Origin of the sequence: Ferrimonas aestuarii (genome assembly GCF_005116665.1) — a bacterium.
In the GTDB taxonomy this organism is placed as follows: Bacteria; Pseudomonadota; Gammaproteobacteria; order Enterobacterales; family Shewanellaceae; genus Ferrimonas; species Ferrimonas aestuarii.
Map to the genome: position 1 here is coordinate 57,672 of NZ_SWCJ01000018.1, position 45,119 is coordinate 102,790.

The following is a 45,119-nucleotide window of genomic DNA, read 5'->3' on the forward strand; positions in this document are numbered from 1 at the left end:
CGTTCAGCAGTCGCAAACCATGGCCTACAAGGATACCGGTTACCCACTGGCGTTTTTGGACTTCGATCCTCGCGTCACCCCGCAATCTGAATTCACTGTATCTCAACCGGTAAACTCCGAGGACGCCTACGTACAAGGAGTCGAGCTGTCACTGCAGTTTATGTTTGAGTTTCTGCCTGAACCATGGAACAACTTAGGCTTTAACGGCAACCTTACCTACGCCGATGGCGAAACCACCATCTACAACGAAGGTCAGGCTCACAAAGTGGCTCCTCCCGGACTGTCTGAATGGTCAAATAACGTCACCCTGTTCTACGAAACCAACACCTATGGGGTTCGAGTCTCTAGCTCCCATCGCGATGAGTTCATCACCGGTGAAGGTGCCAGCCAGAACATTGTTGCCGGCTACGAAGAGACGCTGTTTGTCGACTTCAAAGCCCATATCAACCTGACCGACAGCCTCAAGATTTCACTTGAGGGAACTAACCTCACCGACGAAGCCATTGTTCAGTTCTTAGATGACCGCACTCAGTCTTACACCCAAAGCGGCCGTAACTTTATTCTTGGCGTCAACTACGCATTCTAAAACCCAATGCCCCTGCTTGCGGGGGCATCTTTGAGGCCATCATGAAACCACTGCTTTTATCCATTCTATTCCTGATCGCCAGCCAAACTGGGGCGGCCCAATCTGAGCCGCTCGCGGTAGGCGTCATCGCCGATTGCCAATACGCCGATCAGAACCACAAAGGCCAACGCCTGTACCGAAGCTGCCCCGACAAGCTGCAACACGCTGCAGAGGTATTTAATCAGCAGCCACTAGATCATGTGGTTCATCTGGGGGACTTTATTGACAAAGATTGGCGCAGTTTTGCTCCGCTAGTTAAGATCACCAACACCCTAAATGCTCCGGTATTTCATGTACTAGGAAATCACGACCTTGAGGTCGCCGACGACAAGAAAGCACAGGTAACTACCGCACTAAACATGCCATCACGCTACTACAGTCTGCAGCGGGGAGCGTGGCGCTTTATCGCCGTGGATGGCAATGACGTCAGCACCTATGGCTGGCCCAAATCGTCACCAGAGCACCAAAGAAATCTAAAACTGTATCAACAGCGCTATGCTGGACTTGCAACTTGGAACGGCGGGATTGGCGATAAGCAGCTCAATTGGATTGAAGAGCAGCTTCGTCAGGCCAAAAACGCCCAACAGCAGGTGGTATTTTACTGCCACTTCCCCATCTTTCCTGACGATCCCCATAACCTATGGAACGCCGATGAGCTATTGGCACTGATTGACCGTTATCCCAATGTCGTCGCTTGGATCAACGGCCACAATCACAAGGGCAACTATGGTAAACGCCGCGGAGTACACTATTTAAATTTACACGGTATGTTGGATACTGAGCAGACCGCATTTAGCGTGTTAACCCTGACCGATACCGAGATTCGAGTCAAAGGCTACGGCCGTCAGCCAAGCTTGCGATTGCCGCTCAACTGACGCCCCTGAAATGCGCGCCTCGACGGACACCGAGGCGCCGATCTGTTTAGCGAAGTACCACCGCTGCCGCCAAGAGGATGAACACCACCGCACTGACTCGGTCAACCCAAACGCTGTTGGCTTTAAGCCAGTGGAGAATGCCTGTCGAGCCAATGCCAAGCGCCACCAAGGCATACCAAAGGGCATCAATGCCTCCTGCCGTGGCCATCATGATCATCTGATCGCCAACTCCCTGCCCCTCTTTAACAAATTGGCTGAACAGAGCCAGAAAGAAGATGGCCAGTTTTGGGTTTAAGAACGCCACCAAAAATCCCCCACCAAAGCCGACGAATTTGGTCTGTTTATGGGCTGGGCTGTCGTCTTCGTCACCGCGTGTTTTCGCCGCCGCCAAACTGCTACGGATGATGTTAAACGCCATATACAGCAAAAATGCGGCTCCGGCATACTGAATGGCACTGAACAACCACGGAGTTTGGGTTATTACCAACCCAAGCCCTGCGGCGGTGATTAGGGCATACAATCCCACCCCAACACCGTGGCCAATTGCCGTTGCCAACCCAGTCGCTTGGCCCTTTTGAACGGTGTTGTTGATCACCAGCGCTAAGCTGGGCCCAGGGCTGATGGCACCAAGAATACAGATGGTGGCCAATGGCAACCAAGCACTAAACGTCATCACACTACATTGTCCTACTTAATCAATCTTAGGGTTAGCTTATCCCCTCTTGCCAAACACCAGAAGTGATAGTTTGTCACCCCAAGCATTCCTTATGGTTATACCAAGGATTCAGGCTTTCACATAGACACGTCAAACTCTGCCGAACTATGGCGAAATATTCCGACAAGCATTGGCAGAAATATCTGAGGACACTCGGTGATAGCTTCAGGAGTATCAATAACAAGGAGAAACATCATGACTCGCACCTACATTCTGGCCATCGCTGCCGCCATCGGTTTTGGCAGTGCCGTATTTAGCCAAGACAGCTACGCCATCAGCCCTCATTGTCACCAGCAGTGGCTCGATTGTTTAACCAGCTTCCCAGATGACCAATACGGCATCTGCGAAGAGGTACTCAGGTTCTGCGAAGCGGGCGAGATCACCCCGTTGTAGGCAGCCAGCGCTGCTGACCAAGGGTCAAATAGTGCTGAAGGTGGCCCTGCAAATACGGCAGGGCCAACTCTCTAAACCAGGTATGAGCAGGATCATGATGCCAACGCTGATGCCAAAACAGATAGTATTCATGCTCCGGTAGCGCCACAGGCAGGGTTTTGATGCACAGCCCATGGGACTCAGCCAACTGCGCAGCGATATGCAGCGGAGTGGTCAACACCAAGTCTGACCGTGCCAGCAGTGCCACAGCCCCATGAAAAAACGGCACTTTAGCTGCGAGGTTTCTTTCCAGTCCCACCTCAGCAAGGTGACGGTCGATAAGGCTGTCTTTATCCCCTCCCCCGGTGACACTCAAGTGCGCCAGAGACAGGTAGTCCTCCAAACTTGGGCTCAAAACCCCAGCCAAAGGGTGTCCTTGACGCATCAACATCACCAAACAGTCCTGCCCCTGGGAAATACCAACACAGGTTTCAGGTATCGGCTCGATAATGGTTGAAACCAGATCCAAGTTATCATCCGCCAAACCTGAGAGGCGTTTGGGTTGCCACAACTGAAACTCAATCTGCGCCAAAGGGGCTTGGGAGGCGAATTCTGCCGCGATGTCGGGGAAGATATACTGAGCCACATAATCGGAGGAGGCCAGCACAAAGCTGCGCTGGCACCGCGCCGGTTCAAACTCACCTTGGTGATAAAGCCCATCAAGACCAGACATCAAAGGCGTTAGCTGCAGTTGCAACTGCTCCGCCTTTGGCGTCAGCAAATAGCGCTGCCCTTGGCGTACTAACAACGGATCGTTAAAACTCTGTCGCAACTGAGCCAAGGTTTTGCTGACCGCAGATTGAGTCATGTGTAACCGCTCAGCAGCCCGAGTTAGGTTCTTAAGTTCAAGGAGAGCCAGTAGAACTGGCAGTTGATTTAGGTTGTGGCGCATTCACTGGGATCTGGCATCAGGCGATAAACCGATGGTACGCAAAGCGTTGGGAGAACGCCAGCGTACCCAATGAGTTACCCCTAACGTCTTGCGCTGCCACTGACCTCAATGCCCTGCTCGGTCACATCGACTTGCATCAAGATCTTCTGGTGGCCACTGAAGCTTCGCCGCAGCTCCTGCTCCAACTCAGGCTCTAACCCCATCTGCTTAACCGCCTTAGCCAGTGCCAAATAATCCAGTGTGAGTGACATCAAGCCATTGGTCGTCATCGGCTGTTGAAGCAGCGTATTGGCGGCCGCTTCTCCCTTTTCGCCCACATAAATCACCAAGTGATGATCGTTTCGTTGTACCCAAATTGGCATCGGTTGATAGGCAAGCTCCGGTACAAATTCCCTGAGATCCATCGGCGTTTGGTCGGAAGGGATCTGCAAATTGGCAAGGCTTGGCATGAAGTTAGCCGCCAACTGAAGTAGCGCTGGGACGTTACTGGCACTGATGCTCACCAAACCATCAAAATCGGTAGCAGGCTCGTCATATTCCAGACCCGCAAGATCCACGCCCATGATGGCCGCGCCAACGCCTTTAAACCCTTGGGTTGCATCGGAAAACATCGCCAAGGTTTCCGGCGGCATCAACTTAAGCTCATCTTGCCATTCACCAAGCCATTGGCATTCGTAAGGCTGCTCCAGCCATTGGTCCCGCAGAGTAACTAGACTCGGCACCAAGGCTTCCCCATTGATCCCGACACCAAGGCTCATCCAGCTGCCCGCCAGTTCTCGGGTATAGGGCGCTAAGAAGCCTCTTAGCTGTCCCAATGCATTAAGAATGGCCTGATTTTTTGACTCCAGCACAATCTGTGTGTCCACTTTGACGTCGAGCTCACTGCCTTGATACAGGTAGTGGGACACGGTTCGAGGCCAATTGCTGACGATGCCACTAAGCTCCTCATAACAGATGGGGTCTTTAAGCTCACCACTGTTATCACGCCATTCATCCCACGAATTCAGATGCTTCGCCAGAGAGTTTCCAGACTCGGTCATCAGCCCCGTTAACAACTGCTGATGCTCCAAATAGGCGACATTGCCCTGTTGCCAGCCATAGCGCTGCTTAATTTGTGTCAGCCTTTGGCTGTCGGCAAGGGAGTGGGCTGGCAACGTGCTGCCCAGAGCGATTTTCAACTGTTCCGTAGAGAGAATAGGTGCCCCTAAGGTCACCACCAACTCTTGGTCACTGACGGCGAACCACAGCTCAACCGTGGGGCCATCTTTGGCTTTGAGATCGTACACCCTGGCTTCGATGCCATCGATTCGCTCATCGCGATGGGTCATGCCAGCGCGATTCTCGGCCCTATCTAAAGCCGACAGCAGGTTTGTTTTACTGTCTAAGCTCCAGCGAAACACCGGAGAGGCACCAATGAAATAGAAAGCGCCCGTTGAATGCTTCGCGATGCCAGTGGTTTCCACCAGACTGCCCCAATCGGTCATGGGATCAAACATCGGCAGCAACAGTTCAGACAGAAATTTGAGCTCGGTGCTATCGACACTGGCCAACTCATCCATCAATACGGCCAGCTCCTGCTCCGTCAGAGACTGACCTGAAAAGCTCAATCTCAGCAACGATTCCGTCTCAACCGGCGTGGACTGCACCATCACCATGACGGAATCGTCGGGAATGTGGGACTCAATGGAGCGTGGCGTTGAAACCAGATACCAGCTTCCCAGAGCCACGGCGGCAACCGCAGTGGCGAAAATGCGCTTTTTCATTGGTAATTCCCTCTAACCCGATGATTTTTTCATAGTTTAAAGAGTAGACCGTGGTAAGGCGAGCCCATCCATGATGGCCAAGGCCATTGCGTGCAGCCCGTTGCCCTGATAGCGAAAAGGCGCAGCTCTCGCTGCGCCTTTGTCTGATACTCAGTTTCCGATTTTGCCCAAAACCAAGTCGATGGGCCGATTCCAATCACGAACGAATTCTGATTCCTAGCCTATATCTGGGGCCAAAGGCATCCATGTCCTTAGTAAGCCAACATTACTCAGGTACGATCCAGCGCAGACGGAAGTTGGCTTGCTCTGACTGAGCCAGTTTTGGCGTTAGCCAGGGCAGCAGCTCCTGCATCTGCTCTTCCAGCGTCCATGGCGGATTAATGACGATCATGCCTGAGCCGGTCATGCCCCAATCCATGTTGTCGTCTTCCACATTCAGCTCAATCTGCAAAATATTGCGGATGCCGGTGCGCTCCAAGGCGCGCTCTAAGGTGGTGATCTCCTGACGCCGCACCACTGGATACCAGATGGCATAGGTGCCCGTCGCCCAGCGTTTTACCGCCTCTTTCACCCCTTTTACCAGATCCTTATACTCGTTTTTCAGCTCATAAGGAGGGTCAATCAGCACCACACCTCGGCGCTCTTTCGGTGGCAGTGAGGCTTTTAGGCGCTGGTAGCCATCCTCCTGATACAGTTTTACCTGACGGCGGCCTCGAAATTCCTGCCGCAAACGAGGAAAATCCGACGGATGCAACTCGGTCAGCACCATGCGGTCCTGTTCACGAAGCAAGCTGCCGCTGACCAATGGGCTACCAGGGTAGTAGCGCAGGTTACCACTGGGATTTAGCTCTTTGACCACTTTCAGGTAGGGGTGCATCGCCTTAGGACAATCTTCGCCCCAGATGCGGGCGATGCCATCCACGTACTCGCCGGTCTTCTCCGCATGCTCAGATTGCAGGTCGTAACGACCGGCTCCAGAGTGAGTGTCGTGAATCATAAAGGCTTTATCTTTACGCTTTAGTGACTCAACGATCAGCGCCTGCACGGTGTGTTTTAGTACGTCGGCATGATTACCAGCATGGAAACTGTGGCGGTAGCTCAGCATAATTTGGGGTGCTCATTAGAAATGCAATCGGGCAAGTATATCAATAAGCCTATACCAATCACACTCATGGCCTGCTCATTCAGCAACAACATGAACGGGATTGATATAAAACCCCGAAACATTGCCAGCCGAATGGCATCGCCTTGGTTATACTTTGTTCTGCGTTGTGCGCCACAGCAGAGCAGCTACGGATAAAGGTAGCGCCAGTTTGACGTCTGCGGCGTACTTAAGGTCTTTGGCGACATTGAGGTTACTCTCAAAACGCCCATCATCACGGACGACCCACTGTGGGAGACGATGATGACTCGACACTTTTTACTGGCCTCAAGCCTCTTCGAACTTGGTCTTTTGGAGCATCAACTCAAGCGCCAAGGATTCACGCCTGCGCAGATCCACGTTATCAGTCCGCGGGATGCCTTAGCATCGAAGCTCAGGCTGCAATCTTGGCAATCGCTTATCTTCTTAGAGCTCGCCCACTGCTGCATTCAAGGCGCTCGTATCGGCCTAATTTTAGCGCTTGTTTGCTTAGTAGTCGCCACTGCTCTGGGCATTGACAGCAGCGTCGGTTGGACTCCCATCTTGATGTTTGCCGCGGTGCTGCTGGGTTTCAGCGTTTGGGAAGGCGGTCTGATTGGTGTCAGTACCCCAGAGCAGTTACAGCGCACCTTCCATAAAGAGATTCGCCAAGGGCAGCACCTGCTGGTGGTGGACGTACTCGAACCACAGGAAACGCTCTTTCTCGCCCTCATCAATCAACATCCTCTGATTCAACAAGTGGGAATCGGCAACGGCGTCATGCCCTCAGCCATCCGCATTCAAAACTGGTGGCTGGCACACTGACCAAACGCGCTCATCGCTTGGCGCTGCCACTGTCCGATATCCTAAGCCGGTGTCCGCTCACCTTGAAAAAGTGTCCGCTGCGGACACTCTGACCATGCCAAAAATCATAAATCATTGAATATAATAAAAATAATTTCTGGCACGCTTACTGCTAAATAACCGTTAATCGTAAGTTATCAGTTACACATGGACAGTAGGCGTCATTATGATTCGAAACACCACTGAGCAGGATGTCATCAAACCCAAATCCAAAAAGAGAGGAACTTGGGTCAAAGGGGCACTGGGCCTCAGCGCCTTAATCGCCAGTTTAAGCTGGGGAGGCCACCTACTCAGCCAACCCCAAAACAGCATCGCCGCCAGTGGCGTGCAAACCGCCATGGTCGAGCGCGGCTCACTCACGCGGGAGATCAATACCCGAGGCAAGATCATCGCCGCCAATGCCCCCATGGTGTACGCCACCAGCGAAGGCTTGGTGGAACTGTTTGCCCAACCCGGAGATCAGGTGGAACAAAACCAGCTGCTGATCCGCATCGACAGCCCGGAGCTTACCTCCCAATACGACCAAGCCAAAGCGGAGCTGGAACGCCTACAGATGAGCCTTGAAGGCGAACGTCTCGATGCCCGCCGACAGCAGTTGGAGCTCAAGCGCCGACTGGATCAAGCTCAAGTGACTCTGGAAGCCGCCGAGCGAGAGCACCGACGGGCCAATGAAGCGATCAAACAATCCTTGATCAGCGACATCGATTTTGAACAAGCCAAGGATGAGTTTGCCAGTGCCAAGCTTGATTTCAGTCACGCCAAAGAGGAGGTCGAACTGGCTCGAGACACCTTGGAGTTTGAGGAGCGTAGCCTAAGACTGCAGCTTCAGCAGCAACAGCTGAAACTTGCTGAGCTCAAGCGAAAAGTGGACAAACTGAACGTTACCGCTCCCATCTCCGGCATGGTGGGCAACACCTTAGTAGATAACCGCCAGCAGGTCAGTCGCAATCAAGCGTTGATGTCGGTCGTCAGCCTTAAAGACTATCAGGCCGAGTTGGAAGTCCCGGAGATCTACGCCGACGAACTGGGACTGGCGATGCCGGTAACCTTAGAAGTGGCTGGCACCACGCTCACCGGCCAGATTGGGGGCATCTCACCAGAGGTGCTCAACAACCAAGTGAAAGTGCGAGTACGCTTCCCCTTTGAGGCGAATCTAGGGCTACGCCAAAACCAGAGACTGAACGCCCAGATCCACCTGCAGCGGCTGGAAAACGTCATCAAGATACGACGGGGCGCTTTTGTACAAAGCGGTGGCGGTCGTTTCGGGTACCGAATTAACGACAATCTGGCCACCAAGATCCCCCTCGACCTTGGAGCCAGAAGCCTCACCCACATCCAGATTGTTTCCGGTGCCAAGCCCGGCGATACCCTGATCATTTCCGATTTAGCTCCCATGCAGCAACAGGATCAGCTGCTGATTAACGACTAAGGAGACCCCAATGTTATCCATGAACCAGATTGGTAAAGTGTTCCAAACCGAACTGATTGAAACCCACGCCCTACGCGGCCTAAACCTTGAGGTCAATGACGGTGAGTTTGTGGCCGTCACCGGCCCATCGGGCTCAGGTAAAACCACCTTTTTGAACATTGCCGGTCTGCTTGAGCCCGCCAGCAGCGGCGAGTATTTTCTTGACGGCGAGCAGGTTGCTAGCCTCAACGACTATGAGCGTTCACGCCTTAGAAACGAGAAGATCGGTTTTATCTTTCAGGGGTTCAATTTGATTCCCGACCTTAACCTGTTCGACAACGTCGATGTGCCCCTGCGCTATCGAGGCTTTAACGCCCGTGAACGCAAGCGCCGCATTGAAGAGGCTTTGGAGCTAGTGGGGCTTTCTGCGCGCCTAAAACACCTGCCGTCTCAGCTCTCTGGTGGACAACAGCAGCGCGTGGCCATCGCCCGCGCCTTAGCTGGCGAGCCCCGCTTTTTGCTGGCCGATGAGCCAACCGGAAACTTGGACTCTTTGATGGCCCGGCAAGTTATGGAGCTACTGGAGCAGATCAATCGCAATGGCACCACCATCATCATGGTGACTCACGACAACGAACTGGCCGCTCGGGCGCAGCGCAACATCCACATTGTCGATGGTCAGGTTTGCGATCTTGCCATGGTTGCCAACACCGAACCTCAGCGGGCTCACGCCTAACCGCCGCCAAGGAGAACCCTATGTTGCTCTACTACACCAAATTGGCGCTGCTGGCGCTAAGGCAAAACCCGGTCATGTCGGCACTAATGGTGCTGGCGATGGCCATTGGCATCGGCGTGGCTGGCACCACCTTGACCGTTTATATGGCGATGGATCATAACCCCATGGCTCATAAAAACGATCGCTTGTATAAGGTACAACTTAAAACCGCCCACGACGATTTCAGCCCCGGTACGGTCGATGATCTACCGAAGCAGTTAAGCTACCCCGATGCCATGAATCTATTGGAAATGGGGGGCGGGATTCGCCAAGTGGCCATGTACCGAACCGGATTTATTGTTAAACCCGAATCGGACACCATCATCCCATTTAGCGTCTTAGGCCGAGCCACTAGCCGCGACTTTTTTGCCATGTTCGATGTGCCTTTTATCTATGGCGACACCTGGAGTATGGCAACCGATGACGGCGGCGTTAATGAAGTCGTTATCGACAAGCGCCTTAACGACAAGCTGTTTAATGGCACAAACTCCGTCGGCAAAACCATCGATGCCAGCAGCGTGATCTACACCATTGTTGGCGTAATCGAAACCTTTACCCCCACGCCCTTGGTGTACGACCTCAATAACGGCTCCATTCACCAAGGTGAACAGATCTTTCTTCCCATCGCCTTAGCCCCCACCAATAAGATGCCCATTTGGGGCAATACCAATGGCTGGAAGCGTGAACCGAGTAAATCCTTTGAAGATCGCCTCAACTCCGAACGTTACTGGGTGCAGTATTGGGTTGAGTTCGCCTCCCAAGCGGACATCGCTCCCTATCAGCAACAGCTAGACAATTATGTGGCGCAGCAGAAAGAGTTGGGCCGTATGCCGTCGGACACCGCTTACGGCAAACTAAGAAGTGTTGGCGAATGGCTGGTCTATCGAGGGGTGGTTGATGACGATACCAAGGTGATTGTGGCGTTAGCCTTTATGTTTCTCGGCGTGTGCTTGGTCAATATGGTCGGCCTGCTGCTGGCGAAGTTCCTACGCCGTGCCCCTCATGTAGGCGTTCGCCGTGCCTTAGGCGCAAGCCAAGGGCAGATCTTCCTGCAACACCTAGTGGAAGTGGCGGTGATCGGCCTCTTAGGCGGCCTGTTGGGGCTGGTGTTTGCCGCCATCGGCCTGCATGGCATTCAAGGCCTGTATCAAAACTACAGCGCCATCACCGAGTTCCATCCACAAATGTGGGCCCTGCTGCTGGGGATCTCCGCGGTTGCTGCTCTGCTTGCTGGCATTTTGCCAGCGTGGCGCATCTGCCAAAGCTCACTGTCCCATCACCTGAAGATTCAATAGGAGGCTAATTATGCTAGAACTTCGCCCGATGCTATCGGCCATGCTTCGCAACAAAGTTGGCCCGATCCTAATCATACTACAACTGGCACTCACCTTGGCCATTGTCGCCAACGCCGCGTTCATCATCGTTGAACGGTTGGCATTGATGAAACTGCCTAGCGGCGTCGCTGAGTCCGAGGTGTTGAGCTTTACCGTGATTGAGAACGATCCCAGCATCAATATCGGCAACCAGCGGCGAGCGGACATTGAATCCCTCAAAGCCATTCCCGGAGTCATCAGTGCTTCAGCGGTGAATCAAATCCCCTTGAGCGACAGTGGCAACTCAAGCTCATTGATGCGCTCAGAGGAAGCCCACGAGACCGAAGCCAATGTGGCCCACTACTGGGGCGACATCAATCAGGTAAGCGCCCTTGGGCTTAAGATCATTGAAGGCAGAGACTTTACTAGCGACGACTTTGTGGATGAAGGGTTTCCCACCAGCCTTATCATCTCCAAGGCCACCGCAGATTGGTTCTTCCCAAATGGCTCCGCCATCGGTAATACCCTCTACACCAGTGGTCGAACCCTAACGGTGGTTGGTGTGGTAGAGCGGCTGCAATCACCTTGGAAAGAGCACCGAAATACCTTTATGAGCTTGATGTTACCAATGGAGATGGACACCGAAAAGTTGACCCGTTTCGTGGTTCGAGCCGAAGCCAATCAGAGGGAGGCGGTGCTGGCTCAGCTCTCAGAAGTGATGCTGAAAAGGGTTCGCAACCGAGTCGTAAATCAGTTCGAAACCTTCGACATGACCCGAAAAGAAGCGTACGCAGCGGATAATGGCATGGCCAAGGTACTCATGGCGATCATTGTGCTGCTGCTAATTGTCACCGCATTGGGCGTCGTTGGCTTGGCAAGCTACAGTGTCAATCAGCGCCGCAAGCAGGTCGGCACTCGCCGAGCCCTAGGGGCAACCCATTGGCAAATATTGCGTTTCTTCCTGTTGGAAAACGCCATGCTCTGTCTCGGCGGCATCACCATAGGTTGTATCGCGGCATTGAGCCTAAGTCGCTGGCTAGCAAGCCACTATCAGGTAACCAGCCTCCCCCTAAGCTACTTAGTTATCACCGCATTGGGCCTGCTGGTTTTGGGGCAACTGGCGGTGGCCTCTCCAGCCATCAGAGCCAGTCGAATCTCCCCAGCCTTGGCCACACGCAGCATCTAAAGGACTCACATCCCAAGAATTAAGATGCTGAAATAACGAAACAAAGGAGTTACCTTAGGGTAACTCCCACTTTAAAGACAGGACGACTGTGGAGCAGATTCTTATTGTCGACGACAACCCCGCCATCGTCGATGCCCTCACCCTCTTATTGGAACTGGCGGACTACCAATGCCTGAGCGCCTTGTCACCGGAGCAGGCACTCAACCAGTTAGAGCACAACGAAGTGGCGCTGGTCATTCAAGATATGAATTTCAGCAGCGACACCACCAGTGGCGAAGAAGGCAAAGCCCTATTTTATCAGCTGCGCCAACGACAGCCGGATCTGCCGGTAATTCTGCTAACGGCCTGGACCGAGGTATCCATGGCGGTAGAACTGGTCAAAGCCGGTGCGGCGGATTACTTAGGTAAACCTTGGGATGACGACAAACTGCTGACCAGTGTTGCCAACCTGATGGCTCTGTCTCAGTCTCGTCAGGCGCTAAAACATCAACGCTATCGCCAACAAGCTCTGAGAGATCAGCTAGAGCAGCATCAGTTGTGCGGCACCATTTTTGCCAGTACTCAGATGGAGCAGCTTATCCACACGGCCATTCAAGTGGCGAAATCGGATCTGCCAGTGATGATCACAGGCCCCAATGGCGCAGGCAAAGAGAAAATTGCCGAGATCATCCACGCCAACTCAAGCCTCAACCACCACCCCTTCATTAAGGTTAATGTGGGCGCTCTGCCTGCAGATTTGATGGAAGCCGAACTGTTTGGTGCTGAGGTCGGCGCCTATACCGGCGCCACAAAGACCCGCATTGGCCGTTTCGAAGCCGCCGATGGCGGCACCCTATTTCTGGATGAGCTGGGCACCCTGCCCCTCTCCGGTCAGGTAAAACTGCTTCGGGTACTGCAATCGGGCGAATTTGAACGTCTAGGCAGCAGCCAAACCCGAAAGGTCTGCGTTCGGGTACTCAGCGCCACCAATGCGGATCTCACCCAAGCGATGGCAGATGGCGAATTTCGCGAAGACCTTTACTATCGCCTCAACGTCATCCCACTGGAGCTTCCCCCTCTCGCTGAGCGCAGTGACGACATTTTGCCCCTAGCCCGCCACTTTTTGACCACGACCGGAGCTCTGCTCACGGCACAGGCTGAGCAGGCGCTGCTCAGTCACAGCTGGCCGGGCAATGTGCGAGAGCTAGAAAACACCATGGCCAGAGCCACTCTGCTCAGTGGGGGCGACAACATCGAACCCAAGCATTTGGCGTTGCCCCAGGCCAAAGCCCCATGCTCCAATCCGCCTCATCCCCCATGCACAGAGAAGACAACTTCGACTCAACTCCCGAATAGAGAACCCAGTAAGCTGGAGATCATTCAGGCGTTGAGTAACCAACAAGGGATCATCGCCCGTGCAGCAAAGTCTTTAGGATTGAGCCGTCAAGCGCTGTATCGGCGCATGGAAAAATTGGGCATTGAGCGATGAACGGCTGGCGCTTTTGGCTACCGAGAACCCTAGTGGCAGCCGTCATTATTAGCACGGTCGTGATTGCCACCTTCTCTTTAGGGCAACTGTTGGCTCTGCCCTCATGGGCTCTGTGGCTCACCACCGTACTGGTGGCGACCCTAACCTGCGCCTTGAGCCTTAATGCACTGATCGCCCCCATCACCCAAGGGTTATCTGGGCTGGAAACTGGACTGTTAAACCTTGGTGATAACGACTATGCCAACAGTCTCACTGAAACCGGGCCAGCCCCCATCAAAGCGCTCTTAATCAGCTACAACCGCACCGCCGAAAAGCTAAGGGAGCAGCGCTACCACCTGCATCAGCGCGAGCTACTGCTGGACAAAGTGGTACAGAACTCGCCCATGCTGGTGCTGTTGTGCGACCAGCGTCAGCGAGTGGTGTTTGCCAATCATCGCTGTGAGCTAATGCTGGGCCAGCCGACCTTGGCGGGCAAAAAACTGGATCATGCCTTGGCCGAGGTCTCAACTGAAATGGCGCAGATGCTCACCCAAACCCAAGATGGTCTGTTCCAACTGACGGAGCTTGGTCAGAGTTATCATAAGATCAGTGGCGAATTTCAGATCCATGGCCAAGCCCATCGGCTGATTCTGGCCCGAGAGATCACCCGAGAGATGGCGCGTCAGGAAGCCGCCGCGTGGAAAAAGGTCATTCGAGTCATCAGCCATGAGCTCAACAATGCTCTAGCCCCCATCAGCTCCATGAGCCACAGTGGCCGCAAACTGATTGGCAGTGACGCCGATCCTCGTCTGGCTCGCGTGTTTGATAACATCGAAGCCCGCTGCAAAGATCTCAATGGCTTTATTCAAGGCTACGCCAGCTTTGCCAAGCTCCCCAGCCCTCGCATCGGCAATCACAACTTAGCTGAGCTCATCACCCCATTAGCCGAGCACTTTCCTCTGACTTGGGAGCTGACCACCTCGTGGGGCCAATTTGATCGGGGTCAACTGGAGCGAGTGCTGATTAACCTAATGAAAAATGCCACCGAAGCTGGCGCCAATCAGTTGCACCTCAAGGTAGAAAGCCAAGGGGATGCTCTCATTTGGCAGTTGCAAGACAACGGCTCTGGCATGAGTGACACCGTCATGCAGCAGGCGCTGCTGCCCTTCTACTCCACCAAAAAAGAGGGCACCGGATTGGGCCTCGCCCTGTGCAAAGAGATCATCGAAGCACACCACGGCCAGATGCGGCTACAACACCGAGAGCAAGGTGGCATGCGAGTAAGTTGGTCTCTGCCCTATCACCCTCAGCCACAAGCTTAAACGCAGAGCGCCGCCCAATGGGCGGCGCTCTGCTTGTACGGTGTCAAAGTTCAAAGTCGTCTAATTCGTTATTGCTGCTCCTCTGAGTCTTTGGTCAATTTAACGTAAAACAGTGGTGTAAATAGCAGGCCGAACAGGGTTACCCCGATCATGCCGTAGAACACCGCAACGCCCATGGCTTGACGCATCTCAGCGCCTGCACCAGTAGCCAGTGCCAGCGGCACTACCCCAGCCGTAAAGGCGATGGAGGTCATCAAAATGGGCCTGAAACGCAGTCGACAGGCATCTAAAATGGCCGAAACGCGGTCCATTCCCTGTTGTTGCAACTCTCGGGCAAACTCCACCATCAAGATGGCGTTTTTCGCTGCTAGAGCCACCAATACAATTAACGCAATGCGGGTGAAAATGTTGTTATCACCGCCGACAATCCACACCCCTGCCAGTGCTGACAGCAGCGTCATCGGAACAATCAAGATGATCACTAGCGGCAGAGACCAGCTCTCGTAGGTCGCCGCCAGCACCAGAAATACCAAGGCCACCACCAGCGGGAACACGTACAACATGGTGTTGCCTGCCAAAATCTGCTGATAGGTCACCTCAGTCCACTCAAAGCTGATGCCATCAGGCAGGGTTTGCGCCAGCACCTCTTCGATGGCAACTTGCGCCTGATCTGAGCTGTATCCCGGCGCAGGACCACCGTTTAGCTCGGCGGTCACATAGCCGTTGTAGTGCATCACTCGATCAGGACCTGTGGTTGGCTCTACGCTCACCATGGCTCCGAGCGGCACCATATTGCCAGCCGCGTTACGTACCTTCATGCGCAGAATCTGCTCAGGGTCGAGTCTAAACTCAGCATCGGCCTGTGCATTCACCTGAAAGGTGCGCCCATAGGCATTAAAGTCGTTGATGTAACGAGAGCCTAAGTAGGTCTGCAGCGTGCCAAAGATCTGCTCTAGCGGTACGCCTTGCAGCAAGGCTTGCTCACGGTCGATGTTAATGTTCATCTGCGGCACCTGAATGCGGAAACTTGAGAACAGTCCGGTCAGTTCAGGGCGCTCGTTGGCCGCCTTAATGGTGGCATCCAGCGAGTCAAACAGGGCTTCAAAGCCTAAGTTGCGGCGATCTTCAATCTGCAACTTAAAGCCACCGGTGGTGCCCAACCCCAGAATGGGTGGTGGTGGGAATACCGCCACGAAAGCCTGATCAATCACGCTAAAGCGCTTGTTGAGCTCTGCAGTAATCGCTGGGCCGGAAAGCTCAGGCGCCTTACGATTGGCAAAGTCATCTAAGGTCACAAACACGATGCCGGCGTTACTGGCATTCGTAAAACCATTCACCGACAACCCAGGGAAAGCGATGGTGTGTGCCACCCCTGGGGTATTCAGGGAGATCTGCTCCATTTCACGGATCACCGCATCGGTACGATCCAAACTGGCGGCATCGGGCAGCTGCGCAATGGCCACTAAGTACTGCTTATCTTGAGTCGGCACAAAACCACCAGGCACCATATTGAACAACTGGCCAGTGGAACCAAGCAGTACCGCATACACCGCCAGTACTACGGCAGAGATGCGCAGAATGCGTTTTACTAGGTTGGTGTATCCGTTCGACAGGGCATCAAAGCCACGGTTAAAGGGCGCAAACACGGTTTTGCCTAAAATGCGATCTAACACTCGAGTGAGTAGATCCGGCTTGGCACCATGGGGTTTTAACAGCAGCGAAGCCATTGCCGGAGACAGCGTTAGCGAACAGAAAGCCGAGATCAGCGTCGAAATGGTAATGGTCAGAGCAAACTGCTTATAGAACTGACCTGACAAGCCCTCAATAAAGGCGGTCGGAATGAACACCGCACACAACACCAAAGAGATCGCAATAATGAGGCCGGTAACCTCGGTCATCGCTTTTTTGGTGGCTTCCACCGGCGACAGACCATCACCTATGTTACGCTCTACGTTCTCCACCACCACGATGGCATCATCCACCACAATGCCGATGGCAAGCACCAAGCCAAACAGCGACAAGGTGTTGATAGACAGCCCCATCATCTGCATGGCAGCAAAAGTACCAATAAGCGATACCGGCAGCGCCACCAGCGGAATAATCGCCGCGCGCCAGCTCTGCAGGAACAGAATCACCACGATAACCACCAAGGCAACCGCTTCCAGCAAGGTGCTGATCACCGCATCAATGGAGGCTCGCACAAACTGGGTTGGGTCGTAGAAGATGCCGTAGGTCACCCCTTCAGGGAAATCTTTGGCCAAATCGTCCATCACCTCACGCACCTGAGCCGACAGCTCAAGGGCGTTAGCACCGGGGCGCTGATTGATAGGCATGGCAACGGCGGTTTGACCATCGAGCATGGCGCGCAGGGCGTAGCTCTGCTCACCCAACTCGATACGAGCCACGTCACTCAAATAGGTCACCGCGCCCTGCTCACCCACTTTCACCACGATGCGCTCAAACTCTTCAACGCTGCTCAACCTGCCTTTGACGTTCAGCAGTACCTGAAACTTGCTCTCCTCAAGCGTCGGCTGCCCGCCTAAGGAACCCGCCGCCACCTGACGGTTTTGGTTCTGCACCGCAGCCACCACGTCATCGGCCGTTAGGTTACGGGCCGCCAACTCATCTGGGTTTAGCCACAGGCGCATGGAGTATTTGTCACCACCATAGATGCTGATCTGGCCCACTCCAGGCAGACGTGCCAGCTGGTTTTTGATGTTCATGTCGGCGTAGTTGGCCAAAAAGGCGATGGACTGGCTGTTGTCCGGCGAATAGAGGTGGACCACCATGGTCAGATCTGGCGATGCCTTTTGGGCCACTACCCCGAGGCGCTGAACCTCTTCAGGCAAGCGTGGCAGTGCGGCGTTCACCCGGTTTTGCACCTGCACCTGAGCTCGGTCAATGTCGGTACCAAGGGCAAAGGTCACGGTGAGCGTTAGCCGGCCATCGGCGGTGGCTTGGGAAGACATATACAGCATCTCCTCCACGCCGTTGATCTCCTGCTCCAGGGGCGTTGCCACTACCTCGGCAATCACCTCAGGGTTGGCACCGGGATAGGATGCAGCGACAACCACCGTAGGTGGCACCACTTCTGGGTATTCACTGATCGGTAGCTGTGGCAGTGAGAGTGCACCAATCATCAGGATGATCAGCGACAGTACCGACGCGAAGATCGGCCGCCGAATAAAAAAGTGGCTGATGTTCATTAAGCGTTCCCTTCTAACTTGGTGGCCGGCTGTTTGGCCACGGCCGCTTTAGGAAGGGTTAACACCACGGTTTCAGGGGTGATGGTCATGCCTGGCTGCACTCGAGCTGGGCCGTTGGCTGCGATACGCTCACCGGCATGCAGACCATCGGTCACCACACGCAGGCCGTTAACACGCTGGCCCAGTTTCACCTGACGATATTCAAGTACGTTGTCGGCGTTCACCACCAACACAAAACGATTGCTCAGTTCAGTTCCAATCGCTTGATCCGGAACTAGAATCTGAGTCTGCGCTTGCATTGGTGCCATGCGCACCCGCGCAAACGCGCCAGGTCGCAGTGCACGAGAATCCACATTGAAGGTGGCACGCACTCGCATGGTTCCTGTGGCGGCATTCACGTGGTTGTCAATAAAGTCCAACTGACCTAGATGGCTAAAGTCACTCTCGCCAGTAAGCTGCGCTTCAACCGGAAGCACATGCTCAGCCGCTTCGGCCGCGAACATCTTATTCCAGCGACGCTCATCCACATCAAAGTAGGCGTATACCCGCTCAGTGGATACCAATGAGGTTAATACGGTTTGGTTCGAGGTCACAGCATTGCCCGCAGTCACCTGTGCCAAGGACACGCGCCCATCGATGGGCGCACGAATGTCGGTGTAGCCGAGGTTTAAGCGCGCCGCTTCCAGCGCTGCGTCAATAGAAGCCAACTCCGCTTGGCGCTGCTGCGCCAAAAACTGACGCGACTCAGCCTCTTCCGTGGAGATGGCACGGCTAGACAGCAGCTGCTTGCTGCGGCGAGCTTCCGATTGGGACTGATTTAACGCAGCAATGGCGCGACGACGCTCCCCTTGCAGGCGCTCTACTTCAGCGGCAAACGGACGGGCATCAAGGCGCACAAGAAGGTCGCCCCGCTTAACGTCACTGCCCTCCTCAAAGACCACCTCTTCAATCACCCCAGTGACTCGAGGGCGCAGCAGCACTTGCTGAGGGGCTTGCAGTCGAGTGGTGAACTGTTGCCACTGAGCAACTTGAGTTTGGGCTACCTGTGCAACTTCGATAGTAAGCGCAGGCGCTGGGGCATTGGCTTGAGTTGGCTCGCTTTGGCAGCCCATCAAGGCTAAAGGCAACAAAGCTATAGAGAGTTTTGAAAGTCGCATCTGAGGTCTCCGGCGTGCTGTGGCGCCCTTATTGTTTGGGCGCTTAAATCCATAACTGTTGGTGATCGGGATCACTACAGTGGCTATGGCGGCACAAGATATCTCAGCGATTAGGTAGGGTAAATTTGTTATTCCCAAGCACTTTATTAGTCTAAAGCTAACAATCATTTGGTTGTAACTTAGAAGATAACGATTGAGAGACCCAAAATACCGATGGCTAAGCTTCGGTTTTAGCAGTCATTTCCCCCTCCTGAGCGTTGCGCAATTTCAAGAAATTGCCTGCTGCGGTTTATAAATGCTCAATTACTGACCCATTGAATTAGAAATCCAAGCGTGCTCTCGAAAGTCAGTATTCATCTATGAAACAATCTAATAAATCTAAAATTATCCGACACTTAAGCAGAGAGATATTGTGATCACTGTTACCGACTTGCCCCAACATTTTATGCCTCCCGCCATCGACCATCAGCGAGTTAAAGCTGCAGTTACCCTGCTTGAGCAGATTCTAGAAGATGATGACTTTTCACTGCTTGAGCAGTTCAATCAAGAGTATGTGGTAACCCCCCATACCTACCGCATGCTGGACGTTGAGTTTGACGACGTTGAACAGCATGAGGGCGAATTTGAATTGCTGGCGGCGCTGGTGATGATCCCAAGACCAACACCAGATGCTAAAAACGTGAGCTTTGAACAAGCCGTGCAACTGCTTGATTATCTGCATCAAGAGTACCGCGGTGTCCAACATGAGATGTTTAGTTCAGATGCGCAAAGCCCAGCCATTGACAAGACTCTCGAGCGGCAGGTCATTTCGGTCTATCTCAATCGTTTGTTGGATCAGCTTACCCAGCAGCACTGTATGATCATTGAAACTTTCGACTGCTACCCCTACCACCTCACTCATGTCCACTCAGATATTGAAACTCAAACTGAGTGTGCACTTGCCTACAAACAGCTCTCTAGCGCTCAAAAGCTGTGGCTGCATTTGAAACGTAAAAACATCGAGTTAAAAGATCAGCCCGCCGATCTTAAGATTTCACCACTTTGCATGGCCGTACTCGAAGACGCTTAACTCAGTTTTTCAGGGTCATGAAGTGAACTCGACAGCGGTGGCAAGAGTGAAAGCGGCCACAATATGAGGTTCGAGATCGCAATAAAAAACCGAAGCCTAAGCTTCGGTTTTTAATGTCACTTGATAAGCACATTAACTGGTGAGGTCGATGTTGTTCGCTTCAATCTGTGGCTCCTCTTCCTCTTTAACCTGATGCAGTTGCTGCACAAGGCGCTGACGTTTGCGCCAAAAGATAAGCGCGCCGCCACCAACCAACAACAATGCCAAATTAAAGCCGATCACCACAGATACCACCCGCACTTGAGCCGCCTCGTCCCGTTCCGCGATCTGCTGGCGCACCTGTTCGGCACGCTCTTGGGCTGACGGTGGCGGTGGCGGTGGTGGCGCTAAATAGAAACTCAGCTCAGGTAGAGTCAGGAAAAACTCCTCTCCGGCGGCGGTGGTGCCAACGGCTTCGCCATTAATCGAGTAACTTCCCAGCTGCATCACATTTTCCAGCTGAATCTGCTGCTGAGGTTGAGTCGGTGAAATGTTGAGATCGGTCACCATACCCGATGGCGAGCGCAGATGCAGGCTAAGATGCAACTCATTAGGCATCAACTCTTCAACATCCACCTCCACATTCAATTGATAATCCTCAGGAGCCACCCCCAGTATATCGGGAACCGACAAACGAAATGGCTGCGGCACAATCTCCAAGTCTTGCTCAATAATGCGGCTAAACACCTCATTACTGGCCTCCAACTTCAGATGATATAAGCCGGAAGGCTGATTGAAATTAAGGCTGGAGGTAAAGATGCCATCGTTGGGACGCTCATCGAGACTGGTACCGGTGTCGGTAAAGCCGCCAATTTTACGCACGCCGGCAGCGTAGTTTTCATCCCCTTGGCGGTTGGCACTGGAGAGCTGCACTTGCCAGCTCAGCATCTGATGAAAGTCTCGAATGGCTAGGCGCTGATCGTCCCCTTCAATGGCCGCTGTTAATTTGATTCGCTGACCACGAAATACCCGAGCCGGCAGAGGGTCGAGCTCTAAAGTAACGTCGCTAATAAGCAGGATTTTACTGTGCTTGCTGACCTCGCCAATCAACTGCCACGGACCCGGCGTTGGATTGGGGATCTTAATCATGTCGCCGGAATAACCTTTGGTCCACTTCAGCTCAGGAGGGTGGCGATGGGCATACCATTTGCTGCCATCGGGCTGAACGATGATCACCGGGTCGCTGTTGGGCTCTCGCTGAATCAGCAGGGTGATCACATCGATGCCATAATCCACCCGAAAGCGATTATCCAGCAGTTTGAGCGTTTGCGGCGACACCGTCTTGGCCAAAACAGCGCCGCTGAACCACAGGCACAGAAACGGGATGACCCCTTTCACTAGCCAACTCTTCATTGATTACTCTCGCATCCAGATTGGATCACTCACCAACTCCATCCGTTTATGGTGCCTCTCTATATCATCGGCACCAGCTCGAATCACTTTAAGGGGACGACGAGAAGAATCGAGGCGAATGATGCCGCCATTGTCACCATCGGCGCCAGAAGCCAACTCCAGCGCCTTCTGGCCGCCGGTCATAAACAGGTAAACGTCTGCCAGAATCTCGGAATCGAGCAGTGCCCCGTGAAGAGTTCGGTGGCTGTTATCAATGCCATAGAAACGGCACAACGCATCCAAGTTCAGGTTGCCCTGAATCTCACCCTTGCTCTTTTTCTCTCTGGCCAGTTGCAGAGTATCGGTAATGACACAGTGATCTTCAATGGTGTCTTTGCGGCCCAGCAGCTCAAGCTCATAGTTAATGAAGCCGGTATCGAACGACGCGTTGTGTGCAATGAGTTCAGCGCCTTTGACGAACGCCAGAAAGTCCTCAATCACCTCATGGAACATCGGCTTATCAACCAAAAACTCATCGGTAATGCCGTGAACTTCGATCGCCTCTTCATCGACAGCTCGGTCTGGCTTAATGAAAACGTGGTAGTTTTTGCCGGTAATTTTACGGTCGATCATCTCCACACAGCCGATCTCAATCAGCTTGTGGCCTAGATAGTGCGGGCCAGCATCTTGGTTCATACCCGTGGTTTCGGTATCGAACACAATTTGGCGAACTGGGGTGTGGGTCTCTGTCATAATCCTGATTTGGCAATGAATTGCGATATACTGCGCGAGTTTAACGCTCATGGTACCAATTATATGACTCAACGAAAATCGGTAACGCTGTTTACTGACGGCTCCTGTCTTGGAAATCCTGGCCCAGGGGGCTACGGCGTATTGATGCGCTACAAACAGCACACCAAGGAGTTGAGTGGCGGTTTCGCCCTAACCACCAATAATCGCATGGAGATGCTGGCCGCCATTGTCGCCATTGAAAGCCTAACCATCCCTTGCAACATCGATCTGCACACGGATAGCCAATATTTAAGGCAGGGGATCACCCAGTGGATTCACGGCTGGAAACGCCGTGGTTGGGTGACCGCCAGCAAACAACCGGTGAAAAATGTCGACCTTTGGCAGCGTCTGGACGCCGCCATCACCGAACACAACATCCAATGGCACTGGGTCAAAGGGCACTCAGGCCACCCAGAGAACGAACGGGTAGACGACTTGGCTAGAGAGGCAGCCGGAGGCAATCATCTACCCAAAGATGAGGGCTACAAAGCCAGTTAACCGTTTTTAGTCTGACGGTGCTGCTTCGCGGCACCGCGCCCTAATGCAGCAGGAGCCACCACTAAGCGCTTTCGAGGCCGCCACAATGGTTTCGCCGGCGTCAGCGGTGCCGCCAGCTTTCTGGCCACCAACATGTACACCGAGCCGCTAGCAGGAAGGTACTGATGCAACATCTGCTGTGGCCAAACAAATTTATCTGGCGACCAGAGAAAACTGCTGAACGCCAAAGGCTCTTCGCCCACCACCTGATACCCAAGCAGACCAAGCCAGTCTTTCACCCGATTCGGAGTAAACAGGCGTCCATTCCATGGCGGCTTACTTCGATGGGTTGGCGACGCTAGCCCAAGAGCCAAGGGGCTTAGCGGGTTATAGCTCACAATGACCATGTGCCCCCCCTCCACTAAGATGCGATCCGCTTCACGAAGCACTTGATGGGGGTCTTGATGAAAATCCAGCACCAAAGGCAATACGCAGGCATCGACGGTGCGGCAGCGGATCGGCAAAGCTTCAAGCTCTGCATAAGCATCGCCAGCATCGGCGCTAATCACCAATTGATGGCGTATTGGGCTTAAACTGGCATTCAAACTGGTGGCCAGAGGTCCAAGTTTAACCATATGGTAACCAAAGAGTTTCGGCCACCAAGGATCCAAGCCTGCCGCCACCTGCTGCAATAGCCACTCTCCCCAAGGCAGTTGCTGCCAACTGGTGGGCATAGGGACGGGAATATGACTGAGTGCCGGGCGCATCGCTCTCCTAGGGTGCTGATGGTCACCCCTTAAAGATACCGACTAACGGCCCAGGTCGCCAGCAGCAAATCAACACCGATATAACCTAAGACCGATAGTTCTTTGAGTTGTCATTTTTCCATCATACACTGGCAGTTATGTTCACTTTGGAGTGCAACCATGCTCTCGATTAGCCCCATTCGCGCCTTTAACGATAACTACATTTGGTGCCTATCAAACGGCACCAATGCTTGGGTAGTCGATCCTGGGGATGCCGCGCCGGTACTGACCTTTTTAGACAAGAACGAACTTTCCCTAAAAGGGGTGCTGGTGACTCACCACCACGCCGATCACACCGGCGGCATTGAGGCTTTGGTTGCCGCCATGCCTGAACTCACTGTGTTTGCCCCTAGAGGCACAAGGTATTCCGGTCCGGCGACCTTGGTGAACGACGGGCAAATACTAGAGCTTTCAGGGCTGGATCAGCGTGCTTTGGTCTGTTTCTGTCCAGGGCATACCCTAGATCATTGCGCCTACCAAGTTGGTAATCACCTATTCTGTGGCGACACGCTGTTCAGTGGTGGCTGTGGCCGCCTATTTGAAGGTAGCCCAAGTCAGATGCATGACTCCCTTGCCAAACTTCGCGATCTGGGTGCCAGTAACCTGCTTTATCCCACTCACGAATACACTTTGGCCAATCTGGAATTTGCATTGGCGGTGGAGCCTCAAAACCAGCAGCTGCACGCCTATCAGCAGAAATGTCGCAAGCTGCGCAATGACGACATAGCGACCCTGCCAACCACCATGGCCCAAGAGTTAGCCATTAATCCGTTTTTGCGTACCCACCTACCAGAATTACAGCAATCGGCAGCTGCACACAGCGGTGCGCCCTGTACCGACTCACTAGAGTGCTTCACACAATTGCGTGCTTGGAAAGACAATTTCTAGCAAACAGGGTACAATCCCGTCTTCCAAACGCCTGGCGCAGCCTTAGGACTGCGCCTTTTTGTTGGTTAAAGAGACGGTAATTACTTAATGAAAGCCAAACTTTCTGCCCTGTCACTCGCCCTCATTTTATCTGGGTGTCAAACCCTGAATGAGCAGGCAATGTCTGAGCCAGATACGGCAAATGCTCAGCCTCAGCCTGAGCAAGTGGTTGTAGATGACCAGCCTTCAGAGCAGGAAGCTCAACTTGACGTTGCCCTGCCACCGAAAGATCTGTGGGAGCGAATCGGCAACCAGATGCAGCTCGACGTACCAGATAACAAACGCATTGAGCGATTCCGAAAATGGTACAAAGCGAATCCTAAGCACCTTGAAATTGTTTCCCAGCGAGCAGAGCCCTACCTCTACCTTATTGTTGAAGAGGTAGAGCGACGTGGTCTGCCGATGGAGCTCGCGTTATTGCCGGTCGTCGAAAGCTCTTTCGATGCCTTTGCATACAGCCATGGCGCTGCCGCAGGACTGTGGCAGTTTACCAGCCCTATGGGCAAACACTTTGGCTTGAAGCAAAACTGGTGGTATGACGGCCGTCGTGACGTCCCTGCTGCGACCGTTGCGGCGCTGGATATGATGGAGTACTTGTACAACAAGTTAGACAACAACTGGTTGTATGCTCTCGCAGCCTACAACACTGGTGAAGGCCGAGTATTTCGCGCGATTAAGAAAAACAAGGCCGCTGGTAAACCTACCGATTTCTGGTCATTGAAACTGCCCAAAGAGACCGAGCGCTACGTGCCACAATTGCTGGCTGCTGCGGATGCAGTTCGAAATGCGCAGGCGTACGGCATCAACTTAAGCCCCATTGCGAATGAGCCCGTCGTTCGTCAGATCGAAATTGGCAGTCAAATTGACTTAGCCTTGGCGGCAGACATGGCCGACATGTCGGTTTCAGATTTGCACCGCTTGAACCCAGGCTACAACCGCTGGGCGACGGCACCGGATGGTCCGCATACTCTGCTGCTGCCGCTGGATAAAGCCGATGGCTTTGAAACTGCGCTAGCGGATACCGACTCCACCGAGCGCGTCAGTTGGTTACGATACAAAGTGAAACCTGGCGATTCCTTAAGCGTGATTGCTAAACGCTATCACACTCGTGTTGGCACCATTCAGTCAGTCAATGACATCAAGGGCAATATGATCAAGGTGGGGCAACATCTATTGATTCCCGTTGCCGCCAAAGATCCTGAGCTGTATCCGTTTAGCGCCGATCAGCGTTTGGCTCGCAAGCAGTCCACCAAACGTGCCGACTACAAGCTAGAGCATCAGGTGAAATCCGGTGAATCTTTGTGGACCATCGCTCGAGCCAACAACGTCAAGGTATCACAACTGGCAAGCTGGAACTCCATCGCTCCGAAAGACACCATCCGCCCTGGGCAGAAGTTGGTGATCTGGGTAAATCGCATCAGCGAGAAACAGGACAAAACCTCGGTAATGCGCCAGATAAGCTACAAGGTTCGCAATGGTGACTCATTAGCGCGCATCGCCAAGAAGTTCAGTGTTTCCGTATCTGATCTGGTTCGTTGGAACCAACTGCAAGGGCAAAAATACATCCAGCCAGGCCAAGGCTTGACGCTGTATGTGGATGTCACCAAGATCAATAGCTAATACCACCCGCATCATTAACCAAACAGAAAGCCAGCGATTGCTGGCTTTTTTAGTTTCAAGTCACCGAAAAAGCACGGTTTCTCGGCTAAACCAGCGAGCGCAACACCAAAGCAGCAGCGACGCAAGAATCAGATTTGACGCGAACACATAGGATAGATCGCCATAATTGATGGTGCCCTTAAGTAGCTCCTTAATCGCCAGCGACACATTAAACAGGGGGTACCATGCGTTGGTTGCATCCAATTTCGCGCCGGGCATCATGGCGATCATCGCCGGAATGATCACCGCTATCTGCAGTGCTCCCATGTAGTTCTGCCCCTCTTTATAACTACTGGCAAAGATACTCACTGCCAACAAAATGGCAGCGAACACCCCAGCAATGGGCAGCAGCAACAGTAATAACAGCGCAATATCCAGAGGCGAAATCATCGCTGCCAACGTTAAAAACAGCGATAAGTTAAGCACTGATCCCACCACCAACAGCCAGATAAAGCTACTGGCAAGGGTTAGCAGCGCCAGCAGCATCGATGTTGTGGCAATCACCAAAAACTTCCCCACCACCAAAGTGGTTCTTGGCTGAGGCACCATCAGCAGAGTTTCTAAAGTGCCCCGCTCCTTCTCACCGGCACCGATGTCCAGTGCCGGTAGCATGGCTCCCATCATGCAAAGAAACAGCAGCAAATAAGGTAAAACGCTACCGACCCGGCTTCCCACATGTTGTCGCTGTGCTGCCACGCCCACTTTTTCAACCAGCAGAGGGTTAAAAATACGCTGCTGCACCTCGGACTCAATGCCATGATGGTTCAGATAAAGAGTGAGCCAATTATCACTGAGTACAGTCAGTTGCTGCTGAATTCGGGCGAACTGACCGTGATCGTCGGTTTGATCCACATACAGCTGCCAGCGACTTTGGTTTGCCTGAACGGGGTCAAAACTGGGATGAAGATGAAGGGCGAAATCCAACCGCCCTTGAGACACCAGCTGCTGAAGGTCGCCGCTTTCCTCTTCGATAAACTCGGTATCCACCAAGGTATTTAGCGCTTTCACCACGTCGGTTTTCCATGGCTCTGGCCCAGCAACACTAAACTGCAGCACCTCAGCTTGTTTTGCTGACAGCATCTGATATCCCATCAGACCGGTGACCAAAATCAGAGTCGGCAAAATCACCGTCGGAAACAGCACGATGAAGATCATGGTCTTACGGTCTCTAAGCACCTCTTTTAGCTCTTTGCGCCAAATGTGGCCTATCACCCTGCTACCTCCGCTTGAGCACGTTTCTGCCTTTCTACGAAAGCCATACGCAGCGCTTCGGTGTCTCTGCTGCCTGCAAACTCCTCCAATGTGCCTTCGAAAACGCAGTGACCGTACAGAATAATTGCCACGCGATCACAGAGTAAACTGACCTCTTCGAGACGATGAGTCGAGAAAATTACTGGCCGATTCTGCGTTTTTTGACTATCTATAAAGTCAAGCACCGCTTGGGCAGACATGATGTCTAGCCCTGTCGTTGGCTCATCGAGTATAACGACGTCGGGCTGATGGATAACCGCCCGAGCGATGCTGGCTCTTTGATTCATGCCTAGGGACAACTCCCCCACCTTACGCTGCAAAAACGGCTCAAGCTCCAATTGCTCGGAAAGCTCGCTGATACGTTGAGCCACCTTCGCTTCAGATAGCCCATACAACACCCCAAAATAGTGCAGATTCTCCTCCACGGTAAAGCGCTGATACAACGAGGTGCTGGCCGAAAGAAACCCGATCTGATGGCGCATCTGTTCCGGTTGGTGCTGCCAGTCTTGACCGCCAATCTCAATGCGCCCCCGATCTGGGGTTAATACACCTGAGAGCATTCTTAATACCGTCGTTTTTCCGGCGCCGTTGGGGCCAAGCAGCCCTAACACCTCACCAGAGCGAGTCTGAAAACTCACATCACGAACAGAATAGAAGTAGTGGCCGTCTAAGCGTGGATCCTGCCGTTTGCAGGAAGAGAGGGGTTTGGATTTTGGAACTCGAAATCGCTTCGCTAGATGCTCAACAACAATCACCGTGTCTCCTACAACCGGATAACTGACTGAGCTATAAACTATAGACGCTGTTTGGCCTTTAGGTGGCTAAAGAGGAGGCTGGGCGCCTCCTCTTCCATTGGCTAGGCCACTTGCTCTTGAGTGTCTGCCACTCTGGCGGCCAGAATCATGTCTGCGGCTTTCTCACCTATCACCATGGACGGCGCGTTGGTATTACCGCTAATTAGGGTCGGCATGATGGATGCGTCCACGACCCTTAGCCCCTCAAGACCATGAACTCGAAGTTCATCATCCACAACCGCCATCTCATCATTGCCCATTTTGCAGGTGCCTACCGGATGGTAGATGTTGTTGGCCTTAGCGCGGATAAACTGCTCCAACTCCTGATCGGAAGCCGGTTCCTGCTTTGGAATGATGCTGTAGGAGAGCCGCTGAGCCAGAGAGGGGGCACTGACGATCTCATCCAACTTACGCAGCCCCGCTTTTAGGGTGTCCATATCTCTTGAATCACTCAACATATTCAGGTCGATAATGGGGTCAGCGGTAGGATCTGAAGATGCCAAGCTCACGCTGCCACGGCTATATGGACGAAGCACACAGGTATGAATGCTGGCGCCATAGCTCAGGTTGTAACGCAGGCTACGACCATGATCATCCATCGCCGCAGGGACAAAGTGGTATTGAATATCCGGACGCTCTACGTCCTCGCTGCTTCGCACAAAAGCCCCTGACTCCGCCATGGTTGAGGCTAAGAATCCGCGACGATGAATCACGTAGTTAACGGCGTCTTTAGCCAGATGCCAGATCCCTTTCGGGCGGAACATGGCGATGGCACTATTGGTTTTGTCTTTCCAAACCCGAACCACGTCTACGTGCTCTTGCAGATTTTCTCCAACGCCCGGAAGTTCATGGACTTGTTCAATACCGTGCTCATCCAGCTTTGCCTTGGGGCCAACCCCTGAAAGCAGCAGCAGCTGAGGAGAACCGAAGGCGCCACCGGAAAGGATAACTTCGGTCTCAGCCGTAGCGCTGTGCCTCAGACCTTTAATAAGGTACTCAACGCCTACGGCTTTTTTGCCTTCAAACACCACTTTGGCGGTGGTCGCGCCAGTTATCACGGTAAGGTTAGGCCGATTCATAACAGGGGTTAAGTACGCGGCTGCGGCGCTATGACGCTGCCCGTCTTTCTGAGTGGTTTGATACCAGCCAATCCCCTCTTGCGCCGCACCATTAAAGTCTGGATTAAACGGCACCCCCGCTTCGGTACCGGCTTTAATAAAATCTGCAGAAATAGGCTGATTGCTGCGACCGTTAGCCACATTGAGTGGCCCCCCAACGCCATGATACTCACTGGCGCCCCGCTCTTGGTGCTGGCTGCGCTTAAAATAGGGAAGCAGCTCGTCGAAAGACCAGCCTTTGTTACCCTGTTCAGCCCAAAGATCATAGTCTTGACGCTGCCCACGGATATACAACATGCCGTTGATGGCGCTGCTGCCCCCTAAGGCTTTGCCTCTTGGACAGAAGATGGCGCGATTGTTTAAGGTTCTTTGATTCAGCGCGTTGTAGCACCAATTGAAGGTGCCAAAAATGAGCGAAATAATCAGCCCCGCTGGCGTTTTAATAATGGGGGAATCGCCGGAGCCTCCAGCTTCCAACAGTAATACGTTCACCTCAGGATCTTGCGAAAGACGATTGGCTAACGCACAACCGGATGACCCCGCTCCAACGATGATGTAATCAAAGGTTTTCATCTGCACCTCTCTCCTTGTTCGGCGTCCGCTGCGTCATTTACGCTCATTGTCTGCAGGACATTAACCAAACATGAATGCCATAAAAGTTTTACCCTAACGCAATCATAACGACCAAATATGGTAGTAACGCTCTCAATTATGGTCAAAATACGACAAATTTGCTGCATAAAAATACCATCTAGCGTTCATGCTTGTTGGGAAATCGAAGAGGCGATCAAAAAAGGCGCCTTAAGCGCCTTTAACCGAGAACATCAAAAATTGTGACTTCACTTGTTGTAGGGTTTCCCCATGCACAGGCGCACAAAGCCATAGCCTTGGCGGTAGCACGCCCACAACCAGAATACGCCAGCGGGCCACCAGATATCCCAAAACGTCGCTGACGCCCACGAGATAGGAATCAACGCCATGGACACCAGATTCACCTGAATCAAACTGTTGAAGTGATCTTCAAATACGCTTTGATATGCTTCGGACTTTTTCAAATGCGCCCACACACCACCGCCAAACCAGAGTATTGAGCAAAACAACCAAAACCAAGAGTGCACCGTACACATGATGGCAATCAGCAGTGGCATTACCACCAAAAGGTAGCTTATCTGGGCATCGAGTCTCGCCATCTCATCCCGCTGGGGAAATGGCAGCAATGTATCGTCATTATCGAAGGGTTCAATTGACATGCTACCTCCTTGTAGCTTGCGCGTCCCTTTGTATCATTGCTCAACGTTAGCTATATCTTCTTTCTAATTCAAACACTTCCAAATGAATGGGCCTCACTTAAGAGATCGCTTACAGACACATTGGTCACATGTCCATTTCCACCATACGAAATTACATCTGCCGACAACGTCGACGGAACTCTCCAGGGGTTTCCCCTTGCCAACGCTTAAACGCTTTGCAGAAATTACTCTGGTCTTGAAACCCAAGACTCATGGCAATGTCCACCATGCTCTTCTCCGGCATGCTGAGGTATCGGCAGGCCATGTCGGTTCTCACCTGCTGCAGCAGTTCACTAAAACGATACCCCTGCTGCTTCAGCTTACGTTGCAGGTGCCTCGGGGTGATCTTTAACTGCTCCGCCACCATCTGTTGATGGGGCTCGCCACTGGAGAGCGATTCGCTAATGAGCCTAGTGACCTGATTAACAATGCTCTGTTTTCCTAGCTGCTCGAGCTCATCAAGGGCAAGGTTTTCACTGGCTTGCGCCAAGGAGGGGTTCCAGTATGGGTTTTGAATGCGCGCTTCGAAGAGATCAAACACAAAACCGTCTTTCTGCGCGCCGTATATGGTATCAAAAGGAAGGTACTTTGCTAATTGAGCCGCCTGCTGTTCCCCTGGATAGTCTCGACGCAATTCGAGACGAACCACGCCTTGCGGCCTAACCAAACCATTGTTGATCATCGCCAAAACAGGAATAAACGCGCTATTCATCGCTTCATTGGGGAAGTGCTGCTGCTCCTGCTCAATCACCTTAAAACTGAGCCTTAACTCATTAGGGGCGTAATCGGTTTCGATTACGATGGCATCGCAAAGCAGCGGCGAGATCCGGCACATCCGTTGGCATGCCTCTTCCAAATTACGACTGGCAAGCGTAGCCGTCGCCAAGGTATCTCCTTGAAGCGGGGAAGCAGACTGCTGCATCTCCAACCCGATAAGCGGATTTCCTGTGAGTTTTGCGGCTTGAATCCAGATCCCTGCCACCTGTGAAACTGGCAGACGCGTTCCCGGAACAAAAATCTGATCAACATCGAGGCCCGATTCGAGAAACAATTGCCGCGAATCAAACCCTTGCGCATCCAAATAATCCATCAACGGTCTAAACCAAACCGCCAGCACTGTGGCTTGAGATCTCATACCCAACCTCAGCTGCTCAGCTAACGCAGCTCTTTACGCCCGGCTCAACCGAGACTTATTCACTATTTTATTATTTGTGCTGCCTGCAAACTAAGACAGAGCAAGCAGCAGCTTGGTTTTAACATGCCGACTCACAGCACAATACGCAACCACTTTGGTAGAGCATTAACTTTAAAAACAGTCACTTAGTTGAATTCATTCAGAGGCCAAATGGATAAATCTCATCGAAATCAGAACGATAGGAATGAGGTCTTACCAGAGATGTAAGATGCCATATTTAAGAACTACAAAACCATTAAACATCAAACTACTGGTTTTGTTCTCGAAACTCCGCCGGCGTACAGCCAACCCACTTTTTAAAATTTCGGTAAAATACCGATGGCTCGGAGTAACCAAGTTGCTCGGCGATGCCACTGATTGGGTCTTGAGTGTGAAGCAGCAAACGAATCGCTCGGCCACGGCGAACCTTATCCTTTAACTGCAAGAAGTGATGCCCTTCCCGCTTTAATCGGCGCCCCAATGTCGCCACACTGACATTAAAGTATTGCGCCACCGCGTCCTGATTCACCTCTTCAAGCTCAGGCTGTTGCTCTAAAAACTGCTTTACTTGAGCACTGACGGAGTCATCAGAACGATACAGCGTCAATAGCTGCTCTGGGCTGTTGGCTAAAAAAGGTGTCAAACTCTCCGGCGTTTGTTTGATGGGCTGCTGCAGATACTGAATCGGGATAACCAACTCCGTTTCTGGCGCATTAAACTCCACCGGAGCCTGCAACATATTGGGTATCAAGTGACCAAATTCAGATTCCGGAAACGCAAAGCTCACTCGGCTAAGCAAAATGGGGGAATCCACCATCCAGGCTGACCAGCGATGAAGAATGACCGCCAGGCTTAAATGAAAAAACGCGTCATCAATGCCCGTTGCCCCACTCATTCTAAGCTGTAACTTGGCCTCCTCCCCCTGCTCCACCAATCGCCATTGATATTGTTCGGAAAGCAGGGAGAAAAACGCCATGGCTCGAAGCAATACACGACGCAGGTTATGGCAATGAATACAGGCATGGCACAGCATCCGAAAACTGCCCACTCGCAAAGGACGAATGGCGTAGCCGGAGGACTCATCGTCAAGCGCTCGCCAGAGACCTCGAAGCAGTTTCGCATAGCTAGAGCCTGCTAAGCCTTGCCCAGCTTTAAGCTGACCCCAGCTTTGATTGTATGGGCGCAGTAGCTCATCCACATCAACCCCAGCGGTTTTGGCTGCTTTTAGTGCTGCCATCACTAGCTCAGGAGCTACCTCAACCTGTTTCTGTTTGCTGCACTCCATTTGCTACCATTCCTTGGTTTTCAGCCACAAACAACAGCCTACCACAGCAAACTGGGTTGAGGGTACAGCGCCAGTGCCGCCCAGCAGCTTAAGTTAACAGTGCAAAGATCGCTGCATCAGAGTCACGGGAAGTGTGATTAAAATACTTTTCCAAAGTATCAACAAAGGTACTGCTGTGAAGTCGACGTTTGCTGTATGCAGAAAACACCTCCACGACCATGTCATCATCAATTTTCCGCTCTTCAAGCGCTTTCGCACTCAACAACACTTCAACTACCAACATATCCGTCAGCAACACCTTAAAATATTGAAATGGCGTTTTCTGATGATGAAGCAAAAACTGATCATGGTAGAGACAGTAGAGCAGATAGTTCAGCAACAGTTGGGGGTGTTGTTCGAAATATCCCGTTAAGTGCGCCTCTTTGGACTGACTCAACATCGCTTCAAATGCATCGACATACTGTTGATTTTCCATCGTTTTGGAGAATGCATCATAATTATCGATCGCATGTGCTGGCAACGATAGTTGAGAGAACGCCGCATCGAGAAGGCCGTTGAAGCGCTTATCCGCAGGGGCAACAAAGCCCTGCTCTTTTTCACTTTTTTGAGACCGTCTTAGATTGTGATGCAGCTGCACCGCAAAGGCCTGCCACTTCACTTCCGTCAGTCTAGGTAAGGACTCATAGGCACCTTCTAGCTTATTGGATTGAATCAGCGACACGATCTCTTTAGATGCTTGCTCTACTTTTGCGATATCAGAGACATCATTCCCCATTCGCTTAAATAGCAAACCTATAGCCAGAAGACGCTGTGGCAGCGGAATCTGCTCTTGCAGTAAAATGTCAAAACAGAGATCCCGTATTGGCGCCACCCACACCGGCAGTGTATTGGGCGTGACTTTCTGTTTCGGGCCTGTCTGAGAAGCTACTTTCAATTGCATGGCTTGAGGGTCAAACAGCACCGCGCTAGCCGCTGCAGGGCAAGACAACGATAGGCTTTGCTCAACGCGCTGGGCAAATGGTTTGTTGACTCTAGGGTAGCTCTGACAGGTTGTCGAAAGCGCGTGATGACCTAATTTACTGTGAATTTGGCACAGCCCCTGCTTATCCAGCATGGGACAATTACCGTTATCCAGTAACTTGATTTTTCCATAATGGGCACTCTTCTTATCGCGCTTCAAATATCGTGAGGCCAGAGAAGAGATCGCCGGAGCGGTGCTGCGCTTAAGAGTTTTAAAACTCTTCTCATCAACGCCAATATCCCAGGAGTGGCAGCAGTTCGACGGACAACGCTCTCCCCAGCATTGAAACTCAGTCACATACTTAGGCTCAATAATTGGCATTTCAGTGTTCATGTTACTCTCCAAATTCATCAGCCATCGTTAACTCACGCCCATATGACACAAAAGGCCAAGCGAACGCTTGGCCTTAGTGTTTCAACGTTAGTAATTAGCCCAGCAGGCCCATTACCAAGTTGGTGTTCTGGTTCGCACGAGACAGTACGTTGGTACCAGATTGAACCAGCAGCTGGTTCTTGGTCATGTTGGCAGTTTCTACAGCGAAATCTGCATCCATGATGCGGCCTTTCGCAGCAGTAGTGTTTTCAGCAACACTGGCTAGGTTACTTGCAGTGTGCTCAAGGCGGTTGATGTTAGCACCCAGTTGAGAGCGAACGCCGTTAACTGCTTTAGAGAAGGTTTCGATGCCATCCAGTACCGCATCTGGGTCACCACCGTCGCCGATGTCACCAGCAGTGTAGGCCAGTGCAGCAGTAGTTACGGTCAGGTCTTCGGTCTTATCCGCACCGATTTGGAAGGTTACACCACCTTCCAGAGTGTCAAACAGGTTGTTACCAGCGAACTCGGTCTTGTCCAAAATACGGCCAACTTCCTTAGACAGTTCTTGGTATTCCGCATCCAGAGAATCCAAGTCAGCAGCAGAGTTTACGCCGTTAGAAGCCTGAGTAGCCAGTTCCTGCATGCGGTTGGTGATGTCGCTGATCTCTTCCAGTGCACCATCAGCAGTCTGCAGCATGGAGGTGGCATCGCCAATGTTACGCTGAGCAGTGCTCATGCCGGTGATGTTAGCATTCAAGCGGCTTGCAATCTGCAGACCAGCAGCATCGTCAGCAGCAGAGTTAATGCGCAGGCCAGTAGACAGGCGCTCCATAGAAGTGTTTAGCAGGCTGTTTGCTTGGCCTACGGCATTTTGAGATACCAAAGATGCGTAGTTAGTTTGTACTGAAAGCATAGTGTTTTCCCTCAAAAGGATATTTCTGGTTTAGTCACTAACTAATGGCGTCATGCCTTTTAAAATACTTAAATTATTTTTTGTTTTTTCTCGAACAATTTATCGTAAGTGCAGCCCAAAATGGCAGATTGTAAGCCGCTAAGCCCCGAAAACTAAGGCTTAGCGGCGTTCTTCACTAACCTAAAAGCCCCATGACCAAATTGGTATTTTGATTGGCTCGAGACAGAATATTGGTGCCAGATTGCACCAAAAGCTGGTTCTTAGTCATGGCGGCGGTCTCAGTGGCAAAGTCCGCATCCATAATTCGCCCCGATGCTGCCTGAGTATTTTCCGTAACGCTGGCAAGGTTGTTGGCGGTATGTTCTAGGCGATTGATGTTGGCACCCAAGCTTGAACGCACGCCATTAACCGCCGCGGCAAAGGTGTCAATGCCATCAAGCACTGCATCGGGATCACCGCCATCACCGATGTCACCGGCAGTGTAGGCCAGCGCCGCGGTGGTCACGGTCAAATCTTCCGTTTTGTCGGCGCCAATTTGGAAGGTCACCCCAGCCTCCAAGGTGTCAAAAAGGTTGTTGCCAGCAAACTCGCTCTTATCCAAAATTCGCGTGACCTCTTTGGAAAGCTCTTGATATTCGGCATCCAGTGCATCTAAGTCATCGGCGGAATTCACGCCATTTGATGCCTGAGTGGCCAACTCCTGCATACGTAAGGTGATGTCACTGATCTCCTCTAGGGCACCATCGGCGGTTTGCAGCATGGAGGTGGCGTCGCCAATGTTACGCTGCGCGGTGTTCATGCCGGTGATGTTGGCATTCAAGCGACTGGCAATCTGTAAACCAGCGGCATCGTCAGCGGCGGAATTGATTCGCCACCCTGTAGATAACCTTTCCATGGCCGTACTCAGGGAGGAGTTACTTTGGCCCACTGAGTTTTGAGCGACTAAAGAGGGGAAGTTGGTTTGTACTGATAACATAGCATTCTCTCCGTGAATTAACCTCATTCACTAAAGGCGCCGCCAAACAGCTCAAACTTTAACCAGTGAGGGTGATTTTTCAGAATTTTTCTCTAGAAAAACAAAAGCCCCTGATTTTAGGGGCTTTATTTTCGCAAATATTTAGTGATTATTCGCTGTGGCTAGCCATCATCTCTTTACGAAGAGCTTCATTGGCATCGGTTTTGTCATTGTTCGCCTGCACCTTGCCGTCGGTGTAACGGTGCATCCAACCTAGCACGTTATCGTACCACTGCACTAAGTTGTCCTGATTCAAAATCCAGTGGTTTTCGTTCTCAAACACCAACAGCTCGGAATCAATACCTTTGCGTTGCAGCACCGTGAAAGCAGCAAGACCTTGCTCTAGCGGCACACGATAGTCTTTCGCTCCGTGAACAACCAACATCGGCGTCTTCCAATTGTCGATATGATTTACCGGATTGAATTTCTCGTAAGTCTCAGTCGCGTCCCAATAGCTGCCACCAAATTCGTGCTCAGGGAACCACAACTCTTCAGTCACCATGTAGAAGCTGCGCATGTCGAACAGGCCCGCATGATTCACCAAGCACTTAAAGCCTTCACTCCAATTGCCAGCGATCCAGTTCATCATGTAACCACCGTAAGAGCCGCCAGCAGCACAGGCATTGTTGGTATCCAGCCAAGGTTGTTGCTGACCCACCGCTGCGAGACCTTTTTGTAGATCAACCAGTGGTTTGCCCCCCCAGTCTAGGGAGATGGAATCGGTAAAGGCCTGACCATAACCGGTAGAGCCATGGAAATCGATCATCACCACACCAAAGCCGGATGCAGCCCAAAGCTGTGCATTCCAGCGGCTGTGCCAGCGGTTGCCAAAGCTGCCCTGTGGACCGCCGTGCACTAAGAATGCCACCGGATACTTTTTGCCCGCCTCAAAGCCAGCTGGCTTAATCCAGTATCCGTAAACGGTTTCGTTGTTCCAGCCTTTGAAATTAAATTGTTGGTACTCACCCAAACCATCTTGGTTTAGCAGGTCTTTATTCAAGTTGGTCAGCTGAGTTGGCTCGCTGCCATCTAGGCCTACAACGTGCAGATCGTTAGGGCCGCTTAGATCGTTGTGGGTATAGAACAGCTTGCCGCCGATCACTTTCACTAGGGAGTTACTGCCCTCGCCCACCAGTTCACGCTTATCACCAAAGCGAACGTCCATGGCGTAGATAGCAACTTGTCCTAGGTTTTGTGCGGTGACATAGAGGGTATGGCTCTCTTCCGCAAAAGCGATGTTACCGGCACTGCGATCCCACAGCGGCGATACTTCTCGGGTTTCACCGGTTTGCAGGTCTTTGAGCATGACGCCAAACCGATCCGCCTCAAAGCCGGGCTTCTTCATCGCCAGATAAGCCATGTAGCGACCGTCTGAAGAGAAGATGGGGTGGGAGTCCCATGCTTTATTGTCAGCGGTTAAGTTGATGGTGTCGCCACCGGTAATCGGAACCTGCCACAGATCGTAATTGGTTTGCCAAGATTGATCTCGGCTTGGTGCCTTGGCGCTGTAGACGATGTGTTTGCCATCGGCGGTGAAGCTTACCTCTTCCATGCCAGAAAACGGCAAGGAAGGCACTTCGGTGTTTAACCCCAAAGTCACGTCAATAGGATCGATCACTTCACCATCAGCTAACTTAGCAACAAACAGGTGGTTACGCAGACCGTCGCTCCAAGTATCCCAATGACGAGCCATTAACTGAGTGTAATGCAGGCCTTCCTGCTTATTTTCAGCCTGTTGATCTTGCTTCTCTTTACTGCATGCCAGAGTGTCACACTCAACATTAACTCGCAGCTGCATCACCACATGTGACTCATCTGGAGACAGCTTAAAGCCATCGATCCCCAAAGGCAGATCAGAAACCTGTACCGCCTCGCCACCATCTACGGCAATGGACCAAATCTGGCTAGAGCCACTGCGACCGCTCAGAAAATAAAGGGTCTTGCCATCTTTTGAGGGCACCAAGTTAAACTCAGTAGACTTATGATTAGTGAGGCGTTTGGCAGGCTCACCTACACGCTGAAGATAGAGATCAGAGCGGCTGCCATCATCTGTTTTCTGTTTCACCCCGTAGACCACAGTGCGGCCATCAGGCAGCACCGTTGTTGAATGCAGCTTCTTTAAGCTATTCAACTGATTGATCTCAAACGGCTCACTGTTTGCGTGGGCTCCAGCAGACACTGCCAGTAGCGCCGAGAGCAGCAGGCTCTTTTTCATGTAACTTTCCCTCATATAGAAGGGCACCGCAAAGCGGTGCCGTCTATGGCTGGCCCTATAAACAAAGAGTCAGCCTGGTTTTCATTTTAATTGGACAGCTTAGCATCAAGCTCGCTGATCTTTGCCTGCCAGATCGCAGGGCCAGTTTGGTGAACGTTGTTGCCGCTGGAATCCACGGCCACCGTTACCGGCATGTCTTTCACATCAAACTCGTAAATGGCTTCCATGCCCAGATCTTCAAAGGCCACCACGCGAGCTTGCTTAATGGCTTTGGCAACCAAATAGGCTGCACCACCAACGGCCATCAAATAGGTGGCTTTATGTTTAGCAATACTGTCCACGGTCGCCGGACCACGTTCAGCCTTACCAATCATGCCCATCAGCCCAGTTTTTTCCAGCATCAGGTCGGTAAACTTGTCCATGCGAGTTGAGGTGGTTGGGCCGGCTGGGCCCACCACTTCGTCGCCTACCGCATCCACAGGACCCACGTAATAGATAAAACGCCCGTTGAAATCAACGCCATCAGGAAGGCCCTCACCCGATTCAATCAGATCTTTAATACGCTTGTGGGCCGCATCACGGCCGGTGAGGATTTTGCCATTTAGCAGCAAGGTATCGCCAGATTTCCACTCTTGCATCTCAGCTTGAGTCAGGGTGCTAAGATCCACGCGTTTAACGCTCTCGCCCACTTCCCAAGTGACCTCTGGCCAATCGCTCAGCTCTGGAGCGGGCAATTTAGCAGCGCCTTCGCCATTCAACGTGAAGTGAACGTGGCGGGTTGCAGCGCAGTTGGGGATCATCACCACAGGCTTAGACGCCGCGTGAGTTGGCGCAGATTTGATCTTCACATCCAGCACCGTCGTCAATCCGCCTAAGCCTTGAGCACCAATGCCCAATTTGTTCGCACGCTCATAGATGTCCAGGCGCAGTTTTTCTTCCGTCGTTTGAGCGCCGCGAGCTTGAAGTTCTTGAATGTCGATGTGCTCCATCAAGGACTCTTTGGCCATCACCGCCGCTTTCTCAGCGGTGCCGCCAATGCCAATTCCCAGAACCCCTGGAGGACACCAGCCTGCGCCCATGGTCGGCAGGGTTTTCTCAACCCATGCAGCGATGTCATCAGACGGGTTTAGCATCACCATCTTGGATTTGTTTTCAGAGCCGCCACCTTTGGCTGCAAGGAACACCTCAACTTCGCCGCCAGGCACCATGTCAATGTGTACCACGGCGGGCGCATTGTCTTTGGTATTTTTACGAGCACCAGCAGGGTCGGCAACGATGGAAGCGCGCAGTGGGTTATCTGGGTTGCTATAAGCTAAACGAACCCCTTCGTCGACCATCTGCTGAACCGTCAGGTCGCTGTCCCACTGCACCTGCATGCCAATTTTAACGAAGCAGGTGACGATGCCAGTATCCTGACATAGAGGGCGGTGGCCTTGGGCCGACATACGAGAGTTAATAAGAATCTGAGCGATGGCATCTTTTGCCGCTGGGTTGGCTTCTCGCTCGTAGGCCGAGTTCATGGCCTCAATGAAGTCTTTGGGGTGGTAGTAGGAGATATACTGTAGGGCATCTGCTACCGAACTGATGAAATCCGCTTTTTTGATTATGGCCATTAATCTACTCCGTGGGGCGTCCCGCCCAGCCTGCATTATTTGAATTATCCAGCCATAATACCCTGAGCTGCGGGCCAATATCTAGCCTGACGGCGGTCGAACTTAGCCAGTTTGTAGGGAGGAATGTTGTCGCAGAGCTTGAGTAATTCCCTGATTTAACGCAGAAAGGGTTATCGGCTTAGTCAAAAACGCATCCATTCCACAATCCAAGCATCGCTGACGATCCGCCGACGTTGCATTGGCGGTGAGTGCCAGGATCAAAATTTGCGCCTGAGGGCCTAACCGAATCTGCTGTGTCGCACGGTAGCCGTCGAGAATCGGCATCTGGCAATCCATCAAAATTAGATCAAAATGACGCTGATGGCAGATGTCCACAGCCTCTTGGCCATTCTGGGCAATCACCAGTGAGCCACAGCCCAGCTTTTTTAACATCACCTGCATCAGCTTCTGATTGCTGGTATTGTCTTCCGCTAACAAAATACTAAGCCCAGCCAGAGGCTTATCCAAAAGTTCGAGCGCCGGTTTGTCAGTGATAACGCTGCAATCATCAACAACGGTAACCGGCATTGCCAAGGTAAATTCACTGCCCTTCCCTTTAGTCGAATGCACCAGTAAACGCGCCTGCATCAGATCCGCCAACTTTTTGCAGATCGATAATCCAAGGCCCGTGCCACCAAAACGTCGCGTAACCGAACCATCAGCCTGAGTGTAGGCATCAAAAATATAAGGCAGTGTCTCTGAATCAATGCCAATGCCAGAATCAACCACAGAGATCATCAATTCACCTTGACGCCCTTGGACTTTCCAATCGACTCTGATCTCAACACTGGCACCAGGGGAGAACTTGATGGCATTGCTCACCAGATTACCCAGAATCTGTTCAGTTCGCCCCTCATCCAGTAATACGAACTCAGGCAGTTTGGGTGAGATGTCGACGGCAAACACCACCTTATGAAGGCGAGCCATTCCCTGAAAATGAGCATGGATACGTTGGATAAAATCCGTTACTGGACACGGAGTTGGCTCCAGTTGCAACTGCCCCGCTTCCAGCTTTGAAAAATCCAGCACATCGTTGACGATCTGCAATAAGCTCTGAGCGGAGCCTTCCAATAAGCGAAACTGCTCCTGACCATCCTCGCTTAACCGAGAGCGTTCCGCAGCAAGGCAATCAATAAAGCCGATCACTCCATTCAGCGGGGTTCTAATCTCATGACTAGCATTAGCTAAAAACTCAGATTTGGCTTCAAGAGATTGCTTAAGCCGGTCAGTCAATTCGTTGGCTTGCTGATGCTCTGTATGTAAATTCCTATCCGCCTGCATCAAACCTCTCGCCAATAGCGTCAATTCACTGCGGTGCGACGCTGCCTTTGCCAGTTTCAATTCACCAGAGCCTACCTTAGGAAGGTGCGATACCATCTCCGCAAGAGGTTCATTCAACCACCGGCGTGTGGTTCGAAATACCCCCCAAAAACAGAGCAATGATAACCATGCAATGGCACTCACTAAACGAAACGTCTGCTGACGAAGCTCGGACGTATCCAGTTCTATCTCATAAAGCAGCCAATCCTGCGACTCAAACTCTAACGGCTTAAACACCTTCATGCAGCCGTAAATTAAAGGGGTTAGCCAACCGGAGTCATCAGTGCAAGAACCTTGAATACCTGTCTGGCGATAATGATATCGGGGCTCACCGTCAAGACTGGTTAACCTCACCGACAGTATCTGCGTAAAACTACGCGCTTGCCGGTTCATCTCAACCACCGACTCTGGATCATCCAACAGCGCAACCTCTATCATGGTGGGAGCCATATTCGCAGCAATAGCCTCAAACTGAGCTCGCATCATTCGGCTTTTACCATCGTAACTCCACAGCACTGCCACCATCGCTAATGCCGCAAATGTTACCAGCACAAATAGATTGACGCGTATCGCCAGCGATCTCATTGCGCCCCCTATTTTGCCACCGGCAGATCCCGTTGTGACCAATCGAACCAAGAGCCGTCGTAATGCATCACCTTAAGACCGGCTTGCTGCATTAAGAAAAAACCTAGGGTTGATGCTTTTCCTCGATAGCAGTAGGTGATGTATTGCTTGTCTCTGTCAAAGTCATCAAATAACGCAACCAACTCATTTAAAGGTTTAAGTACGGTTTGTCCCTCGGCATTGAGTCGATAAAACTCGTCCTTTGGTACATTGACAGCGCCCGGGACGTGGCCGAACTTGTCCGTGTGAGACTGCTCGCCAACAAAATGAGAGCGGGGGCGGTTGTCAACTATACCAAAACCACCATTAAGCCCAGCCAACTGGGTCATTCGCGCATTAGCGAGCACATCAGGATTTAAGGTTGGAAGGTATTCACTCGGTAGTGACGCTGTAGCCTGCTTAGAGGCCAACTTGTCCGGCAGATTAACATCATTAATCAGGTGGATATTTCTTAGCCCATATAACTCGAGAACCCATGCGAGTCGGGAAGCATCAAGCAAGCTGCTGTCATCATAAATAACGATGGCTACATCAGCCTGAACTCCCTTATCCTGTAAGGTCTGAGTCATGTCAGTAATGCTTCGCGCGAATAACACGCCGTTGCGATTGTTGTAGGTTGAACTAACTGGGAAGCTGATGGCTCCAATTAAGTGCCCAAGGTGGTAATCTTTTGCACTTCGCGCATCATACAAAAGATGCGGCTTTTCCCAAGATTGAAACTCCTCAAAAGAGATGAGCTCAACCGACTGAAGGTGGCAGCTAACTAGAAGCAATCCCAATATCCAACGCCTCATTGCACTCTTCCTGTGATCCATCCATAGATAATCAAAGTATAGTCAGGTAGTTATCACCGTGACGGTCTAACTCAGTCACAAAGTTCATTACAAAACTGAGTTTTCTTCCCGTTACAGGTATGTAAAAATCACACCATTGCGGTCAACTACTGAGGCTATTGTGCGCACTCTACTTTCACTCTTTTTGACTCTGTCGTTCGCCGCTGCTGTGGCGGCCAAGCCAGCTCCAGACTTCTCTCTTAAGCCAAACTTGCAACAAAGCTTGATAGAAGTAAGCCAAAAGGGGCCGGTTTATCTGGATTTCTGGGCAAGCTGGTGCGGCCCATGCCGACGCTCGTTCCCTTTTATGAACGAATTGGTCGCGCAATATCAACCTGAGGGGCTCACGGTGATTGCCGTTAATTTGGATGTGGAAAAGCAAGACGCAGACAACTTTCTCACGCAATTCCCTGCTAACTTCACCATAGTCTACGATCCCGAGTTCACCATCGCTGACGCCTACAAGGTCGCAGGTATGCCCTCAAGTTACTTAATCTATAAGGGCGAGATAATCGAACAGCACGTTGGGTTTAGAGAGAAGGACGCTGAAGCGACTCACCGCACTCTTAAAAAGTTATTCGGTAACTAGGGGTTATTTACCTTCCGTTTTTACACAACGAGTTTATCGTTCTCATTCTGCATTTATCCGCGGGCATGGTTTCGATGAAAAGATGAAGTTTTCGGACTGCCTTATAGGTTTCAGACTAACAGTTACAGCTTCACTTCAAACAGATTCATTGTATAGGCAAACTCTCCGCCTATTCGCCGTCGATAGACTCTGAATTTAGCTAATGCAGCCAACCATCAACCCAACACTTTGCCGGCGAACGCCGGTATCCAGTGACATTTATTTGTCTGTTCACTCACTTAAGGACACTGGACTCTGACGTGCGTCAGAGAGGCAGTTTCGGGGTTGCGCGATAAGGGTAGGCACATAGAATAGTTCAAAGCTTGCAGCAGCCAACCCTCCCTCCCAACGCATTGCCGGCGGACGCCGGTATCCAATGACCTTTTCGACTTCAACGACATCGGCTCTGATATTAGCTAATGCAGCCAACTACTCAAGGACACTGGGCTCTGACGTGCGTCAGAGAGGCAGTTTCGAGGTTGGTCGGTAACGGCTGGTTCAGAGAAGCAGTTTCGGGGTTAGGCGATAAGGGGAGGCTCTGAGAATAGTTCAGAGCTTGCAGCAGACAACCATCCTTCCCAGCGCATTGCCGGCGAACGCCGGTATCCAATGGCCTTTTCGACTTCAACAACATCGGTTCTAATATTTGCTAGTGCACAAGGGCACTGGACTCTGACGTTCGTCAGAGAGGCGGTATCGAGGTTGATCGATAACGGCAGGTTCAGAGAAGCAGTTTCGGGGTTGGGCGATAAGGGTAGGCTCATAGAATAGTTCAAAGCTTGCAGCAGACAACCATCCCTCCCAACGTCCTGCCGGCAAACGCCGGTATCCAGTGACCTTTTTTATTTTAACGACATCGAGCTCAAATGTTTGTTGATACTGCCAACTCGTCAAGGACGCTGGGCTCTGACGTGCGTCAGAGAGGCGGTTTCGAGGTTGAGCGATAACGACAGGTTCAGAGAAGCAGATCCGTCTTCAGCGGGATTGGTTATGAAAAGGAGTATTGGCTATTTTCAAACGCTAGAAATGAAAAAAGCCCGTAGCGTTAGCTACGGGCTTTCTCAAAATATTGGCGGAGTGGACGGGACTCGAACCCGCGACCCCCGGCGTGACAGGCCGGTATTCTAACCAACTGAACTACCACTCCACCGAAATTGGCGTCTGACGATGACCTACTCTCACATGGGAACTCCCACACTACCATCGGCGCAACTGCGTTTCACTTCTGAGTTCGGCATGGGATCAGGTGGGACCACAGCGCTATGGTCGTCAGACAAAAATTGTCAATTTGTACAAGCTGCTTTCTCGTTTTTGCTTTTCGCAAGTGCTTATATCTGCGATATCAAAACCCATTGGGTGTTGTATGGTTAAGCCTCACGGGTCATTAGTACAGGTTAGCTCAACGCCTCACAACGCTTACACACCCTGCCTATCAACGTGGTAGTCTTCCACGGCCCTTTAGTGGACTTAA

General features: G+C 52.1%; 37 protein-coding genes, 1 tRNA gene and 2 rRNA genes (1 of these 40 only partly in view). 15 read left to right on the forward strand and 25 right to left on the reverse strand.

What is annotated here, in order from left to right:
• Together FCL42_RS17765 and FCL42_RS17770 are read left to right on the forward strand one after the other, a co-directional pair.
• Positions 1-586, forward strand: partial view of a TonB-dependent receptor gene (locus FCL42_RS17765; RefSeq protein WP_229359902.1) — the end only. Its footprint begins 2,084 nt before the window's first position; the window shows 586 of its 2,670 coding nt (coding positions 2,085-2,670); its start codon lies beyond the left edge, outside the window; it ends in the stop codon at positions 584-586.
• Between the two features lie 41 nt (positions 587-627).
• Positions 628-1,500, forward strand: a complete 873-nt coding sequence (locus tag FCL42_RS17770) for a metallophosphoesterase (RefSeq protein WP_136864777.1) — start codon at positions 628-630, stop codon at positions 1,498-1,500.
• 46 nt (positions 1,501-1,546) lie between these two features.
• On the opposite strand, the gene FCL42_RS17775 is transcribed toward FCL42_RS17770, so the two are convergent.
• On the reverse strand, positions 1,547-2,173 hold the full coding sequence (locus FCL42_RS17775) for a LysE family translocator (RefSeq protein WP_136864815.1): 627 nt from the start codon (positions 2,171-2,173) through the stop codon (positions 1,547-1,549).
• Positions 2,174-2,410: 237 nt separating this feature from the next.
• Between FCL42_RS17775 and FCL42_RS17780 the strand changes: the two genes are divergently transcribed.
• Complete coding sequence (locus FCL42_RS17780; RefSeq protein ID WP_136864778.1) at positions 2,411-2,608, forward strand: hypothetical protein; 198 nt, start codon at positions 2,411-2,413, stop codon at positions 2,606-2,608.
• Here FCL42_RS17780 and FCL42_RS17785 read toward each other — a convergent pair.
• From FCL42_RS17785 to FCL42_RS17795, 3 genes are all read right to left on the reverse strand, one after another.
• Positions 2,595-3,539 (reverse strand): LysR family transcriptional regulator, encoded by a 945-nt coding sequence (locus FCL42_RS17785; protein ID WP_136864779.1) that lies wholly within the window; start codon positions 3,537-3,539, stop codon positions 2,595-2,597. The two genes, FCL42_RS17780 and FCL42_RS17785, sit on opposite strands and share 14 nt — an antisense overlap.
• Positions 3,540-3,619: 80 nt before the next feature.
• Positions 3,620-5,302 carry a hypothetical protein gene (locus FCL42_RS17790; protein WP_136864780.1) on the reverse strand — a complete coding sequence of 561 codons (1,683 nt, stop codon included), beginning with the start codon at positions 5,300-5,302 and terminating at the stop codon, positions 3,620-3,622.
• Between the two features lie 265 nt (positions 5,303-5,567).
• Positions 5,568-6,407 carry a 23S rRNA (adenine(2030)-N(6))-methyltransferase RlmJ gene (locus FCL42_RS17795; protein ID WP_136864781.1) on the reverse strand — a complete coding sequence of 280 codons (840 nt, stop codon included), beginning with the start codon at positions 6,405-6,407 and terminating at the stop codon, positions 5,568-5,570.
• Positions 6,408-6,707: 300 nt separating this feature from the next.
• Between FCL42_RS17795 and FCL42_RS17800 the strand changes: the two genes are divergently transcribed.
• The 7 genes from FCL42_RS17800 (at position 6,708) to FCL42_RS17830 (ending at position 14,737) form a co-directional block, all read left to right on the forward strand.
• A complete protein-coding gene (locus tag FCL42_RS17800; RefSeq protein ID WP_136864782.1) occupies positions 6,708-7,247 on the forward strand; it encodes a hypothetical protein in 540 nt (179 codons plus the stop codon).
• A 205-nt stretch (positions 7,248-7,452) separates the two neighbouring features.
• Positions 7,453-8,715 (forward strand): efflux RND transporter periplasmic adaptor subunit, encoded by a 1,263-nt coding sequence (locus FCL42_RS17805; protein ID WP_136864783.1) that lies wholly within the window; start codon positions 7,453-7,455, stop codon positions 8,713-8,715.
• Between the two features lie 10 nt (positions 8,716-8,725).
• The gene (locus tag FCL42_RS17810) at positions 8,726-9,430 is read left to right on the forward strand and encodes an ABC transporter ATP-binding protein (protein ID WP_136864784.1); all 705 of its coding nucleotides are present in this window, start codon (positions 8,726-8,728) and stop codon (positions 9,428-9,430) included.
• 20 nt (positions 9,431-9,450) lie between these two features.
• On the forward strand, positions 9,451-10,764 hold the full coding sequence (locus tag FCL42_RS17815) for an ABC transporter permease (protein ID WP_136864785.1): 1,314 nt from the start codon (positions 9,451-9,453) through the stop codon (positions 10,762-10,764).
• 10 nt (positions 10,765-10,774) lie between these two features.
• A complete protein-coding gene (locus tag FCL42_RS17820) occupies positions 10,775-11,968 on the forward strand; it encodes an ABC transporter permease (RefSeq protein WP_136864786.1) in 1,194 nt (397 codons plus the stop codon).
• 88 nt (positions 11,969-12,056) lie between these two features.
• A complete protein-coding gene (locus FCL42_RS17825; protein ID WP_136864787.1) occupies positions 12,057-13,436 on the forward strand; it encodes a sigma-54-dependent transcriptional regulator in 1,380 nt (459 codons plus the stop codon).
• Complete coding sequence (locus FCL42_RS17830) at positions 13,433-14,737, forward strand: sensor histidine kinase (protein WP_136864788.1); 1,305 nt, start codon at positions 13,433-13,435, stop codon at positions 14,735-14,737. The genes FCL42_RS17825 and FCL42_RS17830 overlap by 4 nt, the downstream gene beginning before the upstream one ends.
• 68 nt (positions 14,738-14,805) lie before the next feature.
• On the opposite strand, the gene FCL42_RS17835 is transcribed toward FCL42_RS17830, so the two are convergent.
• The gene (locus tag FCL42_RS17835) at positions 14,806-17,943 is read right to left on the reverse strand and encodes an efflux RND transporter permease subunit (protein ID WP_136864789.1); all 3,138 of its coding nucleotides are present in this window, start codon (positions 17,941-17,943) and stop codon (positions 14,806-14,808) included.
• A complete protein-coding gene (locus FCL42_RS17840) occupies positions 17,943-19,100 on the reverse strand; it encodes an efflux RND transporter periplasmic adaptor subunit (protein ID WP_169308441.1) in 1,158 nt (385 codons plus the stop codon). The genes FCL42_RS17835 and FCL42_RS17840 overlap by 1 nt, the downstream gene beginning before the upstream one ends.
• 412 nt (positions 19,101-19,512) lie before the next feature.
• On the opposite strand from FCL42_RS17840, the gene FCL42_RS17845 reads away from it, so the two are divergent.
• Positions 19,513-20,169 (forward strand): hypothetical protein, encoded by a 657-nt coding sequence (locus tag FCL42_RS17845; protein WP_136864791.1) that lies wholly within the window; start codon positions 19,513-19,515, stop codon positions 20,167-20,169.
• Between the two features lie 132 nt (positions 20,170-20,301).
• Here the strand turns inward: FCL42_RS17845 and FCL42_RS17850 are convergent, their stop codons facing one another.
• Together FCL42_RS17850 and dnaQ are read right to left on the reverse strand one after the other, a co-directional pair.
• Positions 20,302-21,561 (reverse strand): TIGR03503 family protein, encoded by a 1,260-nt coding sequence (locus FCL42_RS17850; RefSeq protein ID WP_136864792.1) that lies wholly within the window; start codon positions 21,559-21,561, stop codon positions 20,302-20,304.
• Between the two features lie 3 nt (positions 21,562-21,564).
• On the reverse strand, positions 21,565-22,293 hold the full coding sequence (dnaQ, locus tag FCL42_RS17855; RefSeq protein WP_169308442.1) for a DNA polymerase III subunit epsilon: 729 nt from the start codon (positions 22,291-22,293) through the stop codon (positions 21,565-21,567).
• 63 nt (positions 22,294-22,356) lie between these two features.
• Here dnaQ and rnhA point away from each other — a divergent pair, with 63 nt between their 5' ends.
• On the forward strand, positions 22,357-22,830 hold the full coding sequence (gene rnhA / locus FCL42_RS17860) for a ribonuclease HI (protein WP_136864793.1): 474 nt from the start codon (positions 22,357-22,359) through the stop codon (positions 22,828-22,830).
• On the opposite strand, the gene FCL42_RS17865 is transcribed toward rnhA, so the two are convergent.
• On the reverse strand, positions 22,827-23,576 hold the full coding sequence (locus FCL42_RS17865; protein ID WP_136864794.1) for a class I SAM-dependent methyltransferase: 750 nt from the start codon (positions 23,574-23,576) through the stop codon (positions 22,827-22,829). The genes rnhA and FCL42_RS17865 overlap by 4 nt on opposite strands.
• A gap of 159 nt (positions 23,577-23,735) precedes the next feature.
• Between FCL42_RS17865 and gloB the strand changes: the two genes are divergently transcribed.
• Together gloB and FCL42_RS17875 are read left to right on the forward strand one after the other, a co-directional pair.
• Entirely contained in the window at positions 23,736-24,503 is a 768-nt protein-coding gene (gene gloB, locus FCL42_RS17870) for a hydroxyacylglutathione hydrolase (protein ID WP_136864795.1), read from the forward strand.
• Between the two features lie 87 nt (positions 24,504-24,590).
• Positions 24,591-26,162, forward strand: a complete 1,572-nt coding sequence (locus FCL42_RS17875; protein WP_136864796.1) for a lytic transglycosylase — start codon at positions 24,591-24,593, stop codon at positions 26,160-26,162.
• Positions 26,163-26,222: 60 nt separating this feature from the next.
• Here the strand turns inward: FCL42_RS17875 and FCL42_RS17880 are convergent, their stop codons facing one another.
• The 13 genes from FCL42_RS17880 to FCL42_RS17940 form a co-directional block, all read right to left on the reverse strand.
• Positions 26,223-27,413 (reverse strand): ABC transporter permease subunit, encoded by a 1,191-nt coding sequence (locus FCL42_RS17880; protein WP_136864797.1) that lies wholly within the window; start codon positions 27,411-27,413, stop codon positions 26,223-26,225.
• Positions 27,410-28,207 carry an ABC transporter ATP-binding protein gene (locus FCL42_RS17885; protein WP_136864798.1) on the reverse strand — a complete coding sequence of 266 codons (798 nt, stop codon included), beginning with the start codon at positions 28,205-28,207 and terminating at the stop codon, positions 27,410-27,412. The genes FCL42_RS17880 and FCL42_RS17885 overlap by 4 nt, the downstream gene beginning before the upstream one ends.
• A gap of 101 nt (positions 28,208-28,308) precedes the next feature.
• Positions 28,309-29,937, reverse strand: coding sequence for a GMC family oxidoreductase (locus FCL42_RS17890; RefSeq protein ID WP_136864799.1), 1,629 nt, complete (start codon positions 29,935-29,937; stop codon positions 28,309-28,311).
• Between the two features lie 266 nt (positions 29,938-30,203).
• On the reverse strand, positions 30,204-30,614 hold the full coding sequence (locus FCL42_RS17895) for a hypothetical protein (protein ID WP_136864800.1): 411 nt from the start codon (positions 30,612-30,614) through the stop codon (positions 30,204-30,206).
• Positions 30,615-30,765: 151 nt separating this feature from the next.
• Positions 30,766-31,788, reverse strand: coding sequence for an AraC family transcriptional regulator (locus FCL42_RS17900; RefSeq protein WP_136864801.1), 1,023 nt, complete (start codon positions 31,786-31,788; stop codon positions 30,766-30,768).
• 307 nt (positions 31,789-32,095) lie between these two features.
• A complete protein-coding gene (locus FCL42_RS17905; RefSeq protein ID WP_136864802.1) occupies positions 32,096-33,112 on the reverse strand; it encodes a helix-turn-helix domain-containing protein in 1,017 nt (338 codons plus the stop codon).
• Positions 33,113-33,200: 88 nt separating this feature from the next.
• Positions 33,201-34,466: a flagellin lysine-N-methylase gene (gene fliB / locus FCL42_RS17910; protein WP_169308443.1), complete on the reverse strand. Its 1,266-nt coding sequence runs from the start codon at positions 34,464-34,466 to the stop codon at positions 33,201-33,203.
• A 94-nt stretch (positions 34,467-34,560) separates the two neighbouring features.
• A complete protein-coding gene (locus FCL42_RS17915; RefSeq protein WP_136864804.1) occupies positions 34,561-35,361 on the reverse strand; it encodes a flagellin N-terminal helical domain-containing protein in 801 nt (266 codons plus the stop codon).
• Positions 35,362-35,536: 175 nt separating this feature from the next.
• Positions 35,537-36,337: a flagellin N-terminal helical domain-containing protein gene (locus FCL42_RS17920; RefSeq protein ID WP_136864805.1), complete on the reverse strand. Its 801-nt coding sequence runs from the start codon at positions 36,335-36,337 to the stop codon at positions 35,537-35,539.
• Between the two features lie 148 nt (positions 36,338-36,485).
• Entirely contained in the window at positions 36,486-38,591 is a 2,106-nt protein-coding gene (locus FCL42_RS17925; RefSeq protein ID WP_136864806.1) for a S9 family peptidase, read from the reverse strand.
• An 86-nt stretch (positions 38,592-38,677) separates the two neighbouring features.
• Positions 38,678-40,204, reverse strand: a complete 1,527-nt coding sequence (locus FCL42_RS17930) for a fumarate hydratase (protein WP_136864807.1) — start codon at positions 40,202-40,204, stop codon at positions 38,678-38,680.
• A 102-nt stretch (positions 40,205-40,306) separates the two neighbouring features.
• A complete protein-coding gene (locus tag FCL42_RS17935) occupies positions 40,307-42,148 on the reverse strand; it encodes an ATP-binding protein (RefSeq protein ID WP_136864808.1) in 1,842 nt (613 codons plus the stop codon).
• 8 nt (positions 42,149-42,156) lie between these two features.
• On the reverse strand, positions 42,157-42,981 hold the full coding sequence (locus tag FCL42_RS17940) for a sulfurtransferase (RefSeq protein WP_169308444.1): 825 nt from the start codon (positions 42,979-42,981) through the stop codon (positions 42,157-42,159).
• 160 nt (positions 42,982-43,141) lie between these two features.
• Here FCL42_RS17940 and FCL42_RS17945 point away from each other — a divergent pair, with 160 nt between their 5' ends.
• Positions 43,142-43,609, forward strand: coding sequence for a TlpA disulfide reductase family protein (locus FCL42_RS17945; RefSeq protein ID WP_169308445.1), 468 nt, complete (start codon positions 43,142-43,144; stop codon positions 43,607-43,609).
• Positions 43,610-44,718: 1,109 nt separating this feature from the next.
• Here the strand turns inward: FCL42_RS17945 and FCL42_RS17950 are convergent.
• The 3 genes from FCL42_RS17950 to FCL42_RS17960 all read right to left on the reverse strand — a co-directional run.
• Positions 44,719-44,795: transfer RNA gene (locus tag FCL42_RS17950), tRNA-Asp, on the reverse strand.
• 12 nt (positions 44,796-44,807) lie between these two features.
• A 5S ribosomal RNA gene (rrf, locus tag FCL42_RS17955) occupies positions 44,808-44,922 on the reverse strand.
• An 89-nt stretch (positions 44,923-45,011) separates the two neighbouring features.
• Positions 45,012-45,119: ribosomal RNA gene (locus FCL42_RS17960) — 23S ribosomal RNA — on the reverse strand; the annotation flags it as partial.

Bases quoted from the DNA above. Each gene is read 5' to 3' on its own strand.
- FCL42_RS17935 (WP_136864808.1), bottom strand. From the start codon at position 42,148: ATGAGATCGCTGGCGATACGCGTCAATCTATTTGTGCTGGTAACATTT.
- FCL42_RS17920 (WP_136864805.1), bottom strand. From the start codon at position 36,337: ATGTTATCAGTACAAACCAACTTCCCCTCTTTAGTCGCTCAAAACTCA.
- FCL42_RS17780 (WP_136864778.1), top strand. From the start codon at position 2,411: ATGACTCGCACCTACATTCTGGCCATCGCTGCCGCCATCGGTTTTGGC.
- gloB (WP_136864795.1), top strand. From the start codon at position 23,736: ATGCTCTCGATTAGCCCCATTCGCGCCTTTAACGATAACTACATTTGG.
- FCL42_RS17895 (WP_136864800.1), bottom strand. From the start codon at position 30,614: ATGTCAATTGAACCCTTCGATAATGACGATACATTGCTGCCATTTCCC.
- FCL42_RS17840 (WP_169308441.1), bottom strand. From the start codon at position 19,100: ATGCGACTTTCAAAACTCTCTATAGCTTTGTTGCCTTTAGCCTTGATG.
- FCL42_RS17830 (WP_136864788.1), top strand. From the start codon at position 13,433: ATGAACGGCTGGCGCTTTTGGCTACCGAGAACCCTAGTGGCAGCCGTC.
- FCL42_RS17775 (WP_136864815.1), bottom strand. From the start codon at position 2,173: ATGACGTTTAGTGCTTGGTTGCCATTGGCCACCATCTGTATTCTTGGT.
- FCL42_RS17915 (WP_136864804.1), bottom strand. From the start codon at position 35,361: ATGCTTTCAGTACAAACTAACTACGCATCTTTGGTATCTCAAAATGCC.
- FCL42_RS17930 (WP_136864807.1), bottom strand. From the start codon at position 40,204: ATGGCCATAATCAAAAAAGCGGATTTCATCAGTTCGGTAGCAGATGCC.
- FCL42_RS17905 (WP_136864802.1), bottom strand. From the start codon at position 33,112: ATGGAGTGCAGCAAACAGAAACAGGTTGAGGTAGCTCCTGAGCTAGTG.
- fliB (WP_169308443.1), bottom strand. From the start codon at position 34,466: ATGAACACTGAAATGCCAATTATTGAGCCTAAGTATGTGACTGAGTTT.
- FCL42_RS17790 (WP_136864780.1), bottom strand. From the start codon at position 5,302: ATGAAAAAGCGCATTTTCGCCACTGCGGTTGCCGCCGTGGCTCTGGGA.
- FCL42_RS17820 (WP_136864786.1), top strand. From the start codon at position 10,775: ATGCTAGAACTTCGCCCGATGCTATCGGCCATGCTTCGCAACAAAGTT.
- FCL42_RS17810 (WP_136864784.1), top strand. From the start codon at position 8,726: ATGTTATCCATGAACCAGATTGGTAAAGTGTTCCAAACCGAACTGATT.
- FCL42_RS17815 (WP_136864785.1), top strand. From the start codon at position 9,451: ATGTTGCTCTACTACACCAAATTGGCGCTGCTGGCGCTAAGGCAAAAC.
- FCL42_RS17805 (WP_136864783.1), top strand. From the start codon at position 7,453: ATGATTCGAAACACCACTGAGCAGGATGTCATCAAACCCAAATCCAAA.
- FCL42_RS17940 (WP_169308444.1), bottom strand. From the start codon at position 42,981: ATGAGGCGTTGGATATTGGGATTGCTTCTAGTTAGCTGCCACCTTCAG.
- FCL42_RS17865 (WP_136864794.1), bottom strand. From the start codon at position 23,576: ATGCGCCCGGCACTCAGTCATATTCCCGTCCCTATGCCCACCAGTTGG.
- FCL42_RS17785 (WP_136864779.1), bottom strand. From the start codon at position 3,539: ATGCGCCACAACCTAAATCAACTGCCAGTTCTACTGGCTCTCCTTGAA.
- FCL42_RS17800 (WP_136864782.1), top strand. From the start codon at position 6,708: ATGACTCGACACTTTTTACTGGCCTCAAGCCTCTTCGAACTTGGTCTT.
- FCL42_RS17890 (WP_136864799.1), bottom strand. From the start codon at position 29,937: ATGAAAACCTTTGATTACATCATCGTTGGAGCGGGGTCATCCGGTTGT.
- FCL42_RS17875 (WP_136864796.1), top strand. From the start codon at position 24,591: ATGAAAGCCAAACTTTCTGCCCTGTCACTCGCCCTCATTTTATCTGGG.
- FCL42_RS17925 (WP_136864806.1), bottom strand. From the start codon at position 38,591: ATGAAAAAGAGCCTGCTGCTCTCGGCGCTACTGGCAGTGTCTGCTGGA.
- FCL42_RS17795 (WP_136864781.1), bottom strand. From the start codon at position 6,407: ATGCTGAGCTACCGCCACAGTTTCCATGCTGGTAATCATGCCGACGTA.
- FCL42_RS17770 (WP_136864777.1), top strand. From the start codon at position 628: ATGAAACCACTGCTTTTATCCATTCTATTCCTGATCGCCAGCCAAACT.
- rnhA (WP_136864793.1), top strand. From the start codon at position 22,357: ATGACTCAACGAAAATCGGTAACGCTGTTTACTGACGGCTCCTGTCTT.
- FCL42_RS17900 (WP_136864801.1), bottom strand. From the start codon at position 31,788: ATGAGATCTCAAGCCACAGTGCTGGCGGTTTGGTTTAGACCGTTGATG.
- FCL42_RS17850 (WP_136864792.1), bottom strand. From the start codon at position 21,561: ATGAAGAGTTGGCTAGTGAAAGGGGTCATCCCGTTTCTGTGCCTGTGG.
- FCL42_RS17835 (WP_136864789.1), bottom strand. From the start codon at position 17,943: ATGAACATCAGCCACTTTTTTATTCGGCGGCCGATCTTCGCGTCGGTA.
- dnaQ (WP_169308442.1), bottom strand. From the start codon at position 22,293: ATGACAGAGACCCACACCCCAGTTCGCCAAATTGTGTTCGATACCGAA.